Raw genomic sequence first — 52,463 nt, 5'->3', positions numbered from 1 at the left:
ACGTCCACGATGTAGACCAGGGTCGCGGCCATGGCGGGTACGTAGAAGATCATCCCGGGGCCCATCACGGGGAACAGCACCATGGCGAGCGTCGCGCCGCCGGTGATCAGCATCCAGATGGGCTTGGTCTTGCGGTCGGCGGCCGAATAGGCGTCCGCGCGCTGCAGCAGCGCGTGCACGAAGGCGAAGAGCCCGACCAGCGCGCTGCCCCAGTGGATGACATTGAGGATCCAGATGGCGACTAGCACAGCCACAGCTTACGGCAAACCACCCGAACGACCCCGGCCCCGCCATCGGGGAGCCGATGGCGGGGCCGGGTGTTCACGGCGTTTTTACTTGTCGGCCTTCGGCGCGGCCGGCTTCTTGGCGGCGGCGGTGGTCGACGTGGTCGTGCGGCGGGCCGGGGCCGCCGTCTTCGGGGCCGTCTTGTTCGCGACGCGGCGGCTGGCCGAACGGGTCTCGTGGGCGACGTCGTCACCCAGCTCCTCGATGGCGTCGGCGGCCTCGCCGGCGACCTCGGTCACCTTGCGGGCGGTCTTCTCGCCGACCGAGCGGGTGCGCTTGGTGAAGGTGCCCAGCACGCCGTCGACGCGCTCGCGGACCTCGCTGGTGACGCCCTCGACCTGGCCCTGCGCGGTGGCCACGGCCTCCTCGAGCTGCTCGATGGCCTTCTTGACCTGCGGCTGCGCGGCGAACTTGTCCCACGCCTGCTCGCCCGACTCGGCCAGCTTGTTGTACAGCTTGAGCGCGGCCTCGGTGTACTCGTCGATGACCTTGCGCAGCTCGGCCGGGTCCAGCTTCTCGCGGAGGCTCTCGACGTCGGTCGGCAGCTCCTGCAGGTTCTTGCGGGCGGCCTCGCCGCTCTTGGTCACGTTCTCCTTGGCCTTCGCCACGGCGTCGGTGACGGCGTGGGTGGCCAGGTTGCCGGCGCCGAGCGCGGCGAGCAGCGGGGTGCGGACCTGGTCGAGGGCGGTGGTGACGGCCTTCTTGACGTCTTCGGTCTTGGGGGTGGTCATGCTGACTCCTCGGTTTTCGCGGCTGGTGTGGTGTCTGGGGTGTCCGAGCCGGGAGCGGCGGCCGGCCGTGCCGCGGCGTTCTCCCGGCGGAAGGACTCGTAAACGTCGAGCAGGACCTGCTTCTGCCGTTCGGTCAGCTCGGCGTCGGCGCGGATCGCGTCGCCCACCGGCCCGCCCGTCGGCAGGTCGAGGATCCCGGCCTGCACGTACAGCGCTTCCGCCGAAATGCGCAGGCCCTTGGCGATCTGCTGCAGGATCTCCGCGCTGGGCTTGCGGACCCCGCGCTCGATCTGGCTCAGGTACGGGTTGGACACGCCGGCGAGCTTCGACAGCTGGCGCAACGAGATCTTCGCGGTGTTGCGCTGCTGGCGGATGTACTCGCCGATGTCGGAAGCGATGTCCGCGACCTTCTCCATGGGACTGCCGGATCCTGACGTCCCACCGGTCTCTGCCATCCGGTCACCTCCTCGCGACACCATCGACGGTACGCGCGAGTGCTAGCTATTGCAAGCACCCTGCTTGCAACCAGCGTTGTGACGCTCACCGCTACCGTGGTGCCATGACGCGCTCGGCCCGGCTGCGGCGGCGCCTCGTCGAGCACCTGCTCGACGAGGACGTCCTGCACGCGCCGGAGTGGATCGCCGCCTTCCGGGCCGTCCCCCGCCACGTCTTCCTGCCGCGGTTCTTCGTGCCGGCGGGCGGCCTGTGGGCGGCGGTCGACCGCGGCGATCCCGGCTGGCTGGAGACCGCCTACTCCCGCGACGTGCTGGTGACGCAGCTCGACGACGACCCGGGCCGCTGGGACGCCGCCCGGCGCGACGGCCCGGTGGCGGGCACGCCGACGAGCTCGTCGAGCATGCCCGCGATCATGGCGATCATGCTGGAGGAGCTGCAGGTGCGCGACGGGCAGTGCGTGCTCGAGATCGGCACCGGCACCGGCTACAACGCCGCACTGCTGAGCCACCGCTGCGGGGCCGGCCGGGTGTCCACAGTGGACATCGACCCGGCGCTCGTCGCGGCGGCGCGGGAGCGGCTGGCGGCGGCGGGCTACCACCCGGCGTGCGCGGTGGGCGACGGCGCGCTCGGCTTCCCCGCCGGCACGCTCTTCGACCGGGTGCTGTGCACGGCGTCGGTTTCGTCGATCCCGGCAGCGTGGCCGGCGCAGACGAAACCCGGCGGCCTGATCGTCACGACGCTGAACCGCCCGATCGGCGCCGGGCTGGTCCGACTGGTCGCCGGCGAGGACGGCACGGCCCAGGGCCGCGTCCTCGCGCGCGACGGCCGGTTCATGCCGCTGCGCGCGCACCGGCTACCGGACACCGGCCCGCTGCCGATGCCCGCCCGCGACGACTGGGAACAGACGCGGCTGCCGATGTCGACGGTGCTCCAGCCCCGCCGTCAGTTCGAGTTCTACGCCGGGCTCGCGCTGCCCGGCGTCCGCCCGGTGCGCGAAGGCGGCGACGCCGACGCGCCGAGCGTCGCGCTGGTCCACCCGGACGGCTCGTGGGTCCGCCACCGCAAGCGCGGCGGCGCGGACGAGGTCGCCCAGGGCGGCCCGCGGGCGCTGTGGGAGCTGGCCGAAGCGGCCTACGTCGAGTGGTGCGAGCTGGGGAAGCCGGACCGCGACCGGTTCGGGGTCACCGTGACCGGCGACCGCCAGGAGTTCTGGCTCGACTCCCCCGGCGGCCGCACCTGGCCACTGGCCTGACGCCCGCGAGGGCACTTTCACGTGAAAGTGCCCTCGCGGGTCAAGGCAGCCGCGCGCGGATCCACTTCTCCACGTGGTCGGCCGTCGCCGCACGGGAGACGTCCGTGGTGTCGAAGACCTCGACGCCGAGGTCCGGGGCCGATTTGCGGAGCCAGTCGTTGAACTCCAGCATCTCGTCGATCCGCTCCTCGTCCCACTCGCGCCACGCCGGACGCGCGCGCAGCCGGGCGCGCAGCGACGACGGCGACCCCACCAGCGCCAGGTAGTGGATGTCGCTGAACAACGCGCGCTCCGGCAGCGGCTCGAACTCCGGCGGCGCGACCGTCCCGCACAGCACGACCGGACGGCCGTTCTGGTGCAGCATCGCCGCCATCCGCAGCCAGACCGAGCGGAAGTCCAGGACGTCGTCGCGCAGCGCGCCGATCCAGAGGATGTCCTGGTCCAGCACCACGACGTCGCCGGCGAACCGGTCGGCCAGCAGGGGACCCACCGTCGACTTCCCGGCGCCGCTCGGCCCGGTCACCGCGAACAGCGGCAGCTTCCGGAACGGCCATTCGTGTCCGCACTTCGCGCACGTGACGACGTTGCCCGCGACGACCGGGCGGTCCGCCAGCTCGCCGCACGCCGGGCAGATCCGCAGGTCGAGCCCCATCTCAGTCGAAGAGGTTCTCGAGGAAGCTGCGCTTGCGGTGCCCGTGGCCGTGCTGGTTGTGGCCGTACGGCCGCGGCGAATCCGAGTACCCGCCGCGGTGCGGCCGCGGCGAGTCGGCGTAACCACCGCGGTACGCCTTCGGCGAATCCGGGTAGCCGCCCCGGTAGGGGCGCGGCGAGTCGGGACGGCCGTAGTGCGCCGTCGGCGCCGGTCCTCCCTGGTAGGGCGGCGGCTGCTGGCCGTAGAACGAGCTTTCCGCACCGACGATCGCCTCGAGCTCACCGCGGTCCAGGAAGATCCCGCGGCAGCCGTCGCACTGGTCGATGTGGATGCCGTTCTTGTCGACGGTCCGCATCTGGTTCTGACACTTCGGACAAATCACACCGCAGAGCCTACGCAAAAACGCGTCAGCAGGCGCAGAGGCAGAACGGGTGCCCCACCGGATCGGCGTAGACGCGGAACGTCTCCGGCTTGTCGTCGAGCAGCTTCGCCCCCAGGCCGAGCACGCGCTCGTGCGCCGCTTCCAGGTCCGTGACGTTCAGGTCCAGGTGCAGCTGCTGCGGGTTCTCGGCGGACGGCCACGCCGGCGGCCGGTAGTCGGGCACCCGCTGGAACGCGATGCCCGCGCCGCCCGCGGGGTTGGGCAGCGTCACCCAGTGCCCGTCGTCGGCCACTTCGGGCGTCTCCCACTCCAGCACCGAACGGTAGAACTCGGCCAGCGCCACCGGGTCGGGGCAGTCGAGGGCCACCACGCCCAGCGTCGGAACCGCACTCATCGTCGCTCCCTTCGATCCTGAGTAACCAGTGAAGCGATTATGTGGGTTATCGGGCCGGGAGGCAACCGCCGTACACTCGGTAAGTGCACACCGACGCGTCCCTCGTGGTGGAGTTCCTGAACACGGTCAACGTCGAAGAGGGCACCGACCTGCTCGAAGACCCCGGGCAGTGGCACGCGTGGGCGGCCGCGCACGCCTTGACGGCCAATCCGGCGGCCGAAGCCAGGGCGGCGCGGGATGCCCTGCGCGCGGCCGTCGGCGACCCGCGGCTGCCGGGCGGCAGCGTCGACGTGGGCACGCGGATCTCGCTGACGGCGGAGGGGCCGCAGCTGGTCGCGGACGACGTCGTCGGCGCGGTGTTCGTCGCCTGCGCGCGGCTGGTCGTGCGCGGGGAGTGGATCCGGCTGAAGATCTGCCCCGCCGACACGTGCCTGTGGGCGTTCTACGACGAGTCGCGCAACCGGTCGCGGACGTGGTGCTCGATGCGCGTCTGCGGCAACCGGGAGAAGGCGCGCGGCTGGCGGGCGCGCGCCGCGGCGGGCTGACCGCGGCCCTCATCCGAGCGGCGGACACTCGAACGGTTGTGGACAACTTGGGGACGAAGCACCACATATCCACGCCCCGGCCACCCCGGGCCCCACACGTTGTGGACAGCCGTTAGGCCATCACCGTGAAAAGCTGTGGATAACCCGGGGGATAACTCAGCTTCCTGTGGACAACTGGTTTCAAGGTCCCCCGGGTGTGGTATATGCCCCGGCCGTCAGAACAGCAGCTCCGCGACCGCGTAGATGACCAGCCCGGCGAGGGCGCCGACGACCGTGCCGTTGATCCGGATGAACTGCAGGTCGCGGCCCACCTGGAGCTCGATCTTGCGGGACGTCTCCTCGGCGTCCCATCGCTCGACCGTGTCGGTGATGATCGTGGTGATCTCCCGTGAGTAGTTCTTCACGAGGTACGCCGCGGCACCCTCGACCCAGCCGTCGGCCTTCGCGCGCAGCTGGTCGTCGTCGATCAGCCGCTGCCCCAGCGACGTCAGCCCCAGCCGGACGCGCCGGCGCAGCTCGCTCGACGGGTCCTCGGCCGCGGTCAGCAGCATCTCCTTCGCCGTGCTCCACGCCGAGCCGATCAGCCGCTGGACCTCCTCGTGGTGCACGATCTGGCCCTTCACCTGCTCGGCGCGGGCCATCACCTCGGGGTTGGTCTGCAGGTCCTGGGCGAACTCGCCGAGGAACTTGTCCAGCGCCAGCCGCATCGGGTGGTTGACGTCGGTCTTCACCGCCCACGCGAACGACAGCACCTCGCCGTAGACCTTGTCCGCGAGCATCTCGTCGACGAACTTCGGCGACCAGCTCGGCGCCCGGTCGGACACCACGCGCAGCATCGTCGTGTGGTTGTCGCGCACCCACTCGTAGGCGCGGTCGCACATCAGGTCGACCAGCTTGTGGTGCGCGCCGTCGGCGAACACGCCCTGCAGGATCTTGCCCAGCGGCGGGCCCCACGGCTTGTCGATGATCCGGCGCGCGACGGCCTGCTCCATGATCGCCTGGACGTCTTCGTCCCGGAGGACGCGAACGGCCGCCCGGACCACCGTGGCCAGCTCGGACGTCACGCGCTCGGCGTTCTCCTCCTGCGCCAGCCACGCGCCCAGCCGCCGCGCGATCTCGACGCGCTTGAGCTTGTCGCGCACGACCTCCTCGGACAGGAAGTTCGAGCCGACGAAGTCGCCGAGGCTGTTGCCCAGCGCGTCCTTCTTGTTCGGGATGATCGCCGTGTGCGGGATCTTCAGCCGCAGCGGGTGCCGGAACAGCGCCGTGACGGCGAACCAGTCGGCCAGCGCGCCGACCATGCCGGCCTCGGCCGCGGCGCGCACGTAGCCGACCCAGCCCGGCCAGCCGCTCGCCTGCGCCCAGCTGGCCAGCAGGAACACCAGCGTGGCGCCGAGCAGGAACGACAGCGCGACGAGCTTCATCTTGCGCAGGCCGCGCCGCTTTTCCTCTTCACCGGCCGCGCCGCCCGGCGGGTCGGCGGGCGTCACCTTCGCGGGGGTCAGTTGCTCCACATCGCCATTGTCCGTGAGGATGGCTGATCGTGCGCGAACCTGCTCTCGTCCCCCGCCTCCGGCCGTTCACCTCGACCATCTTCGCGGAGATGACCGCGCTGGCGGTCGAGCACGACGCTGTCAACCTCGGCCAGGGCTTCCCGGACACCGACGGCCCGGCCGGGATGCTCGACGCGGCGAAGAACGCCCTGTTCGGCGGGGCCAACCAGTACCCGCCGGGGCCCGGGCGGCCCGAGCTGCGGGCCGCGATCGCGCGGCACCGGCTGCGCTACGGCACCGAGTACGACCCGGCCACGGAGATCCTGGTCACCGCCGGCGCCACGGAGGCCATCGCGGCAACGTTGCTGGCGCTGACCGAGCCCGGCGACGAGGTGATCGTCATCGAGCCGTACTACGACTCCTACGCCGCCGCGGTCGCGATGGCGGGCGCCGAGCGCCGGGTCGTCGGGCTCGTCGAAGGGCCGGACGGCCGCTTCGGCCTCGACGTCGACGGCCTGCGCGCCGCCGTCACGCCGCGGACCAGGGCGATCCTGGTGAACTCGCCGCACAACCCGACCGGCACCGTGTTCACCCGCGCCGAGCTTGAGGCGCTCGCCGCGCTGTGCGTCGAACACGACCTGATCGCCGTCTGCGACGAGGTCTACGAGCACCTGGTGTTCGACGACGCGGAACACGTCCCGCTGGTCACGCTGCCCGGCATGCGGCCGCGGACGGTCAGCATCTCCAGCGCCGGCAAGACGTTCAACTGCACCGGCTGGAAGATCGGCTGGGTCTGCTCGACGCCGGAGCTGGTCGCGGCGGTCAAGGCGGCGAAGCAGTTCATCACCTTCGTCTCGGGCGGGCCGCTGCAGCCGGCCGTCGCGCACGCGCTCGACCACGAGCTGCCCTGGGTCGACGGACTGCGCGCGTCGCTGCAGGAGAAGCGCGACCGGCTTTCGGCCGGGCTCGCGGACGCCGGGTTCGCCGTGCGGCCGACGGCGGGCACGTACTTCGTCTGCGTCGACGTCCGCCCGCTGGGGTTCACCGACGCCGCCGATCTGGCCTGGGAACTGCCGGGCCGGGTCGGGGTCGCCGCGGTCCCGGTGAAGGTCTTCACCGATCACCCGGACGAGTGGAAACACCTGCTGCGTTTCGCGTTCTGCAAGCGCAACGAGGTCATCGACGAGGCCATCACCCGATTGCGCAAACTGGTCTGATCACCGCGCTCCGGCTGAGTAGACGTCGTCCGCGGCCGTTCCGGCGCCGCACCGGGGCGTGGCTCCGGTGCGGCGGGCGCGGCGGTGCCCGGATGGGCCAACCGGCGCGTCCCTCACTTGCCGCGCCGATCCGTCACTCTCCGCGACTGCGTCGGCTGCCTTCCGCGACGCCCGCGGCAGGCGCCGGAAGGGCCGCGGGACGGTGCTCCGCCTGGCGACCGTCCACCGCGCGGGACATCGCCGCGGAGCGCTCGCCCGGCCGCTCGTGATCACGGACCGCAGCCGGATCCGGGATCGGTTCGCGACGCCGGGTTTCGGCGCAGGGCAACCGAAATCACGCGGGTGACCCCGTTCGGCCCAGTGCCGGTCCCGCATCCCGGGCGAAGTTCCGGTCGGTTGGCCGGAATCACGGTCCGCGCACCGAGCGGAACCGGACGGGCACCGAATGCGGTCGACGGCTCGGAAACATCAGGTCAACGACCGGACGTGCAATTTGCAGGGCTCGTCCGAATGGCCGTAAGCAAGCACCCGAACGGCACTGAGAGTGATCAACTTGTCGGCCGCACCTCCCTTGCCCGGTAGGGCTGCTGGGCCTTACGGGCTGGATCGAAGGCGGGAGAGATGAAAGACTCCCGAGCGGTGCTAGAAAGAGTGCAGCCCCGGGGGAACTGCGACCTGGCCGGAGAAAGACCCCAGCAAGATCAGGCTCGAGCCGGCAAAGCGAGAGCCTCAGGCGCGGACGGTGGTGGTGGCGGTGAGCAGCACGGCGGACGCGCGCCGCGACGCTCCCGTTCGGCCTGCGCTCACCCCGCGTGAAACCGTTTCGCACGCGCGCGTGCGCGCGCCACGCCCCTGGACGGCGTCGCTGCAGCGCCCCGCGGCCAAGATCCTCGTCGCCGGCGGCCTGACCCTCGCCGGCTGGCTGCTCGGCGCCGCGCTGTCCGGCGGCACCGCGTCGGCGGCCGACCGGCCGGCCTGCCCCGAAGCGCCCGTGGTTTCCACTGTGGACCATGCCGCGAAGCCGTTCTCGCACGCGCGGCACCGCAAGAGCCAGCACCAGACCGGCGACGACAGGTGCGTCGCCCAGCCGAAGGCCGACAGCGCCGAACCACCACCGGCCGACGAGACACCGGCCGACGAAGCACCGGCGGCCGAGGCCCCGGCCGAGCCGGAGACCACAAAGGACAGCCCGGCCACCGAAGAGCCGGCCCCCGCGACGCCGGACAGCGCTTCCACCGCCACGTCGGCACCCGAAGCGCCGTCGACCTCCCCGGAAAGCCCTTCCGCCGAAGAGCCGGCCACCACCAAGACGGCCGCCGAGGACAGCTCCGAGGCCCCGAAGGCGACTTCCGCCAGCGGGAACCTGCTCGGCAACCTCGTCGGCGGCACGCTCGAGACGGTCACCGGAACGACCACAAAGGACACCACGGGCGAGCCGGCCGCGACGTCGTCCGGCGGCCTGCTCGGCGGCCTCGTCGGCAGCGTCCTCGACGTGGTCGGCGGCACCCTCACCACCGTCACGGACACGGTCGGCACCGTCACGGACACGCTCACCCACACCGTGCTCGCGCCGCTCACCCAGCCGCCCGCGGGCCACCCCGGCGGGCCCGTGCTGCTGCCCATCGACGACATCCTGAACCCCGTGCTCGGCGGCAGCTCGAACGCCGGCGGCGTCACCGTGACGGTCCCCGTCGTGACGACCCTGGTCGCCCCGGTGCCGGCCACCGCCGAGAGCGCCGTCCCGGCCGCGGCCGTCGCCACGACGGCCGCGCCGCAGACTTCCCGGTCCGCCGTCGTGCACCTGGTCGTCCGGCAGGCGCGTGCCCTTCCGGCGGTCCAGGAGCAGCCGCGCGACTCCGGGACGCACGCCACCGGCGGCGGTGGCGACTCCACGCCCGGCCTGCCCGGCGGCACCACCGCCCCGAGCGCGCCGGCCCCCACCGCGGCCCCGGGCCACGACGGCTCCGGCGGCGCCCGCCACGCGTTCGCCGTCCACACCGACGACGTCACCACCACGCAGCTCAAGCTGATCGGCACCAGCCGCGACCACGAGGTCGACGGCGCGGGGCGGGAAGCCGCCCTGCCCACCACGTCCCCCGACTGACCCCCGACCGGGCAGCCGGGGACAAGTGCGCCCAAATCAAGATCGTCAAGGCGCGCTCGCACGCCGTTGAGGTGTGACGTTTCCCCTGCTCCAGCACGGAATCCGTGGCTCTTTCACGTCTCGTGACGCCCACCGGCGTCCGACGTACCCCAGGGGCGAAAACCATGCGAAACCCCAGCCGTTTCGACCACCACAGTCTTTCCGACCGGCCGACCGCGCCCGGCCGGGTCGGATCCCGGTCCCGGCGCCGCGCTGCCCCCGTGGCGCCGGGACCCACACCGGGGGCGCTCCGGGAGTCCTCGCTCACCGCGCCGAGCGAGGGCTCGCAGTACCGCGAGCGCACCTGAGCCGTCGGCTTCCCGGCACGTCGAGGGGCTGTGCCGGGAAGCCGCGGCACCCGCGAACGGGGTCACGTCCGTGAGCGGGTGTGTGGAACGACGAACCGGTGCGCCGGATGCACATGAACGCCGCCCATCCCTGGGAGCGGGCTCGCATCCGGCGCACCGGTTCGTTCATGCGAGGGGCGCGTCCAAGGACGCCGGGGTGCCGCGGACCGACGCTTCGGCCGCGCTCAGCCGGCGGATCGCTTCCTGGATCTTCTCCGGCGGCAACGCGAACGGCAGCCGGAGCCAGCGCTCCATGCCGCCGTGGACGCCGAAGCGGGATCCCGGCGCCACCTGGATCCCGTGGCCGGCGGCCGCCACGGCGAGCCGCGAGCTCACCGGCTCCGGCAGCCGGCACCACAGCGACAGCCCGCCCTTCGGCAGCGTGAACGTCCAGTCCGGCAGGTGCTGCCCGACCGCGTCCGCCAGCGCATCGCGGTTGCGCCGCAGGTCTTCGCGACGGCGGGCCAGCGCCGCCCAGCCGTCGGCTTCGAGCAGCTCCGAGAACACGACCTGCTCGAAGACCGGCGAGCCGAGGTCGACCGCGTAGCGCGCCGAAACCAGGCGGCCGAGCAGGTCCTCCGACGCGCGGATCCAGCCCAGGCGCAGGCCGCCCCAGTGGGACTTCGACGCCGAGCCGACGCAGATCACCAGGTCGCCCGCGAACGCGGCCAGCGGAGGCGGCCCGTCGAGCGGATCGCCCTCGAGGTCGAGCTCGACGAGCGTCTCGTCCACGACCACCGGCGTCCGGGCGCGGGACAGGACCGCACCGAGCCGATGCCGCCCTTCGGCGTCGAGGCGCAGGCCGGTCGGGTTCTGGAAGTCGACCACGAGGTAGGCCAGCCGCGGGGACGCCTGGCGCAGGGCGGCGTCGACGCCGGCGATGTCCCAGCCGCGGGCCCCGGTCGGGTCGAGCGCCACCGGCACCGGGATGGCGTGCGCGGCCCGGATCGCCTCCAGCGCGTTCGGGTACGTGGGCTGCTCCACCAGCACCCGGTCGCCCGGCCCGGTCAGCATCCTCAGGACCAGCACGAACGCGTGGTGCGCGCCGTTGGTGACCATGATCTGCGCGGCCGTCGTCGGCAGCCCGCGCTCGGTGTACCGCCGGGCGATCTTCTCCCGGAGCGCGAGCAGCCCCCGCTCCTGGTAGCCGTGCTGCCCGAGGTGCTCGACGAGGGCGGAGCGCGCGGCGTCGACCGCCGCGACCATGCCCGGCGGGGCCGACGGCGACGCGTGCGCGAAGTCGATCAGGTCGCCGCCGTCCGGCACGACCGCGTCGCGACGACGGCGGCCGGGCGCGGTGATCCACGAGCCGGCACCCCGGCGGCTCGCCACGAACCCGTTGTCCCGCAACCGGTCGAGCGCCGCGCCGATCAGCGTCCGGCTCGCGCCGAGCGCGTCGGCCAGCTCGCGTTCGGCGGGCAGCCGGGTGCCGAGCGGGAGCTGGCCGTCGAGCACCTGCAGCTCGATGGCCGCAGCCAGGTCGGCGGCCCCCTGCCGGGAGCCGCCTTGCCGCCACGAGCCCAGCATGACAGCCAATCGCGGACCGGAGATGCGTCCACCCAGCGGGATCACGGGTTCCATAAGACCAATATCCTGGAATTGGCTATGGTTTACCAGTCCACTTAAGTCGATAGTGAACGACGTGGCTCAGATCGATCTCCGGCCCGTCCGGATCACCCGTGACCCCGTCCGCCGCAGCGTCCAGCTCCTGGCCGGCCTCGCGCTCTACGGCACGAGCGTCGCCATGCTCACCCGCGCCCACCTGGGCCTCGAACCGTGGGGCGTGCTGGCCGAAGGCGTCATGAAGCACACCGGGCTGACGTTCGGCACGGTGACCGGCGTGATCTCGGTGGCCGTGCTGCTGCTGTGGATCCCGCTGCGGCAGCGGCCCGGGGTCGGCACGGTCGCGAACGTCGTGGTCATCTCGGTCATGGTCGACGTCGTTCGCGCGGTGCTCCCGGACCAGCACGACCTGGCGTGGCAGCTCGTGCTGCTGGTCGGCGGCGTGGCGCTCAACGGCTTCGCGACGGCCACCTACGTCGGCGCCCGCCTGGGCCCGGGCGCCCGCGACGGCCTGATGACCGGGCTCGCGGCGCGCACCGGCCGGTCGGTCCGGCTGGTGCGCACCGGGATCGAGGTCACGGTGGTCGTCGCCGGGTTCGCACTCGAGGGCACGCTCGGGTTCGGCACCGTGCTGTACGCGCTCGCGATCGGCCCGCTCACCCAGGCGCTGCTGCCGCTGGTCGTGTGGCGCGAGCAGCGGCAGGCCGTTCACTAACCCGCCTTGCGCTGCTGCACGGCCCGGCGCAGCGTCAGGTAGTCGGCGCCGTGCCGGGCGAGCACGTCGTCGGGGCCGCGCTGCTGGGCGAGGGCCAGCAGGATGTGCTCCTGGCCGAGGTGCTTGTCGCCCAGCCGGACGGCTTCCTTGAGGCTCAGCTCCAAGGTCTTCTTCGACTGCGCGGTGAAGGGGATGTGCCCGCGCTTGGCCGGGCCGAGCCGTCCGGCCAGCGCCCCTTCGCCGTGCGTCTGCTCGACGCGTTCGACGATCTGCTCGACGTCGATGCCGAACTCGGTGAGCGCCTCGGCGTCGGCGTCGCTCACGCCGCCGCGGCGCCGGGTGCGGGCGAGTTCGGCCGCGATGTCGTCGGCGGACACGCCCAGGTCGATGAGCAGCGGGATTCCCGTCTTGACCAGCCCGGCGAGCAGGTGGGCGGGCCCGATCTCCACCGAGCCGGACTCCCGCGCCACGATCTGCGCCTCGACAACGGCCATCCGCGCGTCGGCCGTGAACCGTTCGAACATCAGTGCCTCCCGTACTTCTTGTGCACGGCCTGCCGGCTGACCCCCAGCTCGGCGGCGATCTCCTGCCACGACCAGCCCTGCACCCGCGCACTGCGCACCTGCACGGCCTCGAGTTGTTCCAGCAGCCGCCGAAGCGCGGCGACCGCACGCAGCCCCACCCGGGGATCGCGGTCACCTGCCCGGGCGGCCAAATCGGTAGCTTCCGTCATGGTTGTCAACCTACGTTGACATCGAACGCCTGTCAACTTCGGTTGACGAGCCGGGCCTGGTTCTGGCGTACGGGACGGCTGTCCACATCTCGGCCGGGCTGTGGACAGGGAGGGTCTGAACTGCGGTTTTCGCGGCTTTTCGTCGGAGGCTCTCGATAGGCTGGACCCGGGGGGCGCCCCCGGCGGGCGCGGCCCCCGCCCAGACCTCCCCCGGCACCACCGTCCGTAGTGACAATCAGGCTTCGGGGTGGCGGACCACCGAATGCCACCTGATGCCGTCAGCCCTCCCAGGGGTGGCACTCGGCGAGGTTCACGGCTCCGGACTCGCCCGGGAAGGCGACAGACCGGTCGTGCGGGAGGCGTGGTCGCGGACTCACCGAACCCCTCCCCAGGGAGGTCGGGCGCGCCGAGGGTCGGGGGCGGCGATCGATCTTGCCGAACTCCGCCGAGAGCGCGAGACCCAGGCTCCCAACCCGCCCGCTCAACGCGAACCCCCCACACGGGCGACGTACAGTCGGGTGATGCCCGAGATCGCGATCGCCGAGCGGGCCGGGGTGGGCGCCGACGGCCACCCACGCCCCACCGAGGACCACGTCGTCGTGCTGGACAACGCCGTGCTGCTCCTCGACGGCGCCACCTCGGCGGACCCCGCGCAGCCCCCGGGCGGCTGGTACGCCGAACGGCTGGCCCGGCGCCTCGCCACCGACCTCCGCGACGCACCCGAAGCCGACCTGGCCGATGTCCTGACCGGCGCGATCGCCGCCGTCACCGCCGAGTACGCCCTGCAGCCGCAACGCTCGCCGTCGAGCACGGTCGCGGCCGTGCGGTGGCTCGGCGACCGGGTCGACGCGCTCGTGCTGGCCGACAGCCCGGTGGTCGGCTTCGGCGGCTTCGGCGTCGACGTCGTCTCGGACGACCGGCTGACCCGGCTGCGGCGGCGCGGCCTGCTCCAGACCGGCGCCGACGTCCGGCGGCGCCGCAACGCCCACGACGGCTTCTGGGTCGCCGAAGCCGTCCCGGGCGCCGCCGCCCACTCCGTCCGGCGCAGCTGGCGGCGGGCCGACGTCGACGCGGTGCTGCTCGCCAGCGACGGCGTCTCCATCGGCGTCGACCAGTACGAACTGTTCGGCTGGCCCGAAGTACTGGCGGCCGCCCGCGCCGACGGGCCCGACGCCGTGCTGGCCGCCGTCCGCACCGCCGAAAAGCAGGATCCCGACGGCGAGCGGTGGCCGCGGCCGAAGCGGCACGACGACCAGGCGCTCGTCCTCGTGGATTTCGAATAGGGGGTTAATCAGGGTCTTCCCCTGATTACGGGAGTGGCCTTTCCGGCGACCCTGGATGCATGGGGACGGAAACGGGGAAGCGCACGAGACCGTGGCGGCTCGTCGCGCTGGGCGCGATCGGGTGGGGCCTGTTCACCGCCGTGGTGCTGCACGTGGTCAGCTCGCGCAACCCGGTGTACGACACGCTGTCGAGCTACACGGTGACCGACCGCGGCGAAGGGATGCTCGCGGCGAGCGTCCTGTCGCTCGCCATCGGGTCGCTCGCGGTGCTCGGCGCGCTGCAGGTCGCCGGCGTGCCGCTCTCGCGCACGACCCGGCTGCTGCTCGCGTTGTGGGCGCTCGGGCTGGCCGCGGCCGCGATCTTCCCGGCGAGCTACCCCGAGGCGCCGGACCCGGTGAGCGGCGAAATCCACCTCTACGCGTGCCTGGTCGCGTTCTGCAGCCTGCCCGGCGCGGCGATCTCGCTGCTGGAACCGCTGAAGGGACGCCCGGAGCGCGTCGCGCTGGTCCGGGCGATCCGGCTGACCGCGGGGGCGTTCGCGCTGTTCGCGCTGAGCTTCGTGTTCGTGCGGCTGACCGAGGCCGGGATGGAGCCGTTCCCCGAGGTCTCCGCCGCCTTCCCGATCGGCGTCATGCAGCGGCTGCTGCTGGTCGCCGACGTCGTCCTGCTGCTGACGCTGCTGTCGCTGGCGGCCCGGCTGGAGTCAGCCTTCGACGGCCGCCGCGAATTCGGGCGCGTAGCCGTACAGGCCGGGCATGCCGCCGGTGTGCAGGAACACCACGTGGTCGTCCGGGGCGAAGTGGCCGGCCCATTCGATCAGCGCGGCGGCCACTTTGCCGGTGTACACCGGGTCGAGCACGACCCCCTCGGTGCTCCCGAAGAGGCGTAGCGCCTGCCAGACGGCGTCGGTCGGGATGCCGTAGCCGGGGCCGAGCGTGGCGTCGCCCAGCTTCGCGTGCGCGAGCGACGGCGGTTCGACGCCGAGGAGGTTGGCCGCGCCTTCGACGAGCTCGCGGAGGTTCTCCGTGGCCTCGTCGAGCGGGTGGCTGACGCACGCGATGCCGACGCCGAGACCTCCCAGGAGTCCCGTGGCCAGCGTGACCCCGGCCGCCGTGCCGCCGCTGGCGTGCGGGACGACGAGGTGAGCGCGCTCGATGCCGCGATCTTCCAGCTGTTTCGCGAGCTCGTAGGTGGCGCGGACGTAACCGAGGGCGCCGAGGTCGTTGGAACCGCCGACCGGGACGGTGAACACCTTCCGGCCCTCCTGCTGCGCTTCGGCGACGAGGCGGTCGTAGGTGCGGCCGGTCTCCTCGCCGTCGGCGCAGACGTGGACGGTCGCGCCGAAGAGCCGGTCGAGCGGCAGGTTACCGCCGCGTTCGTACGCCTCGCCGTCGCGCGGGACCTTGGCCGTGAGCACGAGTTCGCAGCGCAGCCCGAGCTTCGCGCACGCGGCGGCGGTCTGGCGGCCGTGGTTGGTCTGGAGCGCGCCGAAGGTGATCACCGTGTCGGCGCCGACGGCCTGCGCCGCGCCCAGGTGGTATTCGAGCTTGCGGAGCTTGTTGCCGCCGGCGCCGAGCGGGTGCACGTCGTCGCGCTTGAGCCAGAGGTTCCGCAGGCCGAGGGCTTCGCCGAGCCGGGGTGCTTCGTGCAGCGGGGTCGGCCAGCCGCCCAGGTCGACGCGGGGGATCGCGGCCAGGGCGGCGGCGGGAAATCCGGCGAAGTCGAACGTCATCGGCCCTCCAGGCTCGGCTTTCTAACCACTATAGGGGGTTAAAGCAGCTCGAAGCGGAGCTCGGTGACCGGCCCGACCTCGCGCACGCCGATCCGCCGGAGCACGACGCCGTCGAGCTCGGGGTCGCCGAACAACGGCAGCCCGGCGCCCAGCAGCACCGGGGCGATGAGAACGTGCACCTCGTCGGCCAGCCGGGCACGCACGGCCTGCCGGACCACGCTCGCGCCGATGACCTTGACCGCCCGCTCGCCCGCGGCCGCCCTCGCCTGCGTGATCGCCGAAGCGATCCCGTCGGTCACGAAGGTGAAGGTGAGGTGTTCGTTCCGGGCAGGCGGCACGGCCGGCGGGGTGTGCGTGACCACGAAGATCGGGACCTGGAACTCGTAGTTGCCGGCGTACCAGTCGGGGTCCTCGGCCATCTCGAACGACCGGCGGCCGAGGACGACCGCGCCGGTCTCCCGGATCAGGTCGGTCATCCACGCGCTGCCGTTCGACGCGGCGGGGTCGGACAGCCGCGCTGTGCCGCCTTCGCGATCGGCGACGAAGCCGTCCAGCGACATGCTCATCCCCGCGTGCACCGTGGCCATGGTTTCTCCTCACGTAGTAGCTGACCGGGTAGACGGCCGAAGCGGCGAAAACTCATCGGGGAGTAGCCGGAAACCGTCGGTATCCGGTAACGTTCGTTCGAACGAACGAGAGCGCGGGAGGGGCCATGACCGCCACGAGCCTGGACTTCACCGGTCTCGCCACGCAGGCCGCGCAGCTGGCCGCGGGCGAGCTCACCGCCGCCGAGCTCACGGCGGCCGCGCTCGGGCGGGCGCACGCGAGCCAGCCCACGCTCAACGCGTTCAAGCACCTGCGCGACGACGAAGCACTGGCCGAAGCCGCCGAGGCCGACCGCCGCCTGACCGCCGGCGACCGCGCTCCCCTGCTCGGCGTGCCGATCGCGATCAAGGACGACGTCGACCTCACCGGCCTGCCCACTTCTTTCGGCTGCGCCGGCGAATTCCCGTGCGCGACGGCCGACGCGCCCGCGGTCGCGCTGCTGCGCGAGGCCGGAGCTGTGATCATCGGCAAGACGAACACCCCCGAGCTGGGCCAGTGGCCGTTCACCGAGGGCCCGGCCTTCGGCGTGACGCGCAACCCGTGGCACACCGGCCACACCCCAGGGGGTTCTTCGGGCGGGAGCGCGGCCGCGGTGGCGTCGGGGGTCATCGCGGCCGCGCTCGGGTCCGACGGCGCCGGTTCGGTGCGCATCCCGGCGGCGTGGACCGGGCTCGTCGGCATCAAGACCCAGCGCGGCCGGATCCCCACCGGCGGCGAGCTGTTCCACGGCCTCACCGTGCTCGGCCCGCTGGCGCGCACGGTCGAGGACGCCGCCCTGCTGCTCGACGCCGCCGCCGGGACGTCCGGCGGGTTCCGCGCGGCCGCCGCGCGCGAGCCGGGGAAGCTGCGGATCGGGCTGTCGACGCGGATCCCGTTCACGGCCACCAAGACGCGGCTCGACCCGGTCGTCGAGGCCGCCGTGCGCCGGCTCGCCGAGTCGCTCGCCGGGCTGGGTCACGAGATCGTCGAGGTCGAGCCGGACTACGGGCTGATCGGGCTGACGTTCCTGCCGCGCTCGCTCACCGGCGTGCGCGACTGGGCGCTGCGGGTGCCCGACCGGGCCGGGCTCGACCCGCGCACGCGCAGCAACGCCGGCCACGGCCGCCTGCTGGCCGGCCCCGCGCTGCGGCTCGCCCGCGCCCTCGAGCCGGGCCTGCACCGGCGGATCGGCTCGGTGTTCGGCCGCGTCGACGTCCTGCTGACGCCGACCACCGCGACCCCGCCGCCGGCGATCGGCACGTTCGACGGGCTGTCCGGCTGGGAGACCGACCAGGCCATGATCGCCGCCTGCCCGTACGCTTGGCCGTGGAACGTGCTGGGCTGGCCGGGGGTCAACGTCCCGGCCGGGCAGACGGCGGACGGGCTGCCGCTCGGCGCGCAGCTGCTCGGCCCGTCGCACGCCGAGGAGCGGCTGATTTCGCTTGCCGCGCAACTGGAAGAGGTCGAACGGTGGCCGGAGCGGCATCCCGCGACAAGCTGGTAAGCACCCGGGAAGCCATCCTGCGCGGCGCGCTGACGGTCGTCGGCGAACACGGCGTCGGCGGGCTGACGAACCGCCGGATCGTCGCCGCGGCCGGCGTCTCCCTCGGCACGCTGACCTACCACTTCCCCAGCCAGACGGCGTTGCTGCGCGAGGCGATGCTGCTGTTCGTCGAGGAGGAGACGGCGAAGCTGGGCGCGATCGTCGACGGCTACCGCTCGGCGGGCCTCACGGTCGAGGCGGCGGCCTCGGTGGTGGAGCACGTGATCGCGCAGCTGCCGTTCGGAGCGGACGAGCTGGGAGCGCACGAGCTGTACCTCCAGTCGGCCCGCGACCCCGAGCTGCACGAAGCGTCTTCGCGCTGCTTCGCGGCGTACGACGAGCTGGCGGTGACGATCCTCAGCGCGTTGGGCGTGCCGGACCCGGCCCGCCTGGCCGGCCCGGTGGTGGCGCTGATCGCAGGCCTCCAGCTGCGCCGGCTGGCGACGGGCGAGACGGACACGCCGGTGGCGGAGCCGCTGATGATGTTGATCCGCGGAGCCTGATGGCCCGCCCGGTCGTCCGCGGCACGGCGGCGTGGAAGTACTTCGGCGACTTCCGCGACGTGCTGCTGGCCGGGCAGGTGCTGGTGCTGCAGGTGGCACACCCGGTCGTCGCGGCGGGCGTGCGCGATCATTCGGACTACACGTCGGATCCGTGGACGCGCTTGATGCGGACGGGAGCGTCGCTGTCGATCTACGTCTACGGCGGTGTTGCCGGTGCCCGCGTGGAAGCCGCGCGGTTGCGGGCGTTGCACCGGACGTTCACCGGCGTCGCGGACGGACGGCGGTACAGCGCGCTGGATCCTGCGGCGTACGCGTGGGTGCACGCGACTTTGGTGAAGGTTCCGGTTGACGTGCAACGGTTTTTCGGCCGTCCACTGTCCACATCGGAGCTGGCGGAGTATTACGCCCAGATGTGCGACATCGGGCGGTTGCTGGGCGTGCGCGAGCGAGACCTGCCACCGGACTGGGCGGCGTTCGAGCGGTACTACGACTCGATGGTGGCGGGTTTTGCGGCGAACCGGACGATCGAGGAGCTGTTCACGACGATCCGAACGGTGCGCAAGCCGGTCGAGTGGCTGCCGGACCGCTGGTGGCTACCGCTGCGGCGGGCCCAGGCCCGGGGCCAGATGTTCTTGATCCGGGCGACGCTGCCGGCCGACCTCCGGGCGCGGCTGGGTCTGAAGTGGACGGAGGCGGACCAGCGGCGGTTCAACCGGTTCGCGACGGTGGTGCGGGTGTTCGCGACGCCGATTCCGGCCGGGCTGCGGACTGCGCATATGCGGTGGATCGGGAAGTTGAATGTGTGGTTCCGTGCGCACCCGCGGGTTTATGCGCGACTGATCGGCGGCAACGGGCCTGGTTCGGCTCCGCGTGCCTGAAGCGGTCTCGCGTGATTGAAGACGGATCTCGCGTGATTGGGGGCGGATCTCGCGTGATTGAAGGCGGATCTCGCGTGATTGGAAGCGGATCTCGCGTGATTAGGCGGCGATCTCGCGTGATTGGAGAGGCATCACGCGTGATTGGAGGGTCGACACGGTGCCCGGCTGGCGACCCGCGGTCGCGGGCGGCGGGGCGAGGCGAAGCGGCGGGCAGGCCTTGCGCGGTTTCGTGGCGGGCGAGCGGGTGGGGGTCGCGGGGGCGCCCCCCGTCTCCAGCGTATCGGGCGCCTATGACGGAAAGCGGTCGTGAGGGCGGGGGTTAGGCCGGGTTGTCCACATCTCGCCTTGCCTGTGGACCGGTGCGGGCGTAGTGGGCTCGGGCCTTTGCGCGGTTTCCGCAGCGGGACATCGAGCACCACTGGCGGTTGCGGCGCGGTGAGGCGTCGCAGAAGCGCAGGCCGCAGTCGTCGGCTGCGCACACTCGGACCGATGCCTCGCTCGTGGCCAGGTCGATCGCGTCCGACGCCAGGGCCGCGAACGCCGCCGCCACCGGGTCGCGGGGGGCCGGGACCTCTCGCCGCAGCGTTCCGCCCGCCAGGGCCAGGCGGGGTGGGGGTGCCGGCGCCGACGCTGCCGCGTTGTTCACCAGCTCGACGTCCATCGACGACAGCTCCTCGGGCGGCAGCAGCACCCGGTCGATCGCCTCCCGCAGCGCCTTCGCCGCCAGCACGTTGCCCGCCGTCACCGGGACCGGGCCCGTTGTCAGCCCCGCCCGTGAGAGCCACTCGGCCAGCGCGTCCGGGCCGGTCAGGAGCTCGACACCGGTCGAGTGCCTGCTGCGCATCGTGTTGACGAGGTCGAGGCACGGCCGTCCGCCGTCGAAGACCCACTCCATGGCCTCATTCTAACCCTTGAAGGCAGTTAGAAGCGTTGCTACCGTCTAACCCCATGAACCGGTTAGACAATGTCGCCACCGTGAACGGTCTCCGCGTGCACTACCTCCGCGCCGGCGACGGCCCGCCGCTGTTCCTGCTGCACGGCTGGCCGCAGACGTCGCACTGCTGGCGCCACGTCCTGGCCCCGCTCGCCGAGACGCACACCGTGATCGCCCCCGACCTGCGCGGCTACGGCCGCACGGACAAACCGAAGAACGGCTACGACAAGCGCACGATGGCCGCCGACGTCGCCGCCCTCGCCGAGCACCTGGGCTTCGCCAAGGTCGCCGTCGCCGGGCACGACCGCGGTGGCCGCGTCGCCCACCGCTGGGCCCTCGACCGCCCGGACCAGGTCGAACGCCTGGCCGTGCTCGACATCGCCCCGACCCGCGCGATGTGGCAGCGCCTCGACGCCGGCGTCGCCAAGGCGTACTGGCACTGGCTCTTCCACCTCCAGCCCGACCTGCCGGAACTCCTCACCGGCCAGAACATCGCCTGCTACCTCGGCTACTTCTTCGAGCGCTGGACCCACCAGCGCCACGCCCTCGACGCCGACGCGCAGGCCGAGTACGTCCGCGCCTTCTCCCAGCCCGGCGCGCTCCGGGCCGGCTTCGACGACTACCGCGCCTCCTTCCCCGACGACGCCGAACTCGACGACGCCGACTTCGCGGCCGGCAAGCGCCTCACCCAGCCGGTCCTCGCGCTCTGGGGCGCGAATGGCCTGCTCGGCACGCTCCCGACGCTCGACATCTGGCGCGAGTACGCCACCGACGTCACCGGCGAAGCCCTCGCCGAATGCGGCCACTTCCTCCCCGAGGAACAACCCGCCGAGGTCGTCGCCCACCTGCGGAAGTTCCTCGGCCCCTGAGGTTCCCCGGGCCCGGGGTCCCCCGAACCGGGGATCGGGATTCCCTCGCCGCCGTGACGCCCCCAACCGGCCCACCCGGTTAGGTTCGGCACACGATGGGGAGCAAATCGAAAGCCGTACTGCTGATGCTGCTGGCCGTGCTGGGGATCGCGGCCGGCGGCGGGACCGCGCACGCCGACGGCGCACCGAGCGGCGCCGACGTCCAGGTCGCCCAGACGCTCGGCGCCCGCGAACTCACCGTGATCATCCGCCGCGTCGACACCACACCGTCGCCGCTGCGGGTCGACGTCGTGACACACCAGGGCACCGCGCCCGGCACGCTGCACCTCGCCGTCGCGGCCGACGGGGTCACCACCGCACGCACCGACGTCGTCCTCGGCGCCACCCCCGGCGTCTACGCGGGAAATCTCCAAGTCGACAAACCAGGCCCGTGGGAACTCTCGCTGGACGACGGCACCGGAAAACGAGCCACGATCCCGTTCCTCGTGCCCGCGCGGGTGGTCCCGCCGTGGGAAAAGGCGACCTACGGCGGGTTCGTCGCCGCGGGCGTGTTCCTGCTCCTCGCCATGGTCGTCGGGATCCGGGCGCGACGAACCGCGTACGCGCTCGTCCCGGCGGCCGGCGTGGTCGCCGCGATCGCCGTCGCCGTCACCGGCGCGCTGCTGTCGGCGAGCACTCCCCCGCCACCCGCGCCCGGCAGCCAGCTGGACCCGACCTTCGACAACGTCACCGACCCGTACGCGAACGCCCAGCTGTCCACAGTGGATTACTCGCGGCCGCCGGTGAACCTGGCCGTCCAAGCCAGGACGGACGACCTCGTGCTCAGGCTCACCGACGGCGCCACCGGCCGCCCGGCCGACGACCTGCTCGGCCACGACAACGCGCTCGTGCACCTGGTCCTCGTCTCGCCCTCGGGACGGCTGAGCCACCTGCACCCGGTGCGCGTCGGCCCCGGCGACTACCGCGTCACCGTCCCCGATCCGGAGGCGGGCACGTACGCGGTGGCCGCGGAACTCGCCCGGCGCGGCGGCGGCGTCCAGCTCGTGCGGTCCACAGTGGACATGCACGGCACGGCCGCACCCGCACCGGAACCGCCCGGCGCCGGACCGCGGACGATCGACGGCACCCCGGTCGAGCTCACCATCGGCCAGGGGACGCCGACCACCGTCACCGCACGCTTCCCCGCCCAGGACCTCCAGCCGTGGCTGGGCATGCTCGGTCACCTGATCATCGCCGGGCCGATCGCCGGTCCTGTCGGGGAAAGCGCCGCGAAGGCGCCGACGTGGGCGCACGTCCACGCGATGATCCCGCCCGTCGCGGGGCAGGCCGGCCGTCCCGACGAGACCGTCGCCGCGTACGGCCCCGACGTCAGTTTCACCTACACCTTCGCCGCGCCCGGCCGGTACCGGATCTGGCTGCAGGCCGAGCGCGGCTACCGCGTGCTCACCGTCCCCGCCGTGGTGGACGTCCCGGCGAGCGGAGCCGGCCGATGAGACGCCCGACGCTGCTGATCGCCGTGGTCGTCGTGGCCATAGCCGCCGTCGCCGCCTGGCTGCTCTGGGGTGGCGGGAACGCGAAACCCACCGCGCAGCAAGCGGTTTCGGGGCCGTACACGGTCCGGTTCGCCGCGGACCAGCCGCGCATCGGCGGCAACACCTTCGCCGTCGAAGTCGACGGGCCCGCGCCCGACACCGTCACGGTCGCCCCGGTCATGGCACAGATGGGCCACGCGTTCCCGGCCGTACCCGCCACGTCCGACGGGCCCGGCCGCTTCCGCGCCACCGGCGTCGGGCTGCCGATGGCCGGACAGTGGGAAATCACCGTTTCGCTGCGCGGCCCCGGCGGGCCCGCACAAGTCGTCTTTCCCGTGTTGGTCAAGTAAAAGGAGGGGGCATGGATCTCACCGCATCCGGCGTGCGCACCACGTCGGTGGCGAAACAGGCGCGGACGGGGTTGCTGCCGGCGAACGTCGTGCTCGGCGGTTCGCTGCTGTCGCTGGTCGGGCTGACCTGGGACATCCAGTGGCACGACGACGTCGGGCCGGACACGTTCTTCACGCTGCCGCACCTGTTCCTGTACGCGGGCAGCGCGGTCGTCGGCCTGGCGAGCCTCGCCGTCGTGCTGCTGACGACGGCGGCGCGGCGCGCGGGCCGGCCGGTCGACCCGCGGGTCGGCGGGCGGGTGGTCAACGTCTTCGGCCGGACGTTCGCGGCGCCGCTGGGCTACCTGGTCTCGGGGGTGGGCGCGGCGACGTTCCTGCTCTACGGCCTGTGGGACCAGTGGTGGCACGGGCTCTACGGCTTCGACGCGGTCATCGACTCACCGCCGCACATCGGGCTGCTGCTGTCGATCACGGTGTCGCTCATCGGCACGACGGCGGTGTTCGCCGCGGCGCGCGAACACCGCTGGGGCCGGCTGGGCACGCTGGCGTCGCTGACCGTGCTGCTCACCTTCGGGCCGGTGCTGGCGCTCGGGTTGCAGCAGGTGCCGGACGACTACGCCGACGCCGTCGCGATCGGGACGTCGATGATGGCGGTGCTGCTGGTCGCCGTCGGCGCCGGGTTCGTCCGCCGTCCGGGCGGGGCGGTGGCCACCGCGGCGCTGGTCGCGGTCGTGCAGGCGGTGTTCTGGTGGTTCTCGCCGTGGGCCGCCGAGGCGTACGCCGACATGGTCGGCCTGCCGCTGCGGGACGCGATTTCCGGTGTCCCGGCGATGCCGTCGCTGACCCCGATGGCCCTGCTGCCGGTGGCCGCGCTGATGGAGCTCGTGTACTTCGCCGGCCGACGCCGGGGGTGGCGCGCGGGCCGGGTGTCCGTGGTCGCCGGCGGGGTCGCCGGGCTGCTGCTCGGGCTGAGCCTGCCGATCCAGCAGGCACTGCTCTACACCGGCGCGCACGTGCCGCCGGCCTGGTACCTGGCCACGACGGCCGGGCTCAGCGCGGCGCTGGGGCTGCTCGGCGGGTTCGCCGGGTGGCGGTTCGGCGGGATGCTCTGCCTGCTGGCGCCCGCGAAGAAGGGGGAAACCGCTGATGCGTAAAGCACTCCTGGCCTTGACTGCCGCAGCCGGGCTGCTGTTCACCACCGCGGGGACGGCGAACGCCTACGAGCCGGTCAACATCGTGCACACCGAACGGGTGCAGGCCGGGCCGTACGGGCTGACCGTCGGGTTCAGCACCTGGCCGCTGAAGGCCATGCAGTCGCTGGACTTCACCTTCATCCCCGACGGCGGGATCGAGGGCAAGTCCGGCACGCTCACCATGGTCGGCCCGGAAGGCGGGCAGAACCGGAAGCAGCCGCTGGTCCGGCACCCGCGCAAGCGCGAGGTGTGGGGCCTGGACGTCCGCTCGATGCCGCGGCCGGGCGACTGGACGCTCCGCTTCACCGTCAACGGCCCCGCCGGGTCCGGCACCGGCGAGTTGCGCGCCCTGCCCGTGCTCGAACAGCCCGGACCGCCGATGGGCGTGAGCTGGGCGATCAGCACGCTGCCACTGATCGGGCTCGTGGCGATCGTCGTGGTGGCGTGGCGCCGGACCCGCAGCCGGTTGCGCGGTGGGGAGCTTCCGGCAATCGGGTGAGATTCCCCTCACATTCACCGCCGACGCGTATCCGCACGGCCGGGATGGCCTCCTTCACCACTGAGACGGGGAAGGAGGCCATCGCCATTTCCGATGCGGACACCGAACGCGGACGGGTTCAGGCGGGCAGGTCGAACTGCCCGGCCTTGACGGCGACCAGGAACGCTTCCCACTCGGCGCTGTCGAACACGAAGACGGGGCTGGTGGCGAGCTTGGTGTCGCGGACGCCGATCAGACCGTCGCGGCCCAGGTTGACCTCGACGCAGTTACCACCGTTGGGCTCGCTGGCGAACGACTTCTCCCAGGCGGCCTCTTCGAACAGGGACACGGCCGTGTTCGGATCGTAATCCGCGAACGACGGATAATCCGCCATGGGTCGTACCTCCGAGGGTCGATGGGGGGCGCGGTCGTGACCTGGTCGAAGGCACCCGCTCCCGGCTACTCAGTGTCTCAATGGAGCAAGCCACAGGGCCAAGCGGGTGATCAACTAGGTCCAGCCTCGACATGAAGATTATTCCAGGAGTAGGATTAATCGCATCGGCCGGGGCGCTGGTGTCGGTGAATCGCTGCCTGCTCGCGGCGGGCGGTCGTCGACACGGGCCGAACTGCTTCGGGAGCCGGCGCCGCAACGAACCAACCCGAGCCGCAGGACCTCATGGGGGAGGATCAGCGTGATCGTCGAAGAAGGTACGCCACCCGGCGCGCCCGCCGTGACCCAGCTGGTCCGAACCGGATGTGCGGAAGCGTTTTCCGTTCGGGACGCCGAAGCACCGCGACCAGAGCTGGGGGTGTAGACGAATGGCCGTCCGGGTGAACTCGCTCTTCCGCCGTGAAGACGAAGACCACCGTGGCCGCCGGGGGATCGGGGACGAGCTGCGGAACCGCTTCGGCTTCAGCCTGATCCAGGCGCCGCTGCGCAAGACGACCACGTGGGCGACCGACCAGGACCTCCCGCTGCGGCGCCACGCCGACGGGGTCCGCACCACCCGCCCGCTGGAAGCCGCGATCGACCTGACACCGTTGATGCGCGGCCGTATCGGCTCGCGCGCCTGATCTGCCGTACCACCACGAAAGAGCCCCGGCTTCCGCGCGGAACCGGGGCTCTTCCCGTTTTGTGGCTACGGTTTCCGGAGCAACAGGCTGCCGTGCCGCAGCGGCCGCTCCCCCGCACCCGGTTCCCGGTACACCCGCCCGACCTCGGCGAAGCCCGCCGCGGCCGCGATCCCCGCCAGCTCGTCCAGCGGCCAGCAGTAGGCCGTCGTCACCTTGTGGTCGAACGACGCCGGCGGCTCGCCCCGGGACGCGAAGCACCCCAACAGAACGTGACCGCCCGCGGCCAACGTTCGGGCGAATTCGGCGAAGTACCCGGGCAGCTCCGCCGGGGGCGTGTGGATCACCGAGTACCACGAGAGGATCCCGGCGAGCGAGGCGTCCGGCAGGTCCAGCGCGGCCATCGAGCCGACCTCGAACCGCAGGTCCGGGTGGGCCGCCGAAGCCAGCGAGACCATCGCCGGGGACAGGTCGACGCCGAACGCGTCGAGCCCCAGCGCACGCAGGTGCGCCGTGAGGTGGCCGGGACCGCAGCCGAGGTCGGCGACCGGGCCGCGCCCGCGGACGGAATCCGCGAACGCCGCCCACACCGCCCGTTCGAGCGGGTGCTTGTCCCAGACCCCGGCGGCGAACTCCGCGTATTGGACGGCGACCGCGTCGTAGGCGGCCGCCGTCACGGCTTGCGGCCGAGGCCGCAGATGTGGCCGACGAACGACGGGTCGTGCGCCAGCTTGCGGGTGGCCTTGGACTCGATCTCCTCCGGGTGCCACTCCGGCAGGTAGACGATGCCCGGCTCGACCAGCTCGAGCCCCTCGAAGAACGACGTGAACTCGGCCCGGCTGCGCAGGGTCAGCGGCGTGCTCGACTTGTTGTACTGCTTCATGATGGTCTCGCGGCTGTCCGCGTCGGCCATGTCCTGCAGGCCGTCGTCGGTGAGGTGCGAGGACAGGAAGTACGAGCCGGACGGCAGCAGCGACAGGTACTTCCGGATGGTCTGGGCCACCGGCTCGTCGGCGCCGAGGAAGTACAGGACGCCGACCATGATGAGGCCGATCGGGCGGTTCGGGTCGAGGACGCCGGTGTCGAGCGCGCGCTTCCAGATGTCGGCCGGGTCGCGCAGGTCGCCCTGCAGCACCGCGTGCCGCCCGGCGACGCCCTCCTTCTCCAGCAGGATCTGCGAGTGGGCCACCGCGACCGGCTCGTTGTCGACGTACACGCACCGGGCGTCCGGGTTGACGTCCGTGGCGACCTCGTGGACGTTGCCGACCGTGGGGACGCCGGAGCCGAGGTCGAGGAACTGGTCGATGCCGTTGCGCGCCAGGTAGCGGACGCCGCGGCCGAGGAAGTCGCGGCCGGCGCGCGCGACCGTCTTGATCATCGGGAAGGTCTTGACCGCCTGCTCGCCGAACTGCCGGTCGATGGCCCAGTTGGCGTCGCCGCCGAGGAACCAGTCGTAGATGCGGGCGGCGTTCGGCCGGTCCAGGTCCACGCCTTCAGGGGCTTCGGGGTCCTGCGTCGTCATTGCGTCCTCCAGGCTTGCGGCCGACACCGCCGACCACGCTCGCGAGGGGGACCGTGGCGGCGCCGGGCTCGGGGCGCCACTCTCCCACAGGCACGATCCCGGGCTCGATGACGTCGAAGGTACCGAAGAACGCGGCGATCTCGTCGAGGGACCGGGAAACCGCGGGCGAACTCGACCGCTCGGACAGCTTCACGAGGTTCCGGATGTGCGCCAGCTCTTCGCCTTCGACGCCGGATTCCGTCGCGTGCGAAAGGACGTACGCCGATCCGGGCGCGAGGAGCGTCCGGTAGTCGCGGATGGCTTCGCGCACGCCCGTGACGTCCGGCAGGAAGTGCAGCACCGCCACGGTCAGCAGGCAGATCGGCCGGTCGGGGTCGAGCACGCCGGTGGCCAGCGCGGCTTCCCAGACTTCGCAGGCGTCCCGCAGGTCGGCGTGCAGCACGGCGTGGCGTTCGGGATCGCCCGCCTCATCGAGGAGCATCCGCCCGTGCGCGACGGCCACCGGTTCGTTGTCGACGTACACGCAGCGGCTGTCGTCGACGTGGTCGTCGGCCACCTCGTGCACGTTGCCGGCGGTCGGGATGCCGGAGCCGAGGTCGAGGAACTGGGTGATGCCTTCGGCGAGGCAGTAGCGGACGGCCCGGCCGAGGAAGTCGCGGTTGGCGCGCGCCAGGGTCTTGGCGAGCGGGAACGCCTGCACGGCCTGCTCGCCGAACTGCCGGTCGATGGCCCAGTTCGCGGTGCCGCCGAGCGCCCAGTCGTAGATCCTCGCCACGTTCGGCCGGTCGAGGTCGACGGCGTCGGGGAGGAAGTCGGGGTCCACGATGTCCACTTCCGGTGGAATCCAGCGCAACAGACCGACTCTACCGAAAGTTGTTCACCGGCTGGGATAGCCATACTTCTTTTGGGGGTCCGGGTGGCGGAGCCCCCGGCCGGGGCGAAGCCCCGAATGTCACAGCGCCGCCGTTCGCCCTATTGGATCTGCTGCATCTGGGCGCGGTAACCCTCCGCAAGCTCCTTGAGGAACTGCCGGGTCTCCTGGCGCTCCAGCGCGGCTCCACGCAGCCTGTCCCACGAGTCGACGAAGATGTTGAAGTCCTTGACGTCGTCGAGGTAGAGCCCGCCGGCGGAGTGCTCGATGTAGACGAAGTCGCGGGTGCGGTCCGGGAACCGCATGATCGTGAAGTCGTTGGGTACCGCGGCCAGCCGCGCGCCGAACGGCAGGACGTGCACGTAGACGCGCTGGTGCTTCTCGAGCGAGAGCAGGTGCTCGACCTGGTCGAGCATCACCGCGGGCGCGTAGCCGCCCGGGGCCCGGCGCAGGGCGCCTTCGCTGATGATGAAGCGGTAGTACGGCGGCTGCTGCTGCTCGAACACCGCCTTGCGGTCGAGCCGGTTGCGCACCAGCGACGTCACGTCGGTGGCGCCGAATTCGGTGAACTGCTTGAGCATGTAGTGCTCGGACTGCAGCGGGCCCGGGATGCGCTCACCGTGCCAGGTGAGGATCTCCGCGGCCGCGGGTTCCAGGTCGGTGAAGGTGCGGAACCAGTGCGGCACCACCGAGCGGTAGCCGGACCAGTGGCCGCGCTGCCCGGCGGCGGCCCGCGCCAGGTTCATCAGCGTGTCGGCCTCTTCGCCGTTGATCCCGAACGCGTTCAGCATCGATCGCACATCCCCGAGCTTCACCCCGACGGCACCGGACTCGATCTTGTTGACCTTGCCCTGGGTGCAGCCGAGGACCTCGGCGACCTGCTGCTGTGTCATCCGCGCCGCGGTGCGGGCATGCCGGAGCTCGTTCCCGAGCTGCTTCCGGCGCGAGGTGACGGTGCTGGCCATCGCCCTGCTCTCCCGGACCACTACCAAGCGACGGCGGCCTCCCGGTCGCCGTCGCGCGCGAACTATCGAACCCACCCAGGTTAGTGCTTCACCTTGCGGATCTCGATGATGACATCGCGCAGCGTTCCAGGAAACGTCGCAGATTGCCAGTCACCTGCGTTGTCACTCGCCTGGACCAGCGAAATTCCGAATTATTCGGCCAACCGGCGGAGCCCCTTCTGCGGCATAGTGGCCCCGTGACCGATCGCTCGCCCTCCGCCGCCGCCGTCACCCGCCTGGCCGACCAGGTCCACGGCTACGTCCAGCCGGACGGCTCCTGGTACATCAACAACTGCGGGTTCGTCGACGCCGGCGACCACACCGTCCTGATCGACACGTGCTCGACCGAGCGCCGGACGAAGGCGCTGCTCACGGCGGTCGAGTCGGCCACCGGCAGCCCGGTGACGACGCTGGTGAACACCCACCACCACGGCGACCACACCAACGGCAACTACCTGGTCGAGGGCGCGGCGGTGGTCGGCCACCGCAAGACGCGCGAGGTGATGGCCGCCGAGGGCATCCAGACCTACGAGGGCGTCTTCGTCGGCAGCGACTGGGGCGAGCTGCGGTCCCGGCCGCCCGAGATCGTCTTCGACGACCGGCTCACCCTCTACGCCGGCGACGTCGAGATCCAGCTGATCCACCCGGGTCACGCGGCCCACACGACCAACGACGTCCTGGTCTGGCTGCCCGCGCAGCGCGTGCTCTACGCCGGTGACCTGGTGTTCCACGGCGGCAGCCCGTTCGCGCTGATGGGCTCGGTGGCGGGCTGGCGGAAAGCCCTCGACGTCGTCCGGGAGCTGTCTCCCGAAGTGATCTTGCCCGGCCACGGCGGCCCGTGCGGACTCGACATCGTGGACAAAGTGGACGAATACCTCGCCTTCGTCCAGAAGACGGCCGAACGCGGGAAGGCGGCCGGGCTGTCGCCGCTGGAGCTGGCGAAGGAGACCGACCTGGGTGACTTCGCAGAGCTGAGCGAGCAGGAGCGGCTGCCGGGCAACCTGCACCGCGCGTACGCCGAGCTGGACGGCGCCGAGTGGGGTGCGCAGATCGACCTCGTGGCGGCGATCACGGACATGCTCGCCTTCAACAAGGGACCGATCCGCTGCTTCTCCTGAACTGAGTGAGCCGTCGCTCCGTGGCCTTCCTTGAGGCGTCGATCGGACTAGGGTCTGAATCGAGAGAGTTCTTCGGAAGGATTCGGATGAGCAAGAAGGCGAGCATCGGGGTCACCGGCCTGGCGGTCATGGGCCGCAACCTGGCCCGCAACCTGGCCCGGCACGGTCACACGGTGGCCCTGCACAACCGGTCCGAGGAGCGGACCCGCGCGCTGGTGGACCAGTTCGGCGACGAGGGCGACTTCATCCCGGCGTACTCCGCGCAGGAGTTCGTCGACGCGCTGGAGCGGCCCCGGCAGGTCGTGATCATGGTCAAGGCGGGCGGCCCGACGGACGCCGTCATCGAGGAGTTCGCGCCGCTGCTCGAAGAGGGCGACGTGATCATCGACGCCGGCAACGCGCACTTCGCCGACACGCGCCGCCGTGAGAAGGCGCTGCGCGAGCGTGGCCTGCACTTCGTCGGCAGCGGCGTCTCCGGCGGCGAGGAGGGCGCGCTGCACGGCCCGAGCATCATGCCCGGCGGCTCGAAGGAGTCGTACGAGTCGCTCGGCCCGCTGTTCGAGGACATCTCGGCGAAGGTCGACGGCGAGCCGTGCTGCACGCACATCGGCGCGGACGGCGCCGGCCACTTCGTCAAGATGGTGCACAACGGCATCGAATACGCCGACATGCAGCTGATCGCGGAGTCGTTCGACCTGCTCCGGCACGCCGGCGGCTACGCGCCGGCCGAGATCGCCGAGGTGTTCCGCACGTGGAACACCGGGCGGCTCGACTCCTACCTGATCGAGATCACCGCCGACGTGCTGGCCCACGTCGACTCCTCGTCCGGCAAGCCGTTCGTCGACATCGTCGAGGACGCCGCCGAGCAGAAGGGCACCGGCCGCTGGACCGTGCAGATCGGCCTCGACCTCGGTGTCCCGATCTCGGGCATCGCCGAAGCCGTCTTCGCGCGTTCGCTGTCCGGCTCGAAGGCGCTGCGCTCGGCGGCCCGCGGGCTCGGCGGTCCGTCCGCCGCGCCGCTGTCGGGTTCGGCGCTGGAGCGCTTCGCCGACGACGTCGAGCAGGCGCTGTACGCGTCGAAGGTCGTCGCGTACGCGCAGGGCTTCAACCAGATCCAGGCGGGCGCGACCGAGTACGGCTGGGACATCGACCTCGGCAAGGTCGCCTCGATCTGGCGCGGCGGCTGCATCATCCGCGCGAAGTTCCTCAACGACATCACCGCGGCCTACGCCGACGAGCCGGAGCTGCCGACGCTGCTGACGTCGGGCGGCTTCCGCAAGGCGGTCGAGGACGCGCAGGACTCGTGGCGTTCGGTGATCTCGACGGCGGTCAAGCTCGGCATCCCGACGCCGGGCTTCTCGACCGCGCTGGCGTACTACGACGGCCTCCGCGCCGACCGGCTGCCGGCCGCGCTGGTCCAGGGCCAGCGGGACTTCTTCGGCGCCCACACCTACCGCCGGGTGGACCGCGAAGGTTCGTTCCACACGGCCTGGGCCGCCGACGGCCGCCCGGAGTCCGACGCCTGACTCTGACCCGAGGGGCACTTTTACGTAAAAGTGCCCCTCGGGTCAGAGCAGTGTCACCAGCAGCAGCGCGAGCAGCGCGAGCAGCGCGGCGGCCAGCAGGAGTCTCACTGCCCGCGTGCGGCGAGGAGTTCCTCCAACACCTCCACGATCTTCGCCTCGGCCTTGTCCTTCTTGACGCCCAGGCCGTCGAGCACCTCGAAGCCGGCGCCTTCGCCCTGTTCCAGCAGCGCGAGCAGCATGTGCTCGGTGCCGATGTAGTTGTGCCCCAGCCGCAGGCCTTCGCGCATGGTCAGCTCGAGGGTCTTCTTGGCGGCGGCGGAGAACGGCACCACGTTCGGCACCGGGTCGACCGGCTCGGGCAGCCGCGCTTCGGCGGCTTCGCGGACGGCGTCGAGCTGCACGCCCTGGGCCAGGATCGCCCCGGCCGCCAGTGCGGCGGGCTCGGTCAGCAGGCCCAGCACGATGTGCACGGTGTCGATCTCGGGGCTGGCGTGCTCGGCGGCCGCCTTCTGGGCCTCGACGACGACGTGCCGCGCGCGGTCGGTGTAGCGGCCGTAGACGCGCTCGATGTTGCCGCCCGGGTCACCACTGGCGTCGACCTTCGGCACGAACCGCTTCTGGGCGGCCTGTTTCGTGACGCCCATGCTGGCGCCGATGTCCGTCCACGACGCCCCGGACCGGCGGGCCTGGTCCACGAAGTGGCCGATCAGGTGATCGGCCACTTCGCCGAGGTGCTGGCCCACGTAGACCGCGTCGGTCAGCTGCGCGAGGGCGTCCTTCTCGTTGTTGCTCTTGATGGCGTTGATGAGGTCGTCGAGCTTGATGTTGGTCGGCAAGGTCATGCGTCAACTGTAGGTTGACGCACCCGGTGCGTCAACCACGAGTTGACGATCTCAGGCGAACGGTAGCCCCACGTAGTTCTCGGCGAGGCTGGTCGCCGCCGCGCGCGACGACGTCGTGTAGCGCAGTTGCGACAGCTGCAGCTGCCGGGCGAAGCCGTCGGCGTGCGGGTCGGTGTGCAGCATCGTCGTCATGAACCAGGAGAAGTGCTCCGCCCGCCACACCCGGCGCAGGCACGTGTCCGAGTAGGCCGCGGCGAGGGATTCGTTGCCGCGCAGCAACGCTTCCAGTGCGCGTGCCAGCACCCGGACGTCGGCGATCGCCAGGTTCATGCCCTTCGCGCCGGTCGGCGGCACGATGTGCGCGGCGTCGCCGGCCAGGAACAGCCGCCCGTGCCGCAGCGGCTCGGCGACGAAGCTGCGCATCGGCGTGATGCCCTTGTCGAGGATCGGACCCTCTTTCAGCGTGAAGTCGCCCTCGACCTCCAGGCGCGCGGTCAGCTCGGCCCAGATCCGGTCGTCGGACCAGTTCGCCAGGTCGTCGTGGGGATCGACCTGGAGGTAGAGGCGGGTGATCTCCGGCGTCCGCATGCTGTGCAGCGCGAACCCGCGTTCGTGGTGGACGTAGATCAGCTCGTGGTGCGACGGCGGCGTCCGCGCCAGAACACCCAGCCACGCGAAGGGGTACTCGCGCTCGTACACCGTCAAACTGTCCGCAATGGACGGACGCGAGACGCCGTGGAAGCCGTCGCAGCCCGCGACGGCGTCACATTCGATGGTCTGCGCGTTGCCTTCGCTGTCGTGGTAAGCCACCCGCGGCCGCTCGGTGTCCACATCGGACAGCTCGACGTTCGAAACCTCATACGAGATCGGGTATCCGCGAGCCTCGTGCGCGTCGATCAGGTCCTTGACGATCTCCTGCTGCCCGTACACGGTGATCCGGCGACCGGTCAGCTCGGTGAGGGCGATCCGGTGGTCGGCGCGGTCGAACCGCAGCGACAACCCCTCGTGCGGCATGCCCTCGGCCGCCAGCCGCTCGCCGAGGCCCAGCGACGTCAGCAGCTCGACGGTCGGCTGCTCGCAGACGCCGGCCCGCACCCGCTGCCGGACGTACTCGCGGTCGCGGGCTTCGAGGACCACGCAGTCGATCCCGGCTTCGTGCAGCAGGAACGACAGCAGCAGCCCGGCCGGGCCGGCGCCGATGACGGCGACCTGCGTGCGCATCACGCGGCTCGCGACTTCAGGTGCGCCTTGAGGTCGAAGGCGCTGGCCTCGAGATCGGCGTACGCGGGCTTCGGCTCGGCGGTGAACAGGCGGCGCGCGGCGATGTGGTCGGCGGGCCGGTTCACCGACTCGACGGCGATGAGGACGTCGTCGCGGAAGGACAGCACGGAGAACTTGCCTTCGGCCGGGTCACCCGCGACCACGGTCCGGTCGGCGCCCGCGAGGAGACCGGCGATCTGCAGCTTCGCGCCTGCCTGGTCGGTCCAGAACCAGGGCAGGCTGGCGTAGGGCTCGGCGGTGCCGGTGATCGCCGCGGCGACGCAGCGGGCCTGGTCGACGGCGTTCTGCACGGACTCCAGCCGGGTCTCGGCGCCGGCCTGCACGCACGGGAAGTTGGCGCAGTCGCCGATGGCGAAGATCCGCTCGTCCGCCGTCCGCAGGTGCTCGTCGACGACGACACCGTTGCGCACCGGCAACCCGGCGGCCTCGGCGAGGGTGGTTTCGGGCACGACGCCGACGGCGACGACGACCAGGTCGGCGGGCAGCCGGGTGCCGTCGGTCAGCTCGACCTCGCGGACGCGGGAGTCGCCGTGCATCTCCGCGACGCCCTGGCCGAGGACGACCGTGTGCCCGGCAGTGCGGTGCAGGTCGGCGAAGTAGGCGGAGATCTCCGGCGTCGCGACGCGGTTGAGGAGGCGCTCCTGCGCCTCGACGATCGTCACCGGGCGGCCGGCGTGCGAAGCGAACTCCAGCCCGATGAACCCGCCGCCGGCGACGACGACGTGTTCGGCCTGCTCGAGGGACGCCCGCAGCCGGTCGGCGTCGTCGCGGGTGCGCAGGGTCAGCACGCCCGGCAGGTCCGCGCCGGGCACGGGCAGCGTCCGGTTGCGGGCGCCGGTGGCCAGGACGAGGAAGTCGTAGTCGAGTTCGCGGCCGTCTTCGAGCCGGGTCTTCCGCGCCTCGCGGTCGATGCTCTTCACGCGGGCTTCGACCAGCTCGATGTCCTTCTCGGCGAAGAAGTCCTCACCACGCAGGTGGAGTTGTTCGAGCCCGGCCGTCCCGGCGAGGTAGGCCTTCGACAGCGGCGGCCGCTGGTAGGGCACGCCCGGCTCGTCCCCGACCAGCACGACCCGGCCGCCGAAGCCGCGGTCCCGCAGCGAGGCGACGGCCTGAAACCCGCTCTGACCAGCACCGACGACGGCAACGGTGGTCATTCCTGCTCCTCACCCGATCCGGCAACCCTCGCTCTCATCCGACCACAACCGGCTCACGCCGTCGAGGACGCCCGCGGGGCGCCGAGCACCCGCGAGATCCCCCACGCCGCGGCCCGCACCGCCGGGACCAGCGTCCGCGGATCCGTCTCCGCCGGCACCACCACCGAAATGGCAGCCACCACCTTGTCCGTGGCGTCGCAGACCGGAGCCGCCACGGACAGGGCGATCAGCTCGATCTGCCCGTCACTGATCGCGTAGCCGTCCCGGCGCACGTCGGCCAGCACGCGCCGCAGCTGCCCGGGCTCGCCGATCGTCTTGGGCGTGAACGTCTTGAGCGGGCCGGCCAGGACGTCTTCCTGAGCTTCGGCGGGCGCGTACGCGAGGAGCACCTGCCCGACACCGGTGGCGTGCGCCGGCAGCCGCCCGCCGACGCGCGTCACGACGTTGACGGCGCCCCGCCCGGAGATGCGCTCGACGAAGACGACCTCGGGCCCGTCGAGCACGGCGAGCTGCACGTTCTGGTGCGTGGCCTCGTAGAGGTCCTCCAGGAACGGCATGGCGCTTTCCCGCAGCTCGGCCCCGTGCGGCGCGAGGGACGCGACTTCCCACAGCCACAACCCGACGCGGTAGCCGCCGGTTTCGTCGCGCACGAGCGCACCGCGCCGGGTGAGCTCACCGGCCAGCCGGTGCGTGGTGGAGAGCGGCAGCCCGGCCCGCCGGCTCAGCTCGGACAGCGTGAGCCGCGGCCGCTCGGCGGTGAAGGCGCCCAGGAGATCAAGGACCCGATCCACCACCGACGGCGGCCGCTGCGCGCTGTGTCTCACACTTCTTCGTCGTCCGGGAGCAACGGGCGCATGAACGTGCGCCGGTACCGCACCACGCACCCGCTTTCGTCGCGGATCTTGTCCGCCTCGATGAAGTCCGGGTCGACGCCGAACAGCTCGCGGTACCGCTCGTACGCCGCCAGGCTTTCGAAGCTGAACAGCGCCCTGGCTTCGTCGCTCGCCCCCTCCGCCGGCAGGAAGTAGCCGTGGTGGATGCCGCCTTCGCGCTGCACGAGCCGCATCCACGCCGCCGCGAAGCGTTCGAAGTCGGGCAGCTTCGCCGGGTCGATGACGTAGTCGACGACGCACGTGATCATCAGTGGCCGCCCCAGACGCGGTCGGCCGTCGCGACGATCAGCTCCAGTTTGCGCAGCTGGTCGTCCGCCGTCAGGTCGTTGCCCTCCTCGGTCGACGAGAACCCGCACTGCGGCGACAGGCAGAGGCGGTCGATGTCGACATAGCGCGAAGCCTCTTCGATCCGCCGGACCAGGACGTCCGGGTCCTCCAGCTCCGGCCGCTTGGTCGTGACCAGGCCGAGGACCACCTTCTTGTCCTTGGGCACGAACCGCAGCGGCTCGAACCCGCCGGAACGCTCGTCGTCGTACTCGAGGAAGAACCCGTCGACGGCCAGCTCGCCGAACAACGCCTCCGCCACGAATTCGTAACTCCCGGAAGCGGCCCACGACGACCGGAAGTTGCCGCGGCACAGGTGGGTCGTCACCGTGAGGCCCTCGGGACGCCCGGCCAGGGCCGCGTTCATCGTCGCGATGTTGCGCAGGTGCTGGGTGTCCGGGTCGCCGCCCATCCGCGCGACGAGCTCCCGCTGCGCCGGGTCGTTCAGGTAGGCGAGGCTGGTGTCGTCGAGCTGCAGGTACCGGCAGCCGAGGTCGTACACCGCACTGACCTGCGCGGCGTAGGCCGCGCTGAGGTCGGCGAAGAACTCCTCGAGGTCCGGGTAGACGCTCTCGCTGACCGCGGCCCGGCCGCCGCGGTAGTAGACCATGCTCGGCGACGGGATGGTCAGCTTCGGCGTCACGCCCGGGTCCACATGGGACTGCAAGAACCGGAAGTGGTCGGCGAAGATCGGTTCGTCGAGCCGCACCTTGCCGTCGACCTGCAGCCCCGGCGGGCTGAACTCGAGGTCGCCCGCCAGGTTGTGGAACTTGACGTGCAGCCGCTGGTCGCTCTTCGAGATGCCGCCGAGCGCGTAGATGAAGTCCATGTGCCACGAGCCGCGCCGGAACTCGCCGTCGGTCGCCGAGCTCAGCCCGGCCGCCCGCTGCATCTTGATCACGTCGCGGATCGCGTCGTCCTCGACCGCGCGGAGCTGCTCCGCGCCGATCTCACCGCTTTCGTGCCGCCGTCGCGCGTCGCGCAGCACCGGGGGCCGGAGCAGGCTCCCCACGTGATCGGCGCGAAACGGCGGGCCCACCTGGGAAATGCCACCCGAAGTCATGCACCGATGGTCACACATTCCCGGCCGTTGCGCCGCCCCCCGAAACATGATCATCACGCCCGTGACTTGCTACCGTCACCGGCACCGCGTTGGCTGTGCCGAAAACAGGGGGTTGGTCATGACGAAACACCCGGTCGACGAGGTCCTGCCCGCCGGGCGGCTGGCGCTGCTCGGCCTGCAGCACATGTCGATCATGTACGCCGGTTCGGTCGCGGTGCCGCTGATCGTCGGCAGCGCGCTGAAGCTCGACCCGGCGACGATCGGGCTGCTGGTCAACGCCGATCTGCTGGTCGCGGGCATCGCGACGCTCATCCAGGCCGTCGGTATCGGCAAGCTGCTCGGCATCCGGCTGCCGGTGGTGGCGGGCGCGACGTTCACCGTCGTCAACCCGATGATCCTGATCGCGTCCCAGTACGGACTGCCCGCGGTCTACGGCGCGATGCTCGCCTCCGGCGTGTTCGGGCTGCTCATCGCGAAGCCGTTCGCGAAGCTGATCCGCTTCTTCCCGCCGCTGGTCACCGGCACGCTGCTGCTGGTCATCGGCGTCTCGCTGCTCGGCCCGGGCGCGGCGATGATCGCCGGCCACGACACGACGTCCCCGGACTACGCGGCGCCGTCGCACCTCGGGCTGGCGTTCGGCGTGCTCGCGCTGCTCGTGCTCTTCACCCGCGTGCTGCGCGGATTCGCCGGCCAGATCGGGCCGCTGCTCGCGCTGGCGATCGGGCTGGTCGCGGCGATCCCGATGGGCCTGGTGCACTGGGACGGCCTGGGTGCGGCGGGCTGGTTCGGGCTGGCGTCGCCGTTCCACTTCGGGGCGCCGACGTTCCCGATCGCGGCGGTCCTGTCGATGTGCGTGGTCATGCTGGTGACGTTCACCGAGTCGACCGCCGACATGATCGCCGTCGGCGAGATCACCGGGCGCCGCCCGACCGACGCCGACCTCGCCCGCGGCCTGGCCACCGACGGCGTCTCGGCGGTGCTCGGCGGGGTGATGAACTCGTTCCCGGACACGGCGTTCGCGCAGAACGTCGGCCTGGTGCGGATGACCGGCGTGCGCAGCCGCTGGGTCGTCGCGGTGACCGGCGGGATCCTGGTGCTGATGGGCCTGGTGCCGAAGATCGGCGCGTTCATCGCGGCCATCCCGGAGCCGGTGATCGGCGGGGTCGCGGTGGTGATGTTCGCGATGGTGGCGGCCGTCGGCGTCCAGAACCTGAAGACGGTCGAGTTCTCCGGCAACCACAACACGTTCGTCGTCGCGGTGGCCCTCGGCGTCGGCCTGCTGCCGGCGTTCGCCCCGGACATCTTCAAGCACTTCCCGGCCTGGCTGCAGACGATCGGCGGCAGCCCGATCACGGTGACGGCGGTGCTCGCGTTCGTGCTGAACCTGCTGTTCAACCACCTCGGGCGGCGGCCGGAGCCGGACCTGCTCACCAGCAGATGATCACCAGGACGCACGACGGCTCGGCTCGAGGCGTGGTGGTCGGGGCCGGCGGGCGGGTGGACGGCGGCGGGTTCCCCGGCGGCGTCGTCGTCGCGGAACCCGTGGTCGAGGGGTCGGCGCCGGTCGACGTGGCGGTCGGCGCCGCCGTTCCGGTGCTGGTGCTTCCGATGGTGGCCGGGTCGCGGCCCGGCACCTCGGTGACGGTGCCGCGGTGCTCGTTCGACGCCGTGACGACGTCGCCGCCGGTGCCGCCGCCGATCCCGCCGTCCGGCGGCGAGTCCGTGGCCTGGTCGGCGCCACCCAGCCCGGTGGTGCGCTGCGGGAAGGGGATGACCTGGATCTGGTCGACCGGGGAGGCGTCCTGGCGTTCCTTGCCGCCGAAGGCGACCAGGGCGGCCGCGGCACCGCAGCCCACGATGACGGCGAGCATCACCGCGACCACCCGCCAGCGCGACTGCCCCGGTTCCGCACGATCGCCCCAGCCCTCGCGCACGAGCAGCTCGGCGACCGATACCTCGTCGTTCACCCCGACAGACCTTCCCGAGACGCCGTTCGGCCGACATCGTGGCCGTATTCTTACCGTAAAAAGACCCCGAACGGGTGAAGTAGCGGCAAAAATTCGTCACGTAATGCAAGATTTGACGGTGAGTGACATCCACAGCGTTTTCTAAGCTGACGCTCGTGATACTCCCAGCATGACGACCGAAGCTCGGGCCATGCTGCGGAGAGCGGACCAGCCCGTCGCCGTCGGGCGCCGCCCGTGGTCGTGGCTCCGGCACGTCCCCAACCCGAAGACGACGCCGTTCACCTTCGGCTACCTGGTCGTCCTGCTCGCCACCACGCTGGTGCTCGAGTTCGCCGACCCGGCGGTCACCGACCGGCTGCTCCAGCTGTCCAGCACGGACGCCCACAACCTGTGGCGGCGCCCGCTGACCTCGCTGCTGACCAGCGCGATCTGGTTGCCGGGCGAGAGCTGGCTGCCCTACGTCCTGATCTTCGCGCTCGCCGTCGCGCCGCTGGAACGCCGGTTCGGTGCCCGCCGCACGGCGCTGGTGTTCTTCTCGGGCCACGTCGTGGCCACGCTCGTCACCGAACTTCCGGTGATGGCCCTGATCAGCGCCCGGGTGCTGCCGGTCTCCGCCGGGCACTGGCTCGACATCGGGGTCAGCTACGGCTTCTTCACCACCGCCGGCGCCCTGGTGTTCCTGCTGCCCGGCCGCGCGCGGCTGGTGGCCCTGGCCGCCGTGGAGGCGTTCATCGCGCTGATCTGGCTGAGCGACGACCCGGCGACCTTCGACTCGATCGTCACGCTGCTCGGCCACGTGTTCGCCGCGCACTTCGGGCTGCTGTTCTGGGGGCCGCGGCTGCGTGCGCGCATCCCCAGGCCGGGCCCGGATTTCGCCGGGTAGGCAGGCGCCGGAGTCGGTGGTGTAATCGACGGGCCACACGCCGACTTCACGGGGGACGGACGCACATGCAGGCCGACTCGCTCGCCGAACTGGTGGAGCTGAGTCCGGACGCGATCTGCGTGCACGAGCACGGCGTGGTCACCTACGCCAACCGCGCGGCGCTCGAGACGTTCGCGGCCCGCTCCGCCGACGAGGTCGTCGGCCGCCGCTTCACCGACTTCGTCGCCGACGAGGCACGGGCCGCGGTGATCGAAAAGCTCGCCCACCTCAGGCAACGGGGGCAGGCGAGCGAGCCCGTCGAAGCGCTGATGTCCCGGTTGGACGGGAGCAAGTTCGCCGTCGAGACGGTGCTGGTGTGCCTCGGCGAGGTCACGTACCAGGTCGTCATGCGGGACATCACGGCGAAGAAGGCGGCCGCCGACGCCCTCCGCTACCAGGCCGCGCTGGTGTCGCACGTCAGCGACGCGCTGATCGCGACCACCGGCGAAGGGGTCGTGACCAGCTGGAACCCGGCCGCCGAGGCGGTGTACGGCTGGACCGCGGCCGAAGCCGTCGGGCGGCGGGCGAGCGAGCTCGTCGGCGCCCCGCTCGACCTGCCTGCCATCCGGCGCGGCGGCGGCGTCGCGGAAGCGGTGCACCGGCGGCGGGACGGCGCTCCCCTGGCGGTCCGCGTCTCGGCCGCCGAGATGAACGACGGCTACGTGCTCGTCTGCGCCGACGAGACCGCCCGGCGGCGGGCCGAGCAGAACTACCGCACGGTCGTCGCGTCCCTCGACGAAGGCGTGCTCGTGATGGGTCCGGGCGGGCTCATCGAAGCGGCGAACCCGGCGGCCTGCCGCATCCTCGGCGTCACCGAGGCCGACGTCATCGGCGTCCCGTGCCACACGCTGACGCTGTTCACCGAGTCCGGGCAGTGGATCCCACCGGAGGAGATGCCGTCGGTGCAGACCCGGCGGACCGGGGTCACGCACAACGGGCTGGTCGTCCGCCTGCGCCGGCCGGACGGCCGTGACGTCTGGGTGTCGCTGACCTCGCGGCTGCTCAACCCGGACGACCCGGCGGCGATGGCCGTGGTGACGTCGTTCACCGACATCACCGAGACCCGCGCGATCAGCGCGCAGCTCGCGCACGACGCCACCCACGATCCCCTGACCCGGCTGGCGAACCGGACCCTGGTGCTCGGCAGGCTCGACGTCCGCGAGCGGGGCGCGGTCACCGTGCTGTTCCTCGACCTGGACAAGTTCAAGGTCATCAACGACTCGCTCGGGCACTCGGTCGGCGACCAGGTGCTGCGGATCGTCGGGGAGCGCCTGCGCCGCAGCTCGGGCCGCGAAGACCTGGTCGGCAGGCTGGGCGGCGACGAGTTCGTCGTCGTCACCGCCGAAGTCACCGACCCGGGCGAGGTCCACGCGCTGGCCGAGCACCTGCGGGCCGCGCTGGCCGAGCCGATCGGCGTGCTCGGCAGGCAGCTGCACCTCGACGCCAGCATCGGCGTCGTGCTCGTCGGCCGCGACGACCGCCGCAGCGCCGAAGACCTGCTGCGTGACGCGGATGTCGCGATGTACCAGGCGAAAACGCTCGGCCGCGGCCGGCACCACTTCTTCGACGTCGGCCTGCGCGAGCGGATGCAGCGCCGGCTGCGGATGGAGCAGGACCTGCGCGACGCGGTCCACGACGGCCAGCTCTGGCCCGCCTACCAGCCGGTCGTCGACCTGCGAACCGGGGAGATGGTCGCGGTCGAGGCGCTGCTGCGGTGGACGCACCCCCGGCACGGCGCGATCTCGCCGGCGGAGTTCATCCCGCTGGCCGAGGAGAGCGACCTGATCAACGTGATCGGCAAGGAGATGCTGCGCGCGACGACCCGCGAACTCGCTGCGCGGCGCGCTCGTCAGGGCCTGGACCTGACGCTGAAGGTGAACCTGTCGACGCGCCAGCTCGACGACCCGCACCTGGTGCCCGCGGTGCAGGACGCGCTGGCGAGCACCGGGCTGCCGGCCGGCGCGTTGTGCCTGGAGGTCACCGAAAGCGCGTTGATGCGCGACGAGGAAGCGGCGGCCGAAGTGCTGGCGTCCCTGCGGTCCTTGGGCGTGCTGCTGGCGATCGACGACTTCGGCACCGGGTATTCGTCGCTCGCGCAGCTGCGCCGGCTGACGCTGGACACGCTCAAGATCGACCGTTCGTTCATCACCGGGATCGCCGAGTCGCGGGACGCGGAGGCGATCGTCACGAGCATCATCGCGATGGCCCACGCGGTGGACCTGACGGTGATCGCCGAGGGCGTCGAGTCGGCGGAGCAGCTGGAGCTGCTCCGCGCGCTCGGCTGCGACCAGGCGCAGGGCTACCACCTCGGCCGCCCGGTGCCGGCGGCCGAGCTGTTCGGTCAGTAGACGTTCTTCAGCCGCACCAGTTCGTCGTCGGTGAGCTCGACGCCGAGGTCCTTGAGGACGGCGTCGAGCTCGTCGGGCGCGACGGTGGTGGTTTCGCTGCTGCCATCGGGTTTTTCGACGGTGAGCTCACGGCCGAGGAGCCTGCGGCTGACACCGGGGTCGATCCGCATGATGACCAGGCGTCCGGTGAACGGCGACTTCGGGTGCGTCGACGTGTAGTGGTGGTAGACCTCGTAGTCGATGGGGTGCATCTCGTTGAGCCGGAACTCGAGGATGTCCTCGTCGCCCTTCTGCAGCGTCCACCACTCGCCGTTTCGCTTGATGCGGTGCAGCCACCCGGCCTGGTCGACTTCGTGGCCGTCGACGAGCGGCATGGGGTCGATGATCCCGGCCCCGAACCCGACGTCGGCGAGGAAGCTCCGGCCGTCGACGTCGACGACGAGCGTCATGTGCGTGTAGGGCCCGGGCCGCCGCGGCTGCACGCGCGCGGAAAGCCTGTGCACGGTGTAGCCGAGCTGTTCGAGGACGGCGGCGAAGAGGCCACTGTGTTCGTAGCAGTAGCCGCCCCGCCGCCGTCCGACGAGTTTCGCGCTCACGACGTCGAGCGAAATCCCTTGGTGCTGCCCGAGAACGACGTCGACGTTCTCGAACGGGATGGCCCCGACGTGTGCCCGCATGAGTTCTTCGAGCGCGCCTTCGGACGGCGCCCGCCGCGGCTGCCCGACGCGCGCGAGGTAGGCGTCGAGGTCGACGGCGCCGATGCCCCATTCCCCTTCGGTGGTCATGGTTCCATGGTGGACCCTCGACCTAGCTGGAGGTCAACCTTCGTGCACGACCTGCCGCACCTCGACGGCGGTGTACTGCGCGTCGGGGATCTTGCCGGCCAGCTCGACGGCGCGGGCCTCGCTTTCGACGTCGACGACGTAGTAGCCGCAGAGGAAGGCCTCGGAGTCGACGAAGCCGCCGGTCTTGGTGTGGACCACGCCGTCCTTGACCTGGACGGTTTTGGTCTCGGCGGGTTCGGCGAGCGCCTTGGTCTCGACCATCTCACCGGACTCGGTGACGAGTTCGATGAAGGCACCATGCCCTTCGTAGACGGCGTTCTTCTGGTCGTCGGTGAGGGTGGCCCAGAGGGTGGGGTTCATGTGGAGGGTAAGGACGTAACGCATGTCCGGCTCCCCGCGTGTGGGTGGCGGCCCCGTTCGGGCTGCCTTCGCCGGTGGGTCGAGGCCGCGTGGTCCGCCCGGACATGGGCGCCTGCGGTTCACTCGTTCGGCCCAGCAGCCGGACGTTCCCCAGCCACCGCGCCGGCTCCCGGAGTGCGGTGACCGCGAGCGTCTCGGCCAAGAGGTTCACCCCCGGCAATTCCGGGACCACAAGCACAAGAAAGCCGCCTTGACCTGGGTCAAGGCGGCTTCTTCAGGTGTGGCCAGGGCCGGGGTCGAACCGGCGACCTTCCGCTTTTCAGGTCTTGGGTTGTTGGTTCAGCACGGTCCGCGGAGAAGATCGATGCAGGTCAGCGCCTATTGAAGTCGGCACCGAACCCCCATGAACGGCAGTGGCTGAGACCCCCATTGAGCCCCTCCCAGCCTGGGCCGGGTGCAACATGGGAGCCGCGGACATCAACGCAGAGTGATGTCAGCACGGCCGGTAGGCCGTGATGCGGTGACCCTCGCCATGCTGCTGCGTCAGGGTCAAGTGGCCAAGCTGGGGCCCCGGATCGGGTCCGGGGACGCCAGCGAGGCCGCCGAAGTCGAGGGCGCAGGCGTCCACGGTGAGCGTGCTGGCTGGCCCGGGTTGGGTGGCCTGACCGGGCAGCCAGAGGCGGTTGACGTACCCGCTGGGGTCGGTGACCCGGGCAGCGAGTGCCCGGATGGCTCCGGCACAGTCGCCGCCACCTTGAGCGTCGGCGAGCTGACGTTGCGCGTCCGGGCTGAACACGAAGCACGCATCGGCGACCGCTTCGGGCGTGGGCCGGGTGATTCGTTCGGCGAGGAAGTTCACCATGCTGGCCGGGGTCCGCGGCAGGATGCGCGCCACGGCCTGTTCGTGCGCTTGGGCCTGCTGCTGACGCTCGACCTCGGCTGCCTGGGCCGCGTGCACCGCGAGCACCACCGCGGACGTCGCCAGCAGTGCCAGGCCGGCCACGGCGGCGGCAAGCACGTGCGTCCGGCGATGCTGCCACCAGCCCAGCCACGTTCCGGCGACCGCCGCGAACCCGAGCGCCCCGATTCCAGCGAGCAGACCCCACCACCACGGGTTGACGTAGCTGAGCAGGGCAGCATCGACCGCCAGCAGAGCCGTAGCGGTCATGTAGGCCGGCCCCAGCCGCTGACGAACTCCCGCCAGGGCGAGCACTGCGAGAAGTCCCACGCCGATTGCCCACGGCCACCACGGCCAGCCCGCCAACACCCCGAGCGCCAGCCCGGCGACGGCAGCACCCGACAGCAGTGGCCATCGTGCGGCCCGCTCAATCGCCGCCCAACGTGCCCGCCACGCCTCATCCCGCTGCATCGCCCGGCGGCCGGCTGCCTCCCACTTGTCGAAGATCGTTCCCTCGCCCATGTCGCCAGGATGCCCCGGTGAGCTGTGCGGCGTCGACCACCGCGGATCGTCCGTCATATCCAGGTGGACCCCCGCCCACCGGAGACGCAGGCTCAGCACGCTGCTGCTGGACGCCGATCGTCGGCGACCCGCGCCGCGGCCCAGTAGCCTGAACGAGTCACCGATAGGAGAACGGACGGCATGACACAGACCGGTCCCGCGCTCACGCCGGATTCCGCTGAGCGTGCGCTACGCGAAGCGTGCCAGGTCGCAGACCTCGACTGCGAATCCGCCTCCCTTATCCGCATGGGCGAAAACGCCATGTTCCGCTTGCAGCGCGACGTCATGGCGCGGGTGGGGCGCTCCGAAGAGGCCAGTCGCAAAGAGATTCGAATTGCCGCATGGCTCGAAACCGCCGACTTCCCGGCAGTCCGACTCGCCCGGCAAGCTCCGCAGCCAGTCCTCGCCTGCGGATTCGCTGTCACATTCTGGGAGTTCATTCGCGAGAGTAATGAACCGGTTGAATATCAAGATCTCGGCGAGATACTACGTCAACTGCACAATCTCCCCTCGAACGACACTCTCGCATTGCCACAATTCGAGCCTTTCCCCAAGGTGGCCGCACGCCTCGATCGGGCAAATGGAATTCCGGATGCCGACCTATCATTCCTTCGCAATCGGTCAATTGAGCTAGAGGCGAAATTCGAAGAACTCGATTTTGTTCTACCTCTCGGTCCAATCCATGGTGACGCGCATAACGGAAACCTCATGCGCGACGAGAATGGCATCGTTCGCCTGATCGATTTCGAGGATTTCGCATTCGGGCCACGCGAGTGGGATGTTGCCGTTGCGGCTGTGCGATACAAGGCATTCGGATGGCTCGACAAGGCGTCATATGCGGCATATGTCAGAGCCTACGGATTCGATCCGACCAAGTGGGCAGGCTTCCCTGTACTTCGCGCTATTCGCGAGCTAAACATGACGACATGGCTAATGCAACGAATGGGCGAGACGGATGAGCTGGACGCAGAGATCCTTCATCGCATCTCGGATCTACGCAATGAACAACTGCCGCGACAGTGGGGAATCTACTGACCCAAGCAGACTCTCGGTCTGTTCCGTGAAGTCGCGCACCGCAGACTCGGAAGAATGACCGCGAAGGCGCTTGCGGAAGTCGTGCAAGTAGGAAACGACACGGAAAGACTTCAGTTGCACGGCGGTGTCGACGACCCCTTGCGCCACTTTCACGGCTTCTTCTATTTCGTTAGCTTGAAGGTGCCCCGTTGCCAGTACTGTTCGACAGAATGAAAGGCTGCGGACATAGAGGTTTTTAGACGAAGAAATGGATTCCGCAGCGTGATGCACCGCCAAATCGGCCTGCCCTAAGTCTCGATAACAGTGGGCAAACTCGGCATGCAGCTCTGCATTGTCGAAATACGTGATCCATTCCGGATCCTTTTCGGGATCACTTTTTCCGAGCCATTGCTCGGCGGCAGCAAGTGCTGCAATCGTTTCCGCAGTCTTTCCCATTGACGCCAGCGCTCGGGCTTCCATCGCATAAAAAAGGGCATTGGTCGTCGCAGTGGCGTGGTCCCGAGCGCCAAATGCCGCACCGCGGGCGAGATGAACGGCACGTTCGAAATGTCCGAGAAAGTTTGCCTGATGACTCATCCCTGCGAGAATTCGCCCACACAACGCTTTATCGCCTGCCGCCCGCGCGAGCCTGAAAGCCAGAAACAGGTAATGCTGAGCTGCGCCGTGCTCGCCGATGTCGTATGCGGTCCAGCCCGCGAGCCGCGTAAGGGCCGCTACTTCTCGGAAGTATTCTCGTCCTATTGCGGTACTGGGTGAAACCGCGGGTAGCAGTGGAAGCACTTCCGTCTTGAGAAAAGTACCGACCATCGGTCGAGGTCGACCGCCGCCGTACCTGTAGTCCGCGTTCGCGAAGTAGGCCGTCGCATCCTTCACCACTTCGACGTCGACTTCGCCGATCGGTCGTGGCTCGACCGGAGCGTGCGGCTCGCTGTCCTCACCGTACGTCCACCGCGTCAGCAGACCGTCCCATGCCTCCGGCACGACTACCAGGCCCCCGGTCGCCGCGCCGTCGCGCAGCTCGTATGCGGCGAGCCGTTCGAGCGACGTCACGGTCGCTTCGATAGTCTCGGGGTAGTCCAAGGGGGACTCGTCTGGGGTGTTGCCCGGCCGGCCGCCGCCATAGCCGACGTCTTCGAGTGTGAGGCGGCGCTGGAGGCGCCCACTCAGCGCCTTAACGAGCACCTGGCAGGTTCGCGCGTTCGGACGCCTCGTTTCGCCGCTCAACCACTTGGCCACATTCGTGTGCGACGGCGCGATGGGCTTCCCGTTGTCGCGCTCGCTGATCATGCGCATGTGGTGCGCGAGGCTCTTCTGGCTGAGCTGGGCCTCCCGCATCAGGGCCGCCAGCTGGGTGTTCGGCACCCTTCCCTGTTCGTTCATCGCCCCTCCTCACCCCCAGTTAAACACAGGTGATCGGCAGGGGGCACAAACCGGACTCCTCCGAATGTGCCCCCCCTTGTGCCATGTGCCCCCGCTTGCGCCCTGATGTGCATGGGGGTCCATCCGCGAATCTGGTTTCAGCAAGGCGGCCCGGTCCGAACCGGACCAGCCAAACGACCACAAAGGAGAGATCATGGCGAAGAGTTCGTTCCCTGGGTTCAAGACCGGCGGCGGGGGCTGGAAGAAGTTCCTTTTCGGGCTGACCGTGCTCGTGGTGATCGTTATCGTGATCAAGTCTCCGATTGAGGCTGCCGCGGCCGTCGACACTGCCGCCGACAAGGGCGACGGCGCCCTCGACAGCTTGATCCAGTTCGCCCGCGCACTGTTCAACGGCTAGCCAGGACGGCGTTCCAACGTCTCGACACGCTCACGCAGGTCAGCCAGTTGGGCCGCAAGCTGGCTCAACGTCAGCGGCTCCGCCTGTCCCGCGTTCTCCGTGACGAAGACGCCAATCGACTGGCGCGCCACGAGGCGCCCTTCGTCCTGAAGGACCTTGAGCGCCCGTTGAACGGTGGCGACGGCGATGTCGTACCGGCCGGCCAACTCGCGATGAGTTGGCAGCTTGTCGCCCGGCTTTAGCTTCCCTTCCCGCATATCCCTTCGGATCTCGGCTGCCACTACTTCGAAGGGCGCTTGCCCAGCAGAGCTGTCCATAGCTCCAGATTAGTCCGCTTGTATCAGGTTGGGCTAGTTCACTCGATCGGCCTATCGTGCCTTTGAACTAGCTTGAGCTAGATTGAATGAGTCAACGACGGAAGGAACTGCCGATGAGGAACGCACGACCGAGCCGCCGCCAGATCGAGGCGGCGACGGATGACCTGGACTTCGACTACTTCGCGGACACGACCGGCCTGACTGGTGACGGCGTCCTGGCCGGGGGCTTCGAGGGTGGGGCCGAGCTGGTCGACCTGTACGCGGAGATGGCGGAGATCGAGGCCGCGCTGGCCGAGCTGGAGGCCCCGGTGGCCCGGGTGTACTCGCTGCCGGTTGTGGCCTCGCGTGAGCTGGGGGAGGTGGCCTGAGATGCGGAGCAGCACGGTTCGTGGGCTGGCGTTGTTCGCGGCGTTGCAGGCGACGTTCGCCGACATTCACCCGCTGTGTGACCAGTGGCTGCAGTCCAGTGAGGACGCGGCGGGCAAGGGCAAGCCGGGGCGGGAGGGTGCGCGGCACTGCGCCCGGCACGTGGCCAGCTACACCGCTGGTCAGGTGGGTGCGGCGGTGGCGGTGACGCGGGTGCTCGGGTTCCGGGTGCCGCTGCGGGCGCTGGCCACGGGGGTCGCGATCAACGCGGCCACGCACTACGTGATCGACCGGCGGGAGCCGCTGAAGGCGCTGGCGCGGCTGGCGGGGCAGCAGGGCTACGTCGAGCACGCGACGGTGCAGCGCCGCGACGGCGTGGTCGACGCCGCCGGGCCGGGGACCGCGCTGACGGAGCTGGACCAGGCCGCGCACCGCGCGATCGGCGTGGCCGCGTCGCTGGTCACCACCTGGATCGCCCTGCGCTACGGGAGGCAGTCATGACCGACCGCCTGTTCGTCCCGGCCGCGTTCGCCGGGCTGCTGGCCGGGATGCCGCCCGCGACGGCGTCGGCGTTCGACCGGCTGGACTGGCTGGACCGTACCTACGAGCGGCTGCGCCGCGAGGTCGCCGGCCCGCACGGGCTGAGTGCGATCCGGCTGGCCCAGTGGATCGACCAGGTCCGCCACGCCACGCACCGCGAGTTCTTGCAGACGATCGCGGCTGCCGGGTTCGGTCTCGCCGCCTGACCTGACCCACCACCGCGTTCCGGCGCCTTTTCCGCGCCATTCAAGCCATTCCGCATTCGTCCCGGGGCAGCGCCATGCCTGCTTCCGGCTGCACCGCACGAAAGGGACCGCTCATGACCGCCACGCTGACCACCGTGACCGCGGCCCGGTTTGCCGATCTGGCCGACACCCTGACCCGCAACGCCGCGCTGCTGAGCGCGGCCGGGCTGCCGGAGGTCGTGACCGGGGTCCGGGTGGCCGTCTACGGCGATGTGGCGGCGCAGCTGCGGTTGCTGGCCGAGGCCGAGCCCACGGCGGCCGAGGGGAACCCGCTGGTGCTGGTGCGTGAGGACGGTCCGGCGGTGGTGGCGCGCCGGTTCGAGATGCTGGCCGGGCTGCTGGCGGCCAACGCCCGGGTCCTGACCCGCGGCACCCGCGACGCGGTGATGCACCAGCGGGCCGGGGTCTACCGCGACGTCGCGGCGCAGGTTCGCCTGTTGGCCGCCGCGGAGCGGGAGGCCGCGATGGCGTCCCGGCCGCGCACCAGCCGGCCGCCCCTGTCCAACCTGGCCGGACCGTGCCCGGTCGCGGCAAAGGCGGCGAAGCGGGCACCGCGGGTGCGGCCGGAGTTCCTGGACGCGCTGGTGGCCGCGATCGCCAAGCGGCGCGCGCAGGGCTGGTCGGTGGCGCGGCTGACGCTGTGGCTGCGCACCACGCTGCGGGACCCGCAGACCGGGGCGGTGCACCCGTGTGCGGAGCGGTCGTTCGTCTCCTACGTCACCGCTCTGCTGACCGCCGCGCCGGTTCACCAGCTGCGCGCGGCCTGATCTTCTCCCTTGTTCTGCTCCACCCCATTGACGGAAGGACGTGTTTCACCATGGGCGTTTTCAAGAACGCGGTGCGCGCCAACGCCTCCGACGAGGCGGCGACCGCGACGGCGCTGCGCGACAAGGCCGAGGAACACGAGCGCAACGGCAACTACCGCCAGGCCGCCGTCTACAACAACGCGGCCGCCAAGGCCGACGAGCGCGCCGACGTGTGGCGGGACCTGCTCCGCTGACCCTCCGCCCTCTCTGCCAGCCCTCTTTCCTACTCCTGAAAGGACATTCGCCGTGTCGCTGCTCGGTTCGCTCGCCACCAAGATCGCCGCCCGCCTCGACGACCGGACCCCGGTGTTCTACGCCGCGGACATGGTCGCCTTCACCCTGCGGGGTGGGAAATGGCACGTGCTGGTGATCCAGCGCGGCTGGAACCCGCACAAGGGCAAGCTCGCCCTGCCGGCGGTCACGTCGAACCGGACGAGACTGCCCAGGAGGCGGCGGTGCGGGAGCTGGCGGAGGAAACCGGCGTCGCGGTGCCCGCCGGGGCGTTCGTGCGCCAGGTCGGGGTGTTCGACGCTCCCGGCCGCGACGCCCGGGGCCGCTACGTGTCGGTCGCCTACGCCGTGGTGCTGCCGGAGGAGGCACCCGACCCGGTCGCGGCCGACGACGCGGCGGCGGCGGAATGGATGCCGGTTCGGGTGGCGGTCAAGGTGGCGCGGGCGGGCGGGTTCGCGTTCGACCACGACCGCATGCTCTCCGCGGCGATCGTCGCGTGCAACCTGCCGCGGACGCTGCGCACGGAACTGGACCTGCGGGAGGAGCCGTGACACAGCTGCTGTTCCCCGCCACCGTCATCGTCGACGACCGCGGCGAGGTCGAAGGGGTCTGGGAGTACACGACCACCGACCCGTGGGCGGTCACCCTGCACCTCGGCCCGGTGTCGTGGCTGTTCGCCCGGGATCTGCTGCGCGACGGCCTCGCCGCTCCGGCGGGGACGGGCGATGTGCAGGTCACCCCGGACGTCGGCGGCGACCGCGATCGGGTGCTGGTGTGGCTGTGCCTGACCAACCCGGCGGTGAGCTCTCGGCCGCCCGCGGCACCGTCACCAGCCTGCTGGACGCCGCCTACGCCCTGGTGCCCGCCGGATGCGAGGCGGGCGCTGTCGACTGGCCGGCCGAATGGGCGCGCCTGGCCGACGGCCCCGCCACCGCCGCGTGACCCGGCCCGCTCTCGCGCACCACCGCACATCCTGCCCCTCATCGAATGTCCGGAAAGGACAGGTGTCTTCGCCATGCCCGCCAACACCCCCGACCACAACGACGACGGTTCGACGACCCCGAACCCGCCGACACCGCGCACGCTGGTGTGCGGGCAGTCCGGCCCGATCGAGCTGGCGATCTACTCCCACGACGACGTGATCGAGGTGATCGCCGACGACTCTCTCGAATACGGGGAATCACGCTCGCCCCGCGGCCGGGGACACCAGCCGCGAAACCGCCGCCTTGATCTCGGCGGCCACGATCGAAGCCGAAGGCCGCCGCTTCACCCTGCGCATGCCCCAGCCCGAGGGCGCCGGAGGCGGCGCGACGGTAGTCCGCTCCGACGGCCACGTGAGCATCCAGGCCGGGATCGTGACCGGGTCGGTCGTCGGAATCCAGTTGGGCACCATCGACGGCGACATGGTCGTCGGCGACGGCGTCACCATCGTCAACGGCACCGTCATCGCCGGTTCCGGCCGCTACACCGTCACCGGCGCCGGGGCGGCCCGCCGGGCGGGCCGGTCCGGATTACCGCCCGGGTGGCCCCGGGGTCATCGGTGATCCTGTCCGGGGTCACGCCGCACCTCACGGCGACCGGCCCGCTCGGGTTCGTCGACGTCGAGACCACGGCGGGGAACCTCGCGTGCGTCGATGCCACCACGGTGCGGGTGAAGACGATGTCCGGGGACGTGCACACCGCCCGCGCCGCGGAGGTGTCGGTCCGCACGGTGTCCGGGTACGTGATCTGCCGGGAACTGGCCGGGTCGGCGCAGATCAAAACGGTCTCCGGCGACATCACCGTCGACGCCGCCACCGACTCGACCGTGCGCGCCCGCTCCGTCTCCGGCGACATCGCCCTGACCG

61 protein-coding genes and 2 pseudogenes (1 of these 63 running past the window's edge) are annotated in these 52,463 nt (G+C 71.1%); 33 read left to right on the top strand and 30 right to left on the bottom strand.

The window, feature by feature from the left end; translation table 11 throughout:
- The 3 genes from BLW76_RS00315 to BLW76_RS00305 all read right to left on the bottom strand — a co-directional run.
- Nucleotides 1-248, bottom strand: the 5' portion of a protein-coding gene (locus BLW76_RS00315; RefSeq protein WP_043788398.1) for a DUF2516 family protein. The gene continues 46 nt to the left of window position 1, outside the view; only the first 248 of its 294 coding nucleotides appear in the window; the start codon lies at nt 246-248; the stop codon falls past the left edge of the window.
- Between the two features lie 84 nt (nt 249-332).
- A complete protein-coding gene (locus BLW76_RS00310) occupies nt 333-1,016 on the bottom strand; it encodes a hypothetical protein (protein WP_091303788.1) in 684 nt (227 codons plus the stop codon).
- A complete protein-coding gene (locus tag BLW76_RS00305) occupies nt 1,013-1,432 on the bottom strand; it encodes a helix-turn-helix domain-containing protein (RefSeq protein WP_091303787.1) in 420 nt (139 codons plus the stop codon). The genes BLW76_RS00310 and BLW76_RS00305 overlap by 4 nt, the downstream gene beginning before the upstream one ends.
- 143 nt (nt 1,433-1,575) lie before the next feature.
- On the opposite strand from BLW76_RS00305, the gene BLW76_RS00300 reads away from it, so the two are divergent.
- Nucleotides 1,576-2,724, top strand: coding sequence for a methyltransferase domain-containing protein (locus tag BLW76_RS00300; RefSeq protein WP_091303783.1), 1,149 nt, complete (start codon nt 1,576-1,578; stop codon nt 2,722-2,724).
- Nucleotides 2,725-2,764: 40 nt separating this feature from the next.
- On the opposite strand, the gene BLW76_RS00295 is transcribed toward BLW76_RS00300, so the two are convergent.
- The 3 genes from BLW76_RS00295 to BLW76_RS00285 are packed head-to-tail and all read right to left on the bottom strand — an operon-like array spanning nt 2,765 to nt 4,152.
- Nucleotides 2,765-3,376, bottom strand: a complete 612-nt coding sequence (locus tag BLW76_RS00295) for a P-loop nucleotide/nucleoside kinase family protein (protein ID WP_091303782.1) — start codon at nt 3,374-3,376, stop codon at nt 2,765-2,767.
- 1 nt (nt 3,377) lies between these two features.
- Nucleotides 3,378-3,776: a TFIIB-type zinc ribbon-containing protein gene (locus tag BLW76_RS00290; RefSeq protein ID WP_091303780.1), complete on the bottom strand. Its 399-nt coding sequence runs from the start codon at nt 3,774-3,776 to the stop codon at nt 3,378-3,380.
- A 7-nt stretch (nt 3,777-3,783) separates the two neighbouring features.
- The gene (locus BLW76_RS00285) at nt 3,784-4,152 is read right to left on the bottom strand and encodes a VOC family protein (RefSeq protein WP_091303779.1); all 369 of its coding nucleotides are present in this window, start codon (nt 4,150-4,152) and stop codon (nt 3,784-3,786) included.
- An 83-nt stretch (nt 4,153-4,235) separates the two neighbouring features.
- Between BLW76_RS00285 and BLW76_RS00280 the strand changes: the two genes are divergently transcribed.
- A complete protein-coding gene (locus BLW76_RS00280) occupies nt 4,236-4,697 on the top strand; it encodes a CGNR zinc finger domain-containing protein (protein ID WP_091303777.1) in 462 nt (153 codons plus the stop codon).
- A 215-nt stretch (nt 4,698-4,912) separates the two neighbouring features.
- On the opposite strand, the gene BLW76_RS00275 is transcribed toward BLW76_RS00280, so the two are convergent.
- On the bottom strand, nt 4,913-6,211 hold the full coding sequence (locus BLW76_RS00275; protein WP_091303775.1) for a DUF445 domain-containing protein: 1,299 nt from the start codon (nt 6,209-6,211) through the stop codon (nt 4,913-4,915).
- Nucleotides 6,212-6,240: 29 nt separating this feature from the next.
- Here BLW76_RS00275 and BLW76_RS00270 point away from each other — a divergent pair, with 29 nt between their 5' ends.
- Together BLW76_RS00270 and BLW76_RS00265 are read left to right on the top strand one after the other, a co-directional pair.
- Nucleotides 6,241-7,407, top strand: a complete 1,167-nt coding sequence (locus BLW76_RS00270) for a pyridoxal phosphate-dependent aminotransferase (protein WP_091303774.1) — start codon at nt 6,241-6,243, stop codon at nt 7,405-7,407.
- A gap of 754 nt (nt 7,408-8,161) precedes the next feature.
- Complete coding sequence (locus tag BLW76_RS00265) at nt 8,162-9,511, top strand: hypothetical protein (RefSeq protein ID WP_244169990.1); 1,350 nt, start codon at nt 8,162-8,164, stop codon at nt 9,509-9,511.
- 512 nt (nt 9,512-10,023) lie between these two features.
- On the opposite strand, the gene yczR is transcribed toward BLW76_RS00265, so the two are convergent.
- A complete protein-coding gene (gene yczR, locus BLW76_RS00260; protein ID WP_167384410.1) occupies nt 10,024-11,478 on the bottom strand; it encodes a MocR-like transcription factor YczR in 1,455 nt (484 codons plus the stop codon).
- Between the two features lie 61 nt (nt 11,479-11,539).
- On the opposite strand from yczR, the gene yczE reads away from it, so the two are divergent.
- Nucleotides 11,540-12,175 carry a membrane protein YczE gene (gene yczE / locus BLW76_RS00255; RefSeq protein ID WP_091304051.1) on the top strand — a complete coding sequence of 212 codons (636 nt, stop codon included), beginning with the start codon at nt 11,540-11,542 and terminating at the stop codon, nt 12,173-12,175.
- On the opposite strand, the gene BLW76_RS00250 is transcribed toward yczE, so the two are convergent.
- Both BLW76_RS00250 and BLW76_RS00245 read right to left on the bottom strand, forming a co-directional pair.
- Nucleotides 12,172-12,699 carry a Clp protease N-terminal domain-containing protein gene (locus tag BLW76_RS00250; RefSeq protein ID WP_091303771.1) on the bottom strand — a complete coding sequence of 176 codons (528 nt, stop codon included), beginning with the start codon at nt 12,697-12,699 and terminating at the stop codon, nt 12,172-12,174. The genes yczE and BLW76_RS00250 overlap by 4 nt on opposite strands.
- Entirely contained in the window at nt 12,699-12,908 is a 210-nt protein-coding gene (locus tag BLW76_RS00245) for a sigma factor-like helix-turn-helix DNA-binding protein (protein ID WP_014154112.1), read from the bottom strand. The genes BLW76_RS00250 and BLW76_RS00245 overlap by 1 nt, the downstream gene beginning before the upstream one ends.
- Nucleotides 12,909-13,429: 521 nt before the next feature.
- Between BLW76_RS00245 and BLW76_RS00240 the strand changes: the two genes are divergently transcribed.
- Together BLW76_RS00240 and BLW76_RS00235 are read left to right on the top strand one after the other, a co-directional pair.
- Nucleotides 13,430-14,191 (top strand): protein phosphatase 2C domain-containing protein, encoded by a 762-nt coding sequence (locus BLW76_RS00240; RefSeq protein WP_167384409.1) that lies wholly within the window; start codon nt 13,430-13,432, stop codon nt 14,189-14,191.
- Nucleotides 14,192-14,250: 59 nt separating this feature from the next.
- Nucleotides 14,251-14,814: pseudogene (locus tag BLW76_RS00235) on the top strand (DUF998 domain-containing protein); the annotation flags it as partial.
- A gap of 81 nt (nt 14,815-14,895) precedes the next feature.
- Here BLW76_RS00235 and BLW76_RS00230 read toward each other — a convergent pair.
- The gene (locus BLW76_RS00230; RefSeq protein ID WP_091303765.1) at nt 14,896-15,924 is read right to left on the bottom strand and encodes a D-cysteine desulfhydrase family protein; all 1,029 of its coding nucleotides are present in this window, start codon (nt 15,922-15,924) and stop codon (nt 14,896-14,898) included.
- A gap of 38 nt (nt 15,925-15,962) precedes the next feature.
- On the bottom strand, nt 15,963-16,511 hold the full coding sequence (locus BLW76_RS00225) for a dihydrofolate reductase family protein (protein WP_091303764.1): 549 nt from the start codon (nt 16,509-16,511) through the stop codon (nt 15,963-15,965).
- A gap of 125 nt (nt 16,512-16,636) precedes the next feature.
- Between BLW76_RS00225 and BLW76_RS00220 the strand changes: the two genes are divergently transcribed.
- The 3 genes from BLW76_RS00220 to BLW76_RS00210 are packed head-to-tail and all read left to right on the top strand — an operon-like array spanning nt 16,637 to nt 19,433.
- A complete protein-coding gene (locus BLW76_RS00220; RefSeq protein WP_091303763.1) occupies nt 16,637-18,013 on the top strand; it encodes an amidase in 1,377 nt (458 codons plus the stop codon).
- Nucleotides 17,980-18,555, top strand: a complete 576-nt coding sequence (locus tag BLW76_RS00215) for a TetR/AcrR family transcriptional regulator (RefSeq protein ID WP_091303762.1) — start codon at nt 17,980-17,982, stop codon at nt 18,553-18,555. The genes BLW76_RS00220 and BLW76_RS00215 overlap by 34 nt, the downstream gene beginning before the upstream one ends.
- Nucleotides 18,555-19,433: an oxygenase MpaB family protein gene (locus tag BLW76_RS00210; RefSeq protein ID WP_091303761.1), complete on the top strand. Its 879-nt coding sequence runs from the start codon at nt 18,555-18,557 to the stop codon at nt 19,431-19,433. The genes BLW76_RS00215 and BLW76_RS00210 overlap by 1 nt, the downstream gene beginning before the upstream one ends.
- A gap of 319 nt (nt 19,434-19,752) precedes the next feature.
- On the opposite strand, the gene BLW76_RS00200 is transcribed toward BLW76_RS00210, so the two are convergent.
- The gene (locus tag BLW76_RS00200; RefSeq protein WP_091303759.1) at nt 19,753-20,328 is read right to left on the bottom strand and encodes a CGNR zinc finger domain-containing protein; all 576 of its coding nucleotides are present in this window, start codon (nt 20,326-20,328) and stop codon (nt 19,753-19,755) included.
- Nucleotides 20,329-20,381: 53 nt separating this feature from the next.
- On the opposite strand from BLW76_RS00200, the gene BLW76_RS00195 reads away from it, so the two are divergent.
- The 5 genes from BLW76_RS00195 (at nt 20,382) to BLW76_RS00175 (ending at nt 24,810) form a co-directional block, all read left to right on the top strand.
- Nucleotides 20,382-21,236 (top strand): alpha/beta fold hydrolase, encoded by an 855-nt coding sequence (locus BLW76_RS00195; protein WP_091303758.1) that lies wholly within the window; start codon nt 20,382-20,384, stop codon nt 21,234-21,236.
- Nucleotides 21,237-21,331: 95 nt separating this feature from the next.
- The gene (locus tag BLW76_RS00190) at nt 21,332-22,729 is read left to right on the top strand and encodes a hypothetical protein (protein WP_208613176.1); all 1,398 of its coding nucleotides are present in this window, start codon (nt 21,332-21,334) and stop codon (nt 22,727-22,729) included.
- Nucleotides 22,726-23,118, top strand: a complete 393-nt coding sequence (locus BLW76_RS00185; RefSeq protein WP_091303753.1) for a FixH family protein — start codon at nt 22,726-22,728, stop codon at nt 23,116-23,118. Before BLW76_RS00190 ends, BLW76_RS00185 begins: the two co-directional genes overlap by 4 nt.
- Before the next feature lie 11 nt (nt 23,119-23,129).
- A complete protein-coding gene (locus BLW76_RS00180; RefSeq protein ID WP_091303751.1) occupies nt 23,130-24,272 on the top strand; it encodes a hypothetical protein in 1,143 nt (380 codons plus the stop codon).
- Nucleotides 24,265-24,810, top strand: coding sequence for a hypothetical protein (locus tag BLW76_RS00175; RefSeq protein ID WP_091303749.1), 546 nt, complete (start codon nt 24,265-24,267; stop codon nt 24,808-24,810). The genes BLW76_RS00180 and BLW76_RS00175 overlap by 8 nt, the downstream gene beginning before the upstream one ends.
- A 118-nt stretch (nt 24,811-24,928) precedes the next feature.
- On the opposite strand, the gene BLW76_RS00170 is transcribed toward BLW76_RS00175, so the two are convergent.
- Nucleotides 24,929-25,183 carry a DUF397 domain-containing protein gene (locus BLW76_RS00170; protein ID WP_091303747.1) on the bottom strand — a complete coding sequence of 85 codons (255 nt, stop codon included), beginning with the start codon at nt 25,181-25,183 and terminating at the stop codon, nt 24,929-24,931.
- Nucleotides 25,184-25,608: 425 nt separating this feature from the next.
- Here BLW76_RS00170 and BLW76_RS00165 point away from each other — a divergent pair, with 425 nt between their 5' ends.
- A complete protein-coding gene (locus BLW76_RS00165; protein WP_091303745.1) occupies nt 25,609-25,863 on the top strand; it encodes a hypothetical protein in 255 nt (84 codons plus the stop codon).
- 65 nt (nt 25,864-25,928) lie between these two features.
- On the opposite strand, the gene BLW76_RS00160 is transcribed toward BLW76_RS00165, so the two are convergent.
- The 4 genes from BLW76_RS00160 to BLW76_RS00145 form a co-directional block, all read right to left on the bottom strand.
- Nucleotides 25,929-26,537: a class I SAM-dependent methyltransferase gene (locus BLW76_RS00160; protein ID WP_091303743.1), complete on the bottom strand. Its 609-nt coding sequence runs from the start codon at nt 26,535-26,537 to the stop codon at nt 25,929-25,931.
- Nucleotides 26,534-27,382 (bottom strand): SAM-dependent methyltransferase, encoded by an 849-nt coding sequence (locus BLW76_RS00155; RefSeq protein WP_091303741.1) that lies wholly within the window; start codon nt 27,380-27,382, stop codon nt 26,534-26,536. Before BLW76_RS00155 ends, BLW76_RS00160 begins: the two co-directional genes overlap by 4 nt.
- A complete protein-coding gene (locus BLW76_RS00150; RefSeq protein ID WP_091304049.1) occupies nt 27,354-28,205 on the bottom strand; it encodes an SAM-dependent methyltransferase in 852 nt (283 codons plus the stop codon). Before BLW76_RS00150 ends, BLW76_RS00155 begins: the two co-directional genes overlap by 29 nt.
- A 149-nt stretch (nt 28,206-28,354) precedes the next feature.
- Nucleotides 28,355-29,218, bottom strand: coding sequence for a helix-turn-helix domain-containing protein (locus BLW76_RS00145; protein WP_091303739.1), 864 nt, complete (start codon nt 29,216-29,218; stop codon nt 28,355-28,357).
- 236 nt (nt 29,219-29,454) lie between these two features.
- On the opposite strand from BLW76_RS00145, the gene BLW76_RS00140 reads away from it, so the two are divergent.
- Nucleotides 29,455-30,375, top strand: coding sequence for an MBL fold metallo-hydrolase (locus tag BLW76_RS00140; protein WP_091303737.1), 921 nt, complete (start codon nt 29,455-29,457; stop codon nt 30,373-30,375).
- Between the two features lie 86 nt (nt 30,376-30,461).
- A complete protein-coding gene (gene gndA / locus BLW76_RS00135) occupies nt 30,462-31,901 on the top strand; it encodes an NADP-dependent phosphogluconate dehydrogenase (protein ID WP_091303735.1) in 1,440 nt (479 codons plus the stop codon).
- Between the two features lie 104 nt (nt 31,902-32,005).
- Here gndA and BLW76_RS00130 read toward each other — a convergent pair whose 3' ends face one another.
- Genes BLW76_RS00130 through BLW76_RS00105 form a run of 6 tightly spaced genes read right to left on the bottom strand, consistent with a single transcriptional unit; the run spans nt 32,006 to nt 37,458 of the window.
- Nucleotides 32,006-32,743, bottom strand: coding sequence for a Clp protease N-terminal domain-containing protein (locus BLW76_RS00130; protein ID WP_091303733.1), 738 nt, complete (start codon nt 32,741-32,743; stop codon nt 32,006-32,008).
- Between the two features lie 51 nt (nt 32,744-32,794).
- Nucleotides 32,795-33,964: a 4-hydroxybenzoate 3-monooxygenase gene (locus BLW76_RS00125; protein ID WP_091303731.1), complete on the bottom strand. Its 1,170-nt coding sequence runs from the start codon at nt 33,962-33,964 to the stop codon at nt 32,795-32,797.
- Nucleotides 33,964-35,178, bottom strand: coding sequence for an NAD(P)/FAD-dependent oxidoreductase (locus BLW76_RS00120; protein WP_091303729.1), 1,215 nt, complete (start codon nt 35,176-35,178; stop codon nt 33,964-33,966). The genes BLW76_RS00125 and BLW76_RS00120 overlap by 1 nt, the downstream gene beginning before the upstream one ends.
- Before the next feature lie 53 nt (nt 35,179-35,231).
- The gene (locus BLW76_RS00115) at nt 35,232-36,002 is read right to left on the bottom strand and encodes an IclR family transcriptional regulator (protein WP_091303728.1); all 771 of its coding nucleotides are present in this window, start codon (nt 36,000-36,002) and stop codon (nt 35,232-35,234) included.
- Entirely contained in the window at nt 35,999-36,319 is a 321-nt protein-coding gene (locus BLW76_RS00110) for an NIPSNAP family protein (protein WP_091303726.1), read from the bottom strand. The genes BLW76_RS00115 and BLW76_RS00110 overlap by 4 nt, the downstream gene beginning before the upstream one ends.
- Nucleotides 36,319-37,458, bottom strand: coding sequence for a 5-methyltetrahydropteroyltriglutamate--homocysteine S-methyltransferase (locus tag BLW76_RS00105; RefSeq protein WP_244169989.1), 1,140 nt, complete (start codon nt 37,456-37,458; stop codon nt 36,319-36,321). Before BLW76_RS00105 ends, BLW76_RS00110 begins: the two co-directional genes overlap by 1 nt.
- A gap of 118 nt (nt 37,459-37,576) precedes the next feature.
- Between BLW76_RS00105 and BLW76_RS00100 the strand changes: the two genes are divergently transcribed.
- Nucleotides 37,577-38,899: a nucleobase:cation symporter-2 family protein gene (locus tag BLW76_RS00100; RefSeq protein ID WP_091303725.1), complete on the top strand. Its 1,323-nt coding sequence runs from the start codon at nt 37,577-37,579 to the stop codon at nt 38,897-38,899.
- On the opposite strand, the gene BLW76_RS00095 is transcribed toward BLW76_RS00100, so the two are convergent.
- Nucleotides 38,886-39,425: a hypothetical protein gene (locus tag BLW76_RS00095; protein ID WP_091303723.1), complete on the bottom strand. Its 540-nt coding sequence runs from the start codon at nt 39,423-39,425 to the stop codon at nt 38,886-38,888. The genes BLW76_RS00100 and BLW76_RS00095 overlap by 14 nt on opposite strands.
- Before the next feature lie 169 nt (nt 39,426-39,594).
- Here BLW76_RS00095 and BLW76_RS00090 point away from each other — a divergent pair, with 169 nt between their 5' ends.
- Complete coding sequence (locus BLW76_RS00090; protein WP_244169988.1) at nt 39,595-40,308, top strand: rhomboid-like protein; 714 nt, start codon at nt 39,595-39,597, stop codon at nt 40,306-40,308.
- 65 nt (nt 40,309-40,373) lie between these two features.
- On the top strand, nt 40,374-42,695 hold the full coding sequence (locus tag BLW76_RS00085) for a sensor domain-containing protein (protein WP_091303720.1): 2,322 nt from the start codon (nt 40,374-40,376) through the stop codon (nt 42,693-42,695).
- Here the strand turns inward: BLW76_RS00085 and BLW76_RS00080 are convergent.
- The 3 genes from BLW76_RS00080 to BLW76_RS49380 all read right to left on the bottom strand — a co-directional run bounded on the left by BLW76_RS00080 (nt 42,689) and on the right by BLW76_RS49380 (nt 45,260).
- Nucleotides 42,689-43,480 carry an arylamine N-acetyltransferase family protein gene (locus tag BLW76_RS00080; RefSeq protein ID WP_091303719.1) on the bottom strand — a complete coding sequence of 264 codons (792 nt, stop codon included), beginning with the start codon at nt 43,478-43,480 and terminating at the stop codon, nt 42,689-42,691. The two genes, BLW76_RS00085 and BLW76_RS00080, sit on opposite strands and share 7 nt — an antisense overlap.
- Before the next feature lie 33 nt (nt 43,481-43,513).
- Nucleotides 43,514-43,864 carry a YciI family protein gene (locus tag BLW76_RS00075; RefSeq protein WP_091303718.1) on the bottom strand — a complete coding sequence of 117 codons (351 nt, stop codon included), beginning with the start codon at nt 43,862-43,864 and terminating at the stop codon, nt 43,514-43,516.
- A 469-nt stretch (nt 43,865-44,333) separates the two neighbouring features.
- The gene (locus tag BLW76_RS49380; RefSeq protein WP_244169987.1) at nt 44,334-45,260 is read right to left on the bottom strand and encodes a hypothetical protein; all 927 of its coding nucleotides are present in this window, start codon (nt 45,258-45,260) and stop codon (nt 44,334-44,336) included.
- Nucleotides 45,261-45,440: 180 nt separating this feature from the next.
- Between BLW76_RS49380 and BLW76_RS00065 the strand changes: the two genes are divergently transcribed.
- A complete protein-coding gene (locus BLW76_RS00065; RefSeq protein ID WP_091303716.1) occupies nt 45,441-46,334 on the top strand; it encodes a phosphotransferase enzyme family protein in 894 nt (297 codons plus the stop codon).
- Here BLW76_RS00065 and BLW76_RS00060 read toward each other — a convergent pair.
- On the bottom strand, nt 46,293-47,714 hold the full coding sequence (locus BLW76_RS00060; RefSeq protein WP_244169986.1) for an NsdA family TPR-like regulatory protein: 1,422 nt from the start codon (nt 47,712-47,714) through the stop codon (nt 46,293-46,295). The genes BLW76_RS00065 and BLW76_RS00060 overlap by 42 nt on opposite strands.
- Nucleotides 47,715-47,907: 193 nt before the next feature.
- On the opposite strand from BLW76_RS00060, the gene BLW76_RS00055 reads away from it, so the two are divergent.
- Complete coding sequence (locus BLW76_RS00055) at nt 47,908-48,111, top strand: hypothetical protein (protein ID WP_091303714.1); 204 nt, start codon at nt 47,908-47,910, stop codon at nt 48,109-48,111.
- Here BLW76_RS00055 and BLW76_RS00050 read toward each other — a convergent pair.
- Nucleotides 48,108-48,428 (bottom strand): GntR family transcriptional regulator, encoded by a 321-nt coding sequence (locus tag BLW76_RS00050; protein WP_091303712.1) that lies wholly within the window; start codon nt 48,426-48,428, stop codon nt 48,108-48,110. The genes BLW76_RS00055 and BLW76_RS00050 overlap by 4 nt on opposite strands.
- A 113-nt stretch (nt 48,429-48,541) precedes the next feature.
- Here BLW76_RS00050 and BLW76_RS00045 point away from each other — a divergent pair, with 113 nt between their 5' ends.
- From BLW76_RS00045 to BLW76_RS00005, 10 genes and pseudogenes are all read left to right on the top strand, one after another.
- Nucleotides 48,542-48,796, top strand: coding sequence for a hypothetical protein (locus tag BLW76_RS00045; RefSeq protein ID WP_091303710.1), 255 nt, complete (start codon nt 48,542-48,544; stop codon nt 48,794-48,796).
- A gap of 1 nt (nt 48,797) precedes the next feature.
- A complete protein-coding gene (locus BLW76_RS00040; protein ID WP_091303708.1) occupies nt 48,798-49,295 on the top strand; it encodes a hypothetical protein in 498 nt (165 codons plus the stop codon).
- Nucleotides 49,292-49,540, top strand: coding sequence for a hypothetical protein (locus tag BLW76_RS00035; RefSeq protein ID WP_091303707.1), 249 nt, complete (start codon nt 49,292-49,294; stop codon nt 49,538-49,540). The genes BLW76_RS00040 and BLW76_RS00035 overlap by 4 nt, the downstream gene beginning before the upstream one ends.
- A gap of 113 nt (nt 49,541-49,653) precedes the next feature.
- Nucleotides 49,654-50,346, top strand: coding sequence for a hypothetical protein (locus tag BLW76_RS00030; protein WP_091303705.1), 693 nt, complete (start codon nt 49,654-49,656; stop codon nt 50,344-50,346).
- 50 nt (nt 50,347-50,396) lie between these two features.
- Complete coding sequence (locus tag BLW76_RS00025) at nt 50,397-50,579, top strand: hypothetical protein (protein ID WP_091303704.1); 183 nt, start codon at nt 50,397-50,399, stop codon at nt 50,577-50,579.
- A 159-nt stretch (nt 50,580-50,738) separates the two neighbouring features.
- A complete protein-coding gene (locus tag BLW76_RS00020) occupies nt 50,739-51,167 on the top strand; it encodes an NUDIX domain-containing protein (protein ID WP_341866458.1) in 429 nt (142 codons plus the stop codon).
- Nucleotides 51,113-51,337 (top strand): annotated as a pseudogene (locus tag BLW76_RS49375) (SsgA family sporulation/cell division regulator); the annotation flags it as partial. The gene BLW76_RS00020 and the pseudogene BLW76_RS49375, both read left to right, overlap by 55 nt.
- Before the next feature lie 59 nt (nt 51,338-51,396).
- Nucleotides 51,397-51,558: a hypothetical protein gene (locus BLW76_RS48260; protein WP_167384406.1), complete on the top strand. Its 162-nt coding sequence runs from the start codon at nt 51,397-51,399 to the stop codon at nt 51,556-51,558.
- A gap of 284 nt (nt 51,559-51,842) precedes the next feature.
- Complete coding sequence (locus BLW76_RS00010) at nt 51,843-52,160, top strand: hypothetical protein (protein ID WP_091303701.1); 318 nt, start codon at nt 51,843-51,845, stop codon at nt 52,158-52,160.
- On the top strand, nt 52,157-52,463 hold a 307-nt coding region (locus BLW76_RS00005; protein WP_167384407.1), incomplete at its 3' end, for a DUF4097 family beta strand repeat-containing protein. The genes BLW76_RS00010 and BLW76_RS00005, both read left to right, overlap by 4 nt.

It is taken from the genome of Amycolatopsis tolypomycina, assembly GCF_900105945.1.
Classification (GTDB): domain Bacteria; phylum Actinomycetota; class Actinomycetes; order Mycobacteriales; family Pseudonocardiaceae; genus Amycolatopsis; species Amycolatopsis tolypomycina.
Note: the sequence above shows the minus strand (reverse complement) of the source record. Positions and strands in the feature narration are given on the sequence as shown.

What these genes read in the sequence shown, in the direction of transcription:
- BLW76_RS00310 (WP_091303788.1), bottom strand. Translation starts at nt 1,016, where the DNA reads ATGACCACCCCCAAGACCGAAGACGTCAAGAAGGCCGTCACCACCGCC.
- BLW76_RS00305 (WP_091303787.1), bottom strand. Translation starts at nt 1,432, where the DNA reads ATGGAGAAGGTCGCGGACATCGCTTCCGACATCGGCGAGTACATCCGC.
- BLW76_RS00300 (WP_091303783.1), top strand. Translation starts at nt 1,576, where the DNA reads ATGACGCGCTCGGCCCGGCTGCGGCGGCGCCTCGTCGAGCACCTGCTC.
- BLW76_RS00295 (WP_091303782.1), bottom strand. Translation starts at nt 3,376, where the DNA reads ATGGGGCTCGACCTGCGGATCTGCCCGGCGTGCGGCGAGCTGGCGGAC.
- BLW76_RS00285 (WP_091303779.1), bottom strand. Translation starts at nt 4,152, where the DNA reads ATGAGTGCGGTTCCGACGCTGGGCGTGGTGGCCCTCGACTGCCCCGAC.
- yczR (WP_167384410.1), bottom strand. Translation starts at nt 11,478, where the DNA reads ATGGAACCCGTGATCCCGCTGGGTGGACGCATCTCCGGTCCGCGATTG.
- BLW76_RS00250 (WP_091303771.1), bottom strand. Translation starts at nt 12,699, where the DNA reads ATGTTCGAACGGTTCACGGCCGACGCGCGGATGGCCGTTGTCGAGGCG.
- BLW76_RS00245 (WP_014154112.1), bottom strand. Translation starts at nt 12,908, where the DNA reads ATGACGGAAGCTACCGATTTGGCCGCCCGGGCAGGTGACCGCGATCCC.
- BLW76_RS00240 (WP_167384409.1), top strand. Translation starts at nt 13,430, where the DNA reads ATGCCCGAGATCGCGATCGCCGAGCGGGCCGGGGTGGGCGCCGACGGC.
- BLW76_RS00230 (WP_091303765.1), bottom strand. Translation starts at nt 15,924, where the DNA reads ATGACGTTCGACTTCGCCGGATTTCCCGCCGCCGCCCTGGCCGCGATC.
- BLW76_RS00225 (WP_091303764.1), bottom strand. Translation starts at nt 16,511, where the DNA reads ATGGCCACGGTGCACGCGGGGATGAGCATGTCGCTGGACGGCTTCGTC.
- BLW76_RS00220 (WP_091303763.1), top strand. Translation starts at nt 16,637, where the DNA reads ATGACCGCCACGAGCCTGGACTTCACCGGTCTCGCCACGCAGGCCGCG.
- BLW76_RS00210 (WP_091303761.1), top strand. Translation starts at nt 18,555, where the DNA reads ATGGCCCGCCCGGTCGTCCGCGGCACGGCGGCGTGGAAGTACTTCGGC.
- BLW76_RS00200 (WP_091303759.1), bottom strand. Translation starts at nt 20,328, where the DNA reads ATGGAGTGGGTCTTCGACGGCGGACGGCCGTGCCTCGACCTCGTCAAC.
- BLW76_RS00195 (WP_091303758.1), top strand. Translation starts at nt 20,382, where the DNA reads ATGAACCGGTTAGACAATGTCGCCACCGTGAACGGTCTCCGCGTGCAC.
- BLW76_RS00190 (WP_208613176.1), top strand. Translation starts at nt 21,332, where the DNA reads ATGGGGAGCAAATCGAAAGCCGTACTGCTGATGCTGCTGGCCGTGCTG.
- BLW76_RS00185 (WP_091303753.1), top strand. Translation starts at nt 22,726, where the DNA reads ATGAGACGCCCGACGCTGCTGATCGCCGTGGTCGTCGTGGCCATAGCC.
- BLW76_RS00180 (WP_091303751.1), top strand. Translation starts at nt 23,130, where the DNA reads ATGGATCTCACCGCATCCGGCGTGCGCACCACGTCGGTGGCGAAACAG.
- BLW76_RS00175 (WP_091303749.1), top strand. Translation starts at nt 24,265, where the DNA reads ATGCGTAAAGCACTCCTGGCCTTGACTGCCGCAGCCGGGCTGCTGTTC.
- BLW76_RS00170 (WP_091303747.1), bottom strand. Translation starts at nt 25,183, where the DNA reads ATGGCGGATTATCCGTCGTTCGCGGATTACGATCCGAACACGGCCGTG.
- BLW76_RS00165 (WP_091303745.1), top strand. Translation starts at nt 25,609, where the DNA reads ATGGCCGTCCGGGTGAACTCGCTCTTCCGCCGTGAAGACGAAGACCAC.
- BLW76_RS00155 (WP_091303741.1), bottom strand. Translation starts at nt 27,382, where the DNA reads ATGACGACGCAGGACCCCGAAGCCCCTGAAGGCGTGGACCTGGACCGG.
- BLW76_RS00145 (WP_091303739.1), bottom strand. Translation starts at nt 29,218, where the DNA reads ATGGCCAGCACCGTCACCTCGCGCCGGAAGCAGCTCGGGAACGAGCTC.
- gndA (WP_091303735.1), top strand. Translation starts at nt 30,462, where the DNA reads ATGAGCAAGAAGGCGAGCATCGGGGTCACCGGCCTGGCGGTCATGGGC.
- BLW76_RS00130 (WP_091303733.1), bottom strand. Translation starts at nt 32,743, where the DNA reads ATGACCTTGCCGACCAACATCAAGCTCGACGACCTCATCAACGCCATC.
- BLW76_RS00125 (WP_091303731.1), bottom strand. Translation starts at nt 33,964, where the DNA reads ATGCGCACGCAGGTCGCCGTCATCGGCGCCGGCCCGGCCGGGCTGCTG.
- BLW76_RS00120 (WP_091303729.1), bottom strand. Translation starts at nt 35,178, where the DNA reads ATGACCACCGTTGCCGTCGTCGGTGCTGGTCAGAGCGGGTTTCAGGCC.
- BLW76_RS00110 (WP_091303726.1), bottom strand. Translation starts at nt 36,319, where the DNA reads ATGATCACGTGCGTCGTCGACTACGTCATCGACCCGGCGAAGCTGCCC.
- BLW76_RS00105 (WP_244169989.1), bottom strand. Translation starts at nt 37,458, where the DNA reads ATGACTTCGGGTGGCATTTCCCAGGTGGGCCCGCCGTTTCGCGCCGAT.
- BLW76_RS00100 (WP_091303725.1), top strand. Translation starts at nt 37,577, where the DNA reads ATGACGAAACACCCGGTCGACGAGGTCCTGCCCGCCGGGCGGCTGGCG.
- BLW76_RS00090 (WP_244169988.1), top strand. Translation starts at nt 39,595, where the DNA reads ATGACGACCGAAGCTCGGGCCATGCTGCGGAGAGCGGACCAGCCCGTC.
- BLW76_RS00085 (WP_091303720.1), top strand. Translation starts at nt 40,374, where the DNA reads ATGCAGGCCGACTCGCTCGCCGAACTGGTGGAGCTGAGTCCGGACGCG.
- BLW76_RS00080 (WP_091303719.1), bottom strand. Translation starts at nt 43,480, where the DNA reads ATGACCACCGAAGGGGAATGGGGCATCGGCGCCGTCGACCTCGACGCC.
- BLW76_RS00075 (WP_091303718.1), bottom strand. Translation starts at nt 43,864, where the DNA reads ATGCGTTACGTCCTTACCCTCCACATGAACCCCACCCTCTGGGCCACC.
- BLW76_RS49380 (WP_244169987.1), bottom strand. Translation starts at nt 45,260, where the DNA reads ATGGGCGAGGGAACGATCTTCGACAAGTGGGAGGCAGCCGGCCGCCGG.
- BLW76_RS00065 (WP_091303716.1), top strand. Translation starts at nt 45,441, where the DNA reads ATGACACAGACCGGTCCCGCGCTCACGCCGGATTCCGCTGAGCGTGCG.
- BLW76_RS00060 (WP_244169986.1), bottom strand. Translation starts at nt 47,714, where the DNA reads ATGAACGAACAGGGAAGGGTGCCGAACACCCAGCTGGCGGCCCTGATG.
- BLW76_RS00055 (WP_091303714.1), top strand. Translation starts at nt 47,908, where the DNA reads ATGGCGAAGAGTTCGTTCCCTGGGTTCAAGACCGGCGGCGGGGGCTGG.
- BLW76_RS00050 (WP_091303712.1), bottom strand. Translation starts at nt 48,428, where the DNA reads ATGGACAGCTCTGCTGGGCAAGCGCCCTTCGAAGTAGTGGCAGCCGAG.
- BLW76_RS00045 (WP_091303710.1), top strand. Translation starts at nt 48,542, where the DNA reads ATGAGGAACGCACGACCGAGCCGCCGCCAGATCGAGGCGGCGACGGAT.
- BLW76_RS00040 (WP_091303708.1), top strand. Translation starts at nt 48,798, where the DNA reads ATGCGGAGCAGCACGGTTCGTGGGCTGGCGTTGTTCGCGGCGTTGCAG.
- BLW76_RS00035 (WP_091303707.1), top strand. Translation starts at nt 49,292, where the DNA reads ATGACCGACCGCCTGTTCGTCCCGGCCGCGTTCGCCGGGCTGCTGGCC.
- BLW76_RS00030 (WP_091303705.1), top strand. Translation starts at nt 49,654, where the DNA reads ATGACCGCCACGCTGACCACCGTGACCGCGGCCCGGTTTGCCGATCTG.
- BLW76_RS00025 (WP_091303704.1), top strand. Translation starts at nt 50,397, where the DNA reads ATGGGCGTTTTCAAGAACGCGGTGCGCGCCAACGCCTCCGACGAGGCG.
- BLW76_RS00020 (WP_341866458.1), top strand. Translation starts at nt 50,739, where the DNA reads ATGGCACGTGCTGGTGATCCAGCGCGGCTGGAACCCGCACAAGGGCAA.